Here is a 57,671-nt window from a genome sequence, read left to right on the forward strand (position 1 = left end):
TTGGGAGTCGCCTTGATGGCAAAGTATTCCTTAAATCCTTCATTCCAAGCAAAAGCTTGATGGAGGGCACGAGCCGTATCACGAATTCCTGCTTCATCATAGAGATGGAAAGGGGTAGGGAATTCTTGGGTCAGACTTTCTAATTGTTCACGGGTTACAAAAGGTGTTTTCATAAGCGCTCATTTCTATTCTTTAGTCACTATTAGTATAGCACAAGTCGAAAGACAAAAAAAGCCGAGGCAAATGCCCCAGCTCAATTGCTCTTTGATTAGTCGTTTCTTCCGAAGATACGAAGAAGGCTGATAAAGAGGTTGATAAAGTCAAGATAAAGTTCCAAAGCCATCGCTACTGCCCAACCTGTAGCAGGTTGACCATTTGTTTGATCATAGACATAGCGAATCTTTTGGTTATCCCAAGCTGTCAATCCTGCAAAGAGGAAGACAGAGATAATACTCAAGATATAGTCCATTCCAGAACTTCTCAAAAACATGTTCACAACAGAAGCGATGATCACACCGATCAAGACTCCCATCAAGGCACGTCCCATACCAGAAAGGTCTTTTTTCACGACGCGTCCGATAGCTCCCATGACAATAAACATCAAGGCACTGACCAAGAAAGCCTTATAGACAGTCGCTTGCATGTAGCGAGCAATGATAAAGCTCAACGTAAACCCATTCAAAGCTGAGTAGATCAAGAAGATTGGAAGAGCAGATGGGCTATTTTTAACAGCCTTCCCACTTGCAACAAAGACCAAGATCAATTCTACAACCACTGCTGCATAGTAAACCATTGGTGCTGTTGTCAAGATTTGAACGAAGAAATCTTGAAAGACTGTCATCATAAGACCAGACACAAGGGCTGAAATCCCTACACCGATCCCAACTAATGAGTAGATTTTGTTATAAAAAGCATTCAATCCACTTTGTTCTTGGATTACTGAATCATTATACATATAAACAAGTTCCTTTCAAATTTGTTTACTACGATTTTAACATTTTTCGATGAAAAAATCTCCTTTTGGCCATCTTTTTACGCCAAGGTTCTGAAGCTTCCTTAACAGCCCAGTATTTATCCACCATGGTCACCACAAAAGATTCTTTGTAGCGAGGCGGAGCAAGGGTAGCTCCCCACATGTGTTTAATAATGATGTCTTCTTCCTTGGCATTGAGATCTGTGATCTTTCGTGCATTTCTCACGGCAATGCGGGGATGGATCCAGGCGTGACTCTTGGTAAACTTTGTCTCGCGCCAATCATAGTAAAATAGGTCATGCAAGAGGCCACCCCGAGCCGTACTTTTGGCATCCCAACCAAATTTTTTAGCCAGTTTATAACTGGTATAGCTAACATGAATGGAATGCTCCAAACGATTGGAATGAATATGGTGGGGAATGTCAGCTAATTTTTGAACCTTAGGATGCTGGATCAGATGGCCTACATAGGTCATGTATTCTTTGTCACGATGATATTGCATAAGATAACCACCTTTCGTTGATAAGCTCTCCCAATAAGACCTCCATCAACTTCTTCTTACAGGTTAAGTATACTTCTTTTTCTCAAAATTTCCTTAAAGAAAACATCAAAATTCCTGCTGCCACTGCAACATTCAAACTCTCTGCCCGACCTGGCATGGAAATATGAACCAGCTGGTCTGCTTGTGCCGCCATTTCCTGGCTGATGCCATTTCCTTCATTCCCCATCACCAGGATAAACTGATCGGTCTGAGGAAGCTGACGGTAGTCAATGGAAGCTTCTGAAAGCGTCGTTGCGAGAACTGCTAGATGTGATTGCGTAGCTAGCTCCAATAGTTCTTCTCGATCCAGTTTCCAGATAGGGATATGGAAATGACTGCCCTGCATGGATCGAAGGGTCTTGAGACTGTATAGATCTGCGGAGGCTTTCGATAGCATGACACCATCAAAGCCTGCTGCATCTGCTGTTCGAATCATAGTCCCTACATTACCAGGATCCTGTACATCCTCCAAATAGAGGAACCGCCCTTGTAGCTGATCCGGAAGTTCTGGCTGCTCTAGAGCGATCTCTGCGACAATCCCTTGCGGAGTCTTTGAATCTGCCAAGAGACTTAAGATCTCCGGAGTCACGACGGTGACTTTTTGGATGTCCTCTACCTGGTCTAAATAGGCTTCTAAAACAAAGACCTGCCGAATCTTCGCTTGATTTTCTACTGCCTCTTCAAACAGATGCCAGCCTTCAATGAGATAAGAATCTGTCCGGTATTTTTTTTGATGTAATTTTTTAGCATTTTTGATTACATTATTGGATTTAGACGTTATAATATTCATAGAACTATTATAGCACAAAGAAAAAGAAGAAATCATGCCTCAGATAGATTTCTTCGAGTCAAGGAGGTCGCACATGCAAAAGGTAAAAATGATTGCCCAAGGACGGGTTCAAGGGGTTGGCTTTCGCTGGGGAGTCTACAGTCTTGCTATAGAGATCGGTGGGATCACTGGCCGTGTCTGGAATAATGACGACGGAACTGTTGGCATTCTGGCCCAGGCAGAATCTAGCAGCCAAATGGCCAAATTCATCCAAGAAATTCGCAAAGGTCCTACGCCTTTTGCACATGTGACTTATTTGGATGTTACGCTCGCAAACTTTGAAAACTATACAGACTTCAAAATTGCAAATTAAGACTAGAGAACTATTGTGTATTTTCAAAAAAAACAGTAGAATAGAAAGGTATCATTAAAAAAAAGAAGGAACTATTTGTGAAAAAAAATAAACTTGCATTACTTGCATCGATGGGACTAGCTTCGCTTGTCTTCTTATCAGGATGCGTGAGTGTCGATCGGAAAACTGGAAATCCGACTGGATTGATCTGGGATCTTCTTGGCCGTCCAATGGGCGAAGCCATCAAATTCTTTGCCAACAACCTTGGCTTGGGCTTTGGGATCGGGATTATTATCGTCACCTTGATCGTGCGGTTAATCATCTTGCCACTTGGTTTGTACCAATCATGGAAGGCCACCTACCAATCTGAAAAGATGAATTACTTAAAACCCATCCTTGGGCCAATCCAAGAGCGCATGAAGAACGCTAGCTCACAAGAAGAAAAGCTATTGGCGCAACAGGAATTAATGGCTGCTCAACGTGAAAATGGAGTCAGCATGTTTGGTGGAGTTGGGTGTTTGCCACTCTTGATCCAAATGCCATTCTTCTCTGCTCTCTTCTTTGCTGCTCAACACACCAAAGGGGTAGCAGAAAGTAGCTTCCTTGGCATTGCTCTTGGCAAACCAAGCTTGCTCTTGACGGCTATCGTAGCGGTTCTTTACTATATCCAAAGTATGCTCTCTCTTCATGGAATTGAAGATGAAACCCAAAAGGAAAGCATGCGTAAAGCATCATTGATGAGCCCGATTATGATCGGTGTCTTCTCATTGATCTCTTCAGCCGGAGTGACTCTTTACTGGGTAGTCGGTGGGGTAATCCAAATTATCCAACAATTTGTCATCAACTACTTGATTCGTCCAAATCTTCGCAAACGGGTCGCTGAGGAATACAAAAACAATCCTCCAAAAGCTACTAGTCACCGCGTGAAAAAAGATGTCACACCAACTGCGACGACACAAATCCAACACAAACCAAAAAACAACCGCAATGCAGGGAAACAACGCAATAGAAAGTAGTACAAACTACTAAATTCTAGCGAAAATAGAGCAGCACTTGAACCTTTTAGTTCAAGTGCTTTTTTGATACCATTCAATCAGTCAACGAAAAATTTTCACCTTCACAAGGGGATTAAGAGCACAAAATAGCAGGCCCTCTTGGAGAGCCTGCTTTAAGACCGTTTTTATCTAAGTAATGTTAAAAAATAAAATGATATAAACTATTAGGTTCATACAGCAGATACTGAAACTTTCCGCCGTGAGAAAAGTGCCTGAAACATAATTATTTCAGGAACTAGGGGAGTTTTGAAAGTAAAACAGTTCGGGGAACTGTTTTAGCCTGAGCCTAAAAATTGAAAATCGAAGGGGTTCAAAACGAATTGAACACGGGCTGCGGATCGTGTCAAAAAGATAAGTCTTCCTAGAATCTAAAGATTCTGCGTCAAACTTCCTATTTTGACTTTATCCGCCACGCCCTTTGTATCTTGATTTAGTCATGGAACTTCGTGGAAGTTCGCTGACGTCCATACTCACTTAAGGAAAGTTTCTAAGAGAACTTTGTCTTTAATCTGAAACAGACCCTCTTGGAGAGCCTGCATTTTATAGTTACGCTGTTTTTTCTACGTTCAAAATTTTCACTTGGTAGCTTCCAGCTGGTGTCTCAACAGTGACAACGTCACCTGTCTTCTTACCAATCAAAGCGTGACCGATTGGGCTTTCGTTAGAGATCTTTCCTGCAAAGGCATCTGCCCCTGCTGAACCAACGATGCTGTATACTTCTTCATCTGTTTCGCCAACTTCTTGAACTGTAACGGTTTTTCCGATCGCTACTTCGTCTACTGCAACAGCATCACTATCAACGATTTCTGCATAACGGATTTTTGTTTCCAAGCTAGAGATTTGACCTTCAACAAAAGCTTGTTCATCTTTTGCTGCTTCATACTCAGAGTTTTCTGAGAGGTCACCATATGAACGTGCGATCTTAATCCGTTCTACTACTTCAGGACGACGGACCAATTTCAACTCTTCTAATTCTTGTTCCAACTTTTCTTTTTCTGCTAGGGTCATTGGGTATGTTTTTTCTGCCATTATTCTTCTCTTTCTATTATTTGAATGAAAAAGCTGTGGACACGCCACATGCTTTTTCTAGTTTGAACTTGCTTGTGTCAATTTACTATTGACATGTTCTTCAACATTTTTATTGTGTTCTTCGTATGTCTTAGCGAAGAAGACTTCACCATTTTCAACATTTGCGACAAAATACAAGTAATCGGTTTTACTTGGGTTCACCGCCGCTTCGATCGCTGATACTCCAGGGTTATCCACTGGGCCAGGCATCAAGCCGGTATTCTTATAAATATTATAAGGGGAATTTAATTCCGTATCGATCGTTGCATCTTCTTTTAAGCTCGTCTTTTGGCCAAGTTTACCTTGCGCATAAAGAATTGCAATATTACTTTGCAGAGGCATGTCTTGGTTCAAGCGGTTATAGAAGACACTTGCGATATCTTTACGATCCTGATCTGTCGCCCCTTCTTTTTCAACTAAGGAAGCAAGGGTCAATACTTCGTTCACATTGATGTTCTTGCTCTCAAGTGTTTCATAATAGCGTCTTAAGTTTTGATCCATTGCCGCGATCATCTGATCGATCATCTCTTTCACTGTGGTATCTTTCCCATAGTTATAAGTTGCTGGGAAGAGATAACCTTCTAAACGGTAGCGAACACCAGAATCCTTACTTGGTAGATTCGCCAAGAGCTTAGGATATTTGGCTACCATCTTCTCAATAAAGGCATCGTCTTGGACAGCCTTCAAGAAATCTTCTTTCTTAAATGGAGTCTTGCCTGCCTTCTTAGTGGAGACATCGGTGGTGATAGCCGTCGCAATCTGATCGATCGTATAACCTTCTGGAATCGTCACCTTCCCAAGAACTGGAGCCTGAGGAGTTTTGGTACCCTCTTCTTGCAATTTTTGGATGATGGTTTCTAGGTCCATGCTCTTTTGCAAATTGAAGTAACCGGATTTGAAATTGCTATAGTTCTTGAACTTGCTATAGTAGTTAAAGAACTGGCCATTTTTCACGAGTCCTTTTTTCTCAAGGATCGCGCCAATCTCACGATTACTTGAACCTGCTGGAATCTCAACCGTTACGAATTCTGTTGCATTTTTATCCATCGGCTTAACGGCTGAATGGATATAGGTCACAGCAAAGATCCCTGTAGCTACGATCACAATCAGCAAAAGGCTGACCACTGTCCGCACAATTCGTTTAGCGATTTTATTTTGTTTCTTTTGTTTTTGTTGGCGCTGGTTACGAGAAGAGCGCGATAAGCTTTCCTCTACCGGTTCCTGACTTGGTTCTTTTTTAGCAGGCTTTGTAAGCTCACTCTTTTCTTCCACAGCAGGAGTCGCATTTACCGGCTCCACTGGTTCTTCTTTGGGAGCCAACGCAGATTCTTCTACTTTTGGAGGCGGTGTTGCTTCTTCCTCCTCTTTCAGTGAAGAAGGGGTTTCAATGCTTCGATCAGGTAGATCATACTCTTTTTCGATCTTTAGAAGTTGCTCATTGGCCTCTTCTAAGTCTCTGAGGATCTGCTCTTTGAAGCTTAATAACTTCTCACTGTCTTGTGATTTATCAGTCAAATAATTGACCTCCCTCATCATAATCCTTAATATTATATCTTAAAAGATTTAGAAAAGCAATACAAATCGCCCTTCTTCTTCAAAATACCTATTTAATCAAGGTTTTCATTTTCCCAGACCAGATTGTACCAAACTTCACCCGCATATTGGGATTCTGAGAGACCTTCATTGGTAAATCCTTGCTTTTCGTAATAAGGAATCAAATAATCATGACAGGTCAAATTGATCCCTTGACAGCCATCCTTAATCGCAATCTCTTTCATCGCTTCAAGCAAAAGGGTTCCCACTCCAAGTCCTTGGGCTTCTTTAGCAATGGATAGACTCGTAATGGAAATAAAGCCCTTTTCTAAATGGCTTAGATCTTCAACCTCTAAAAAGGAGGAATCGATCAAATAGCGCTCCGGTCTAACAGGTCCTTCTAAATAGCCTAAAATCTGCCCCTGGCATTCTGCTACAAGAAATGTCGTTTGAATCTTTTCGATGTGATCTTTTAAAATCTGACGCGGAATCGCTTCTTCTTCTGAGAAATTCTCAAGCTCAATGCGCTCGATGGCATCCAAATCCTGCAGCTCTGCTTGTCTAATGTGAATCTTTTCTTTCATCATTAATTCCTTCTATCGTTCCCAAACCATATGGACACCTCGATCAGACTCAGCTTCATCCCGAAATCCTTGCTGGGCAAAGTAAGATAGTAAGTCTTCTGGGCAATCGATCCAAATGGCTTTCTTTCCCTTTTGAACAGCTAGATCCTTTAAAGCAGCGATCAAAATAGAACCATAACCTTGACCTTGAAAGGCTGGCCTCACTGCTAATCGCAATACGATTAGGTCTCCTTTTAAATGCTGGTCTTCTGTCGCCAACAAGTAGGCCACCATATCTCCCGCCTGTTCTGCAAGTAGAGAAATGGCTTCCTTCGAACCTAGCGCTTCCTCAAGAGTGGCTTTGTGCTCCTTCCCTTCATTGTCATGAAGTTCTTCTTCTAGCAACAACAGCTGTTCTTGATCAGCTGGGGTGATTGGTCGAATCATCATCCTGCTTTCCTCATCTCATACTCCTTCAGTGGACAGATAAATTTAAGTCTGGAACCAATCGATTCCAGACTCAATCATATCTTATTGTACACTATGTGTCAAACTAGATAATAAACGCTCAAATGAGTATTCATAGGTTTGAATATCTCCTGCTCCCATAAAGACATAGACTGCATTATCATGGTCAAGAAGAGGAGAAACATTCTCAGCTGTAATAATCGCTGAACGTTTGACAATTTTTGCTTCCAAATCTTCAACCTTCACATCGCCGTGGTCGACTTCCCGTGCAGAACCATAGATCTGTGCCAAGTAAACAGCATCTGCTTGATTCAACGCTTCAGCAAATTCATCTAACAAGGCAATCGTCCGTGTAAAAGTATGTGGTTGGAAAATGGCCACAATCTCTTTACTTGGGTATTTTTGACGGGCTGCATCCAAGGTTGCAATAATTTCCGTTGGATGATGCGCAAAGTCATCGATGATGACTGTTCCATTAACTACTTTTTCAGTGAAGCGACGTTTCACTCCAGCAAAGGTCTTTAAATGCTCACGGACTAAATCTAAGTCAAATCCTGCAATGTAAAGCAAGCCAATGACAGCTGTGGCATTCATGATGTTGTGACGACCAAATGTTGGGATATGGAATTGCCCCAAATCTTCTCCACGGAAATGAACGTCGAAGGTTGAACCTGCCGTTGAACGAAGCAAGTTGCTAGCCACAAAATCGTTCGTCTCCTTATCAAAACCATAGTAATAAATTGGTGCTGATGAGGTAATCCGACGCAATTCTTTGTCTTCTCCATAGATGAAGAGGCCTTTGCTGATTTGTTTGGCATAATCGTTAAAGGCATTAAAGACATCTTCTAAGCTCGTGAAATAGTCTGGATGGTCGAAGTCAATATTGGTGATGATACTGTATTCAGGATGGTAAGGCATAAAGTGGCGTTCATACTCATCTGATTCAAATACAAAGTATTTGGCTGCTGCAGAGCCACGACCTGTCCCGTCACCAATCAAATAACTGGTATCAGTGATATTTGATAAGACATGCGAAAGCATCCCTGTTGTTGAGGTTTTTCCGTGTGCTCCGGCAACTCCCATGCTGACGAAGTCACGCATAAATTCACCAAGGAATTCATGGTAGCGTTTATAGGTTAAACCATGCTCATCTGCATAAGCAATTTCTATATTGTTATCTGGACGGAAAGCATTCCCTGCAATGAGGATCTTGTCGCCTTCCAAATTTTTCACATCAAATGGATAAATTTGAATCCCTGCATGTTCCAAGCCACGTTGCGTAAAGTAATATTTCTCAACATCTGACCCTTGAACCGTATGTCCCATTTGGTGAAGCATGAGAGCTAAAGCGCTCATCCCTGCTCCTTTAATTCCAATAAAATGGTATGTGTTAGACATGTTTTCTCCTTATTCTTGATCTAGATGGGTTAAATCCAATTCTTGTTTGATCGGCTGTAGTTTCAGCTTGTGCTGATCTTTATTGTATATTTGGCTAGTCTTTAAGAAATCATAATTGTTTTTCTTTTCAGTCGGTTCTGCCACTTCTGGTTCTCCTACAGATTCAAACTCTGCAAGGATCAACTGATCTTGTCGCAATCGTTTGCTATATTTCAATAATTCACCTGGCTTTTCCTTTTGGAAGGGAGCCGTTGTCTGGCCAGGTTTTCGTTCTGAAATAAACGGTTTTTTCCGCTTACTTGTAGTAGCTGCTGGATCCGTTGTCAGATAGGGGGCTGTGCGTTTCTTTTTCAGATCTTCACGCGCACGCTCTCTGGCTTCCTCTGCATAACGATTGGCAGGACTTTTTTTATCAATCGGCTCTTTAAAATCAGGTTTTCTTACTGGCCGTCTTTTCGGTAGGGGCTCTTCTAGTGGTTGATGGTAAGGATGCTTGGGTTTGGTATTTTCAGCAATTGGTTGCCATTCCAAATAATTTTTATCCACATAGTCGCCTGTAATGTTACTAATCAAATCTGTTTCATCGTACAGGTTCATGTGGGGCATCTCTGTTAACATCAACTCATTATCCCCTACTTGAGGAAAATATTTTTCTGTCATGGTTTCTTCCTTTCGACACTCCATTAATTATAAACTATTCACAGAATTTTTCAAGCTATTCTGACTGAATTCCAAGAATCTCACGAATTTCTTCAACAGATAAACTGGATCGTGTTTCCGTTCCATCTAAAATCGTTGAGACCAAGTGTCTTTTGGAAGCTTGCAGTTCTTGGATTTTCTCTTCAATCGTACCACGAGTAATCATACGGTAAACTTCAACATTTTGTTCCTGTCCCATTCGATGGGCACGTCCAATAGCCTGGTCTTCCACTGCAGGATTCCACCACAAATCGACTAAGATGACGGTATCGGCACCAGTGAGGTTCAATCCGACCCCTCCAGCCTTTAGAGAAATGAGAAAAGCATGGCGCTCACCTGCATTAAAGGCATTGGTCATTTCTTGACGATCTTTGGCCGGAGTGGACCCCGTGATTTTAAAGGAAGTCATGCCGAGCTGATCAATTTCCTTCTCCAAAATATCCAACATGCCTCTGAATTGAGAGAAGATCAAAACCCGGTGTTCGCCATCCTTGATTTGACCCAAAAGATCTCGAAGGCTCTCTAATTTCCCACTATCTCCCTGATAGTCTTCTATAAAGAGGGCGGGGGTATCACAGATTTGGCGAAGGCGCATGAGACCAGAGAGAATTTCCACCTTGCTCCGATTTAGTTCTTCCTCACTAGAGGTTCGAACTCGATCTTGAATTTGTTTTAATTGAGCTAAATAGATCGTTTTTTGACTGTCATCCAACTCATTGTGGTAGGTTGTTTCAATCAAGTCCGGTAATTCTTGGAGCACCTCATCTTTTTTCCGTCTCATGACGAAGGGTTTGACAAATCGCGCAATGGTCTCAGGAGTCAATTTTTGAAATTCTTTTTTAGCTGGGAAGAGCCCTGGAAGAACAATTTGGAAAATGGACCAGAGTTCACCCACATGGTTTTCAATCGGTGTCCCTGATAGGGCAAACACATGCGGAACCTCAAAGCCACGTAAGTGTTGGGCAATCTTGGTTTGGGCATTTTTCATGACCTGGGCTTCATCTAGAATCAAGTACTCATACTGATTCTTCTGGTATTCCTCCACATCTTGACGGAAAGAAGCGTAACTAGTGATAACCACCTGTGGATTGGTTGCGATGAGTTCATCTCGGTGCTGCTTGAGACCGTAGACGACTGCCACTTCCATCTGAGGAGCGAATTTTGAAAATTCTTGTTTCCAGTTGTAAATGAGACTAGACGGAGCTAGAATCAAGATTTTAGTTTCTTTTTTTGCAACACTGGTCAAAAAGGAAATGGTCTGCAGGGTTTTCCCAAGCCCCATATCATCCGCTAAAATACCACCAAAACCATATTGATTTAGCATGGAGAACCATTTGACCCCTGTTTCTTGGTAATCCCTTAGGGTCGCTTGGATTGTCATCTGAGGGAGGTGGTAATCTTCTGGATGAGTCAAATCATGAGCCAAATTTCGAAATTCTTCTGAAAAATGAACATTGTCTTGATCTGCCAACAAATCAGATAACTGATATGCAGCTATCCGGCGGGCTTGTAGTTTCCCACCCTTGCTCATTTTCGCCCGCAGATCTGCTAAGGCTCGACTGATTTTCTTGGTTCCTTCATCAAAAACAAGGACCTTCCCTGTATGGCTAACAAAATAATCTTTTTGCCCCACCAAAGCTTTGAGGACCTGGTCCACTTCAGCTGGATCCACACTTTCAAAGTCAAAACCAATCTCCAGTAGACTGCCATTGGTTTTAACATCAATTTTTGGACGCTCCACTTGATAAAGATCTAAAAGGTTATCAGAGAGGGTAACCTCTCCTAAGGCTTCAAAAGTCGGGATCTGTTGGCGAAAGAATGGATAGAGCTGCTCACTTGATAAAGGACTTCTTTGGGAAGAAAAGTCGTCTGTAAAACCTGCTGCTAGCATGGTTGAAAAGACTTCTTGCTCCTTATCGAAATCACTGGAATAAGGAAGATTGAGAAGTTCCTCACGCGTGGTCACTGCACGGTCCTGGTATTGAAAGACCACGTCCAGTAAAACGGTCTGGTCCTGTGCAAGATCAAAATGAAATTCCGGAGTAAAATCGTGGATTAAAAAGCTGGTCGGTGCTGTTATTTGTCCCAGTTTTTTGAACTCTTTTAAACTATAGGAAAGCTTTGTTTGGTCCGTGGGATCAAAATGCAGGCGTTTTTTGCGATCCTGATCCATTGGAAGATCTTGGATCGCCTTCCATAGGGTCCGCTGTTGGGGCGTCAGGTGATAGAAGACACCATTTCTAAATAGATAATTAGCCGACTCGATAACCTTCACTTGTGGCTCAGTAATGATCAATTCGTAAAAATCCCCATGGTCCTCCACCTGAAAATGAAAGAGATCTTCCTCCCCATGGACATCCTGAAAATACACTTCTGAAAAGTCATACAAGCTATATTGCAGCAGAAAAGAGTCCAAATTCATCAGTAATTCCACAGCTTCTTCAAAAAGACTCGGTGGGAAATAGAGATGGCGCCCAGCATTGGGAAAGAAATCTTGCTCTTTTGATCCACCATCTGTGACCAAGCCCTGTAGGAAATTAATCACATCCTGGCTAGCCCTATCAAATTCTAAGTAAGAAATAGGTTCATAATAACTTTTGCCAATTGCAAAATAGCCTTCTTTTTGAAGGGTCTGCAAAAAAGCTAGCACATCTCTGATCACATAAGAGCGCTCGTCTGGCAAGCGACGAATGCGAAGAGTCCATAAAAATTGACCAGAATAGTCGTCTTCATGTCCAACAGCTGATAAGATATAGCGGGGTTCTTTTTTCTCGATTTTTGGAAGCACCTGATCTAAAAATAAACTTCCAAAAGAGACCTTCTCCTGAGTTTCTTCAGTTGCAGTGGCGTCTTCTTCAAGACTTGCAAGAGCAGCTTTCCCACTGTCATCATTCTTCAGATAAGCTTCTACAGCTGCCAGATGGGTACAGAATTTTTTCTTTTGAAAGAAAGCACAACTACAAAAAACGGCATCATCATCCAAACTGTAACGCAAGCTTTCTTCTTCCACCCGAAAATACAGGTATTTTTCTTTTACTTCCTGAAGGGAAACTTTCCCATCTTCATATAGAAGGCTCCCTTGTGAACGAACCTTCCCAGGAATTAATTTTGCCATGTTTACCACCTTAAATTAATCCCTTTATTATAACATATTTAAGGAAAAATTAGAAAAGATAGTCATCATCTTGAAAGGTTTTTAGCCCATTTTAAAATAGAAAAACTGAGACAGCATTGTCCCAGTTTTTTATATGATTTCGTAACTTAGTCATCACAAACAGCTATCCACGCTTCTTCTCTTTTGACTGTTTGAGCGAACAATAGATAGAATAGCTAAATAGAGAGGAGAAAGATTCCGATAGCTCACAGAAAAACACAAAAAACACGACCTTATTTTTTAATAAAATCCCCAGTAATAGGATCAAGAGCTCCAAGTTTACGATCGAACCGATAAACAAGAGATACAGATAGATCTTAAATAATAAGTACACAGACCTAAAGCTCTCATGATGTTCATGAGTTTACTCTACTCATCCTTAAAAAAAGTAACGCTTATGCGCTACTTTTAGTTGTTTTCATAGTTGGAAGAACGAGCATTTTATCATTTGAAATATCCTTCCCGACTTTGATCCATTTGTCTCGTATTCCCTACTTCCGTTTTCGCGCAATCAAATGGATCGGGGTTCCTTCAAAAACAAAGGCCTTGCGAATTTGGTTCTCCAAGAAACGAAGGTAAGAGAAGTGCATCAGTTCTTCTTCATTAACAAAGATCACAAAAGTTGGCGGCTTGGTTGCTACTTGTGTCGCATAGAAGATCTTGAGACGTTTTCCTTTATCTGTCGGTGTTGGATTAATGGCAATGGCATCCATAATCACATCGTTCAAGACAGCTGAAGGAATCCGCGTATTTTGACTCTCACTGATCTGTTTGATCATCTCTGGCAACTTGTGCAAGCGTTGTTTAGTTAAGGCAGAGACAAAGACAATCGGCGCATAAGAAAGGTATTGGAATTGATCGCGAATGTCATCTTCCCACTGCTTCATGGTATGGTTGTCTTTTTCAATGGTATCCCATTTGTTGACAACAATGATCATACCTTTACCAGCTTCATGAGCAAAGCCAGCGATCCGCTTGTCATATTCCCGAATCCCTTCTTCGGCATTAATAACCATCAAAACCACATCTGAACGGTCGATGGCACGCATGGCACGCATGACAGAATATTTCTCAGTGTTTTCATAGATTTTACCAGATTTACGCATACCAGCTGTATCGATCATGGTAAATTCTTGACCATCTGCATCGGTAAAATGGGTATCGATGGCATCCCGTGTAGTTCCAGCAACAGGGCTTGCGATAACTCGGTCTTCTCCAAGGATCGCATTGATCAAGCTTGATTTTCCAACATTTGGACGACCAATCAAGCTAAATTTAATGATATCTGGATTTTCTTCTTCTGTTTCATTCGGGAGATTTTCAATGATGGCATCAAGCACATCCCCAGTTCCGATCCCGTGGACAGAGGATACCGGTAGTGGCTCACCCAGTCCCAAGGCATAAAAATCATAGATATCATTGCGCATCTCTGGATTATCCACCTTGTTGACTGCAAGAATGACCGGTTTATGGGTCTTATACAAGATACGAGTGACATATTCATCCGCGTCCGTGATCCCTTCTTTCCCAGAAACGACAAAGACGATCACATCTGCTTCGTCCATGGCAATTTCTGCCTGATGCTTGATTTGCTCCATAAATGGGGCATCTACGTCATCAATTCCCCCTGTATCAATGATACTAAATTTTCGATTCAACCACTCAGCTGTTGCATAAATGCGGTCACGAGTGACTCCTTCTACATCCTCAACGATGGAAATCCGCTCACCGGCAATCCGGTTAAAGAGTGTAGATTTTCCGACATTGGGACGGCCTACAATCGCAATAGTTGGTAGGGCCATGATTTCCTCTTTTCTAATGAAAGGCATGACTTCGGTTCAAGAACGCCTCTCTTCATTTCATAATAGTTTGTGTTTTTCTAGTAGTTTTTTGGTCTCTTCTTGTTCAGGTTGACCAAATTGAGCTGCAAGGCGCTCGCTCCAGCTATCTGTTGCACGCGCTCCAGCATAATCTGCCTGAACCTTGTCATAGGCAGTCACAACTGATAGGTCTTGTTCTTGGTATTCTTCTTCAAAAGCAACCTGCTCCAATAGCAAACGTGGTTTCACTGCATGTTGCTGGTTGGGTACTCCAAGAGCAATCCCAAAAACAGGGTAGGTATAATCTGGCAGACGGAAGAGTTCTGCGACTTCCTCTGAACAGTAGCGCAACATGCCGATAATCACTCCACCATAGCCGAGACTTTCAGCTGCCAATAGCGTATTTTGAGCCGCTAGAGCCGCATCCACTGAGGTGATCAGTAAGTTGTCCACCCCTTCAGGATGGAAATCCTGCTCATGAAGTTTGACAGCTTTTTCAGCGCGGTTTAAATCTCCAACAAAGAGGAGAAAGACATCTGATTGGCGAATCGCTTCTTGAGGAAGCAAATCGTAGAGAGCTTCTTTCTTTTCTTTGCTTTTGACCACAATCACAGAATAAGACTGAAAGTTTTTCCAACTTGATGCCATCTGCCCAGCTGATAAAATTTCCTTGAGGTCAGCTTCTTTGATGGTTTCTTCCTTAAAACGGCGAACAGAAAAATGAGATTTCATTAAACGGATGGTTTCATTCATCGGCGATTGACTCCTTCCAAATGGATTTCCTTGGCTAAAAATTTCACGCGCTCCATGACACGTTTGGCCTGCCAGGTTTCATCTCCATTGCGCGAAGCCGCAAAATGACGTTCCAATTCTTCAAAATTAAAGTTAGAAGTAAAGAAGGTTGAGAGATTTTCCTGCATCCGGTGCTGCAAAATCACCTGTAAGATTTCATCTCGTACCCAGGCTGACATCTGTTCCGCACCGATATCATCGAGAATTAAAATTTCGGCTTTTTTCACCTGATCGACGGTTTCTTTGACCAAGCCTGAACTGATGGCATTTTTGACATCGATAGCAAAACTTGGGAAATGTAGTAAGGTGGTAGAGGCCTGGCGTTTTTCTGATAGATCATGAGCCAAAGCTGCCATCATGTAGCTCTTTCCTACTCCAAAATCACCATAGAGGTAGATCCCCTTTTGATATTCAGGATAGTTGGCCACAAAATTAGCTAATTCCTCAAAGGCCACAAATCGTCCCTTATCATCGAGCTCTACCTTAGCTAGACTCGCTTCTTTCAAGGTTGAAGGGAGATTGATCAAGTTGAGACGTTGGTTGATCGCAGCTCGTTTTTGGGCTTCGACTAACTCTGGCGTTTCCTCATAAGCGACATCCGCATAGCCTTCATTCATGGTGAGGATGGGCTTATAACCTTTGGCAATATAATCCGGATCTCCCAATAAGAAACGGTTGCGTTCACTAATGTATTGATTAAATTTTGAAATACTACGTCGAATTTCTTGTTCAGACAAAGATTGGTCCTTGATAAAGGCTGCAACTTCTTGGTCTGCCAAGATCTGTGCGACCAAATCCTCATAGTTAAATTGACGCGCACGGTTCATGTGAGACATGGTTTGACCTACACTTTCCATCTACTCACCTCCTTGATTCAGTTTTTCTAACAGGCGTTGTTTCTCTTTAGCAAGATCCACCTTTTCTGCTTGACTGGTTTGATTTTGATAGTTTGGTTGACTCCACTTGGGAACATTGCTATGCTTGCCCTTGGCTGATGCAGGACTCGTCCCTTTGTTTCCTTGAGCCTTAGCTTGTTCCTGGCGTTCTCGAACTTTTAAAATCGCTAGTTCTGCACTGTTGACCCCTTGATAAGAAAAATCATTTCCTACCTTCAAAGCATACTTTTCATTGAGATTAGCAGACTGGGTCTTATTAAAGGTCAACAATAAGATGATATTGATCACCTCATCTAGTAAGCCTAGATCAGCTAACTTAGATAAAGTCTTGCGTTCGCTCTGCGTAATGGTCGCATTGCGCGCCTTCTTAATCTCCGCTAGAAATTGTAGGCTGGATTTTGCCTTAGCTTCTCTCAGAATGGTTTCTTCCTGACGGCTATAGGACATGCGGGGTTGCTCCTGGCTCGCCTGAGCCAACTTTTGCTTCATTCTCTTTGGAGAGACAATCCGGTCTACAGCTGTTTCTTTGGCTAAAAGATAGGTTTCATACCAGGTCCATTGTTGCTCTTCCGCGATGGCAAAGAGGGATAGAGTCGCTTCTCCTTCATCCGCAAAACGAAATCCATCACGCCCCATCATTCGCTTAAACATCTCCATATCAAACTGCTGTTTCTTACTTGGAAGAACGGTCGCCTCCCCAGCATCTAGTCCAAAGACTTGCGAGAAGGAAACTTGCCGTCTAGTCCCTAAAGAGCGTGCTGGGAGCAGATCCTCCACGGCCTTTTCCCCGATTTTCTTTTCAAGTAAGCGTTTAAAAACAGCATTCGAAAAAAATTGTTCTGAGGCAAGAGGAGCATGTAACTGGATCGTGATCCCAACTTCTTCCTCATAGAGATCCATCAACCCCATAGCAATTAAACGATCAAAAGCGAGAAGCAGCTGTGGAAATCCTATATTCAAGTGATTGAGGATTTGAGCAAGCAAATATTGTTTTTCACCTTGATCATAAGAGGCTAGCAGATAACGATAAACTGTTACTGTTTCCGTCTCCAAAATAGGCAGGTAATACTGCTCCAATGCAGCCCCTGCCGGTGGAAGAAGATTATTTTTTAAAAATGCGAAAGGCGTATTGGGCTTCATCTATTTTTCCTTTTTCTTCTTGGTTCCCTTCGTGATTTGCTTCAAGAGGGTCTCTAATTCACCGACATCCTTGAAACTCCGGTAAACACTAGCAAAACGAACATAGGTGATCTCATCCAGATCTGCTAACTCATCCATAACCAACGAACCAATATACTCACTGTAGATTTCATTGTCACTTTGGCTGCGGACCTTTTGTTCAATTCGGTTTACAATTTCTTCGATTTCATCACTAGAAACCGGCCGTTTTTGAGCCGAGCGGATAATACCATTAAAGATTTTATCACGAGAAAATTGCTCACGTGTTCCATCCTTTTTGACAACCACTAGAGTCCGTTCTTCTACACGTTCGTAGGTAGTAAAGCGATAATGGCATTCTTCGCATTCCCTGCGACGACGGATGGTATTCCCATCTTCAGCTTGTCGACTATCCACCACACTAGACTTACTTCCACCACATTTTGGACAACGCATTTGCTACCTCCTTTATCTGTTTTAACACTTCATTTTACCATAAATTGAACTGTAAAGAAAGCAGAAGAACAGGAGAATCCCCTATACCTGCTTCTCTTTGATACATAAAAGAGAGTCGAAGGACGATGTGAATAAAATCGTTTTCCTTTCGACTCTCTGTTTATGTTAGAGTGATAATTCAGCTTCTAAGCCATAGTGGTCACTGACATGGGATTTGTTTTGACCATCAAAAATGACATGTAGACGCTGGATGTCCCATTCTGGACTTGCAAAGATGTAATCGATCCGCAATGGAACTTGATTTTCCGTCCAGCCATCGATTCCAGGACCTACTGTATAAGTCCCCTTTGTTTCTTTGGCTTCAATAAAGCTATCTTGAAGTTCTAGTGGACTGGATAGAATCGTTTCATACCCTTCTTGACCAGCAGGATTGTTGAAATCACCCGCCAGAATAAAGGGTTTACCTACTTGACTGAAGTACTTCTCAATGCGTGGCCACTCAAATTGGAAACCTTTGTCCCACCAAGAAAGATGGACACTAGCAACAGCAATCTCTTTTCCATCGACACTCGTATGGGCAACGGCCACCCGACGAGTATGGTAGTCCGTTGGATCATCCATATTGGATACCAAAATCTCATCCGCCTTCAATGGTTGACGCGAAAGAACGGCCACCCCCTCATTAAGGTGATCATAGCCGATATGGTTGTAGGCCCAAGTCCAATAATAGTGTAGTCCTTGAGCAGCCAACTCTTCTACCAATACGCGAACAAAATGATCCTTATGAATCACTACAGCAGAAGGCAAGGCTTGATAAAACTCATCTGTTTCGACTGCTTCTGAGGACATTTCTTGATTGACCTCTTGGAAACAGATCACATCATATTTCGCTTCTAAAATTTGCTCCTTGAGGGTTTCAAATTTTTGCTGGACATTCTCTTCCATCCAGCTATGGGAATTTAATGTTAAAAATTTCATCCCTTGATTTCTCCTTCTTCCTAAATCAAGAAACGGCAAGAGGTCGGGGACACTACCCCAACCTCTTTTTGCCGTCGTCTCTTATAATTCTACTGTTGCAACTGGCGCATTTGCTGCCAATTTACCAGTATGTTCGACGTTAACTGATTTAATAGCATCTCCATTTGTGAAGACAACAATGGTTGATGTTTCACGCCCTGCTTCACGGATTGCATCAAGGTCTGCTTCTACTAAGAGGTCCCCAGCAGCCACTGTTTGACCCTCAGTAACTTTAACTTCGAATGGTTTTCCTTCAAGACTTACTGTATCTAAACCGATATGAACCAAAACTTCCAAACCATTATCTGTTACCAAACCGAGGGCATGTTTGGTTGGGAAGACGCTTGTAACTTTACCAGCAACTGGTGAAACAATGCGTCCATTATCAGGTTCAACTGCAAATCCATCTCCCATCATTTTTTGTGAGAAGACTGGGTCTTTCACATCTTCAATATTGATGACTTGACCATCCGCAACGGAGTGAACTTCATCAGTTACCCCTTTAAAGGTTGCTTCAGCCTTTTGAACTGCTGTCATTTGGCTAGGAAGCGATTCAGGGATAACTTCACCTGAATCAAGTACGTCTTGGATATCAGATTTCAAGACGTCAGCTTTAGGACCGTAGATAGCTTGGACACCTTGGCCTTTCATAACAAGACCCATAGCGCCTTCAGCTTTCCATTGTTCTTCCGTTCCGACTTTTTCAGCGTCTTTAACAGTAACACGGAGACGAGTCATACATGCGTCAACATCGACGATGTTAGCACGTCCACCAAGAAGGTTAATGATGTTGATAACTTGTGAGCTTGCTGAGCTTGTAGCAGCTCCAGCTGTTGCACCATCTCCTGAAGAGGCATCATCATTTTGTTCGTAGTTTCCATTACGTCCTGGAGTCGCATAATTGAATTTCTTAATCATGAAGTTGGCAATGAAGTACATGATTAAGGCAAAGAGAACTGTTACCCATACAAAGTTAAAGACATCTAGTGCCAAACCAGCGTTGATGGCCAGTGGGGTACGGGTCAAGAATTCGATCGAACCGAATGAGTGAACACGAAGGTGAACCACGTCAGCCATTGCAAAGGCAGCACCTTGAACAAAGGCGTAGATCAAGTACAATGGTGTTGCAATGAACATGAACATGTATTCAATTGGTTCTGTAACACCTGTCAAGAAGGTTGCAAGAGCAGTTGCAACAAGCATCCCTTTGTATTTTTCTTTTTTATCTGGGTCCACATTGCGGTAGATAGCCACCACAACCCCCATCAAGATACCAAATGATCCGATCATTTGACCAACTTTGAAACGAGCTGGTACGTATGCTTGAAGCAAGTGTTGATACTGACTAGGATCTGCTTTCTTCAAGTTAACAAGGTCTGTTACCCAAGCTAACCAAAGTGGATCTTGTCCAAATACTGTTGTTCCTTTGGCAGCACCTGTAAGTACTTGGTAGCTACCACCCAATTGAGTATAGTTGATTGGAATGGTCAACATGTGGTGAAGACCAAACGGCAAGAGAAGACGTTCCAAGGTACCGTACAAGAATGGTGCCAATACTGGGGCAGTGGATTGTGAGTTGGCGATCCAAACACCAAATCCATTAATTCCTGATTGAACTACTGGCCACAAGGTCGCCAAAACCAAGGTCGCAAGAGCTGAACGGACGATAACAACGAATGGTACAAAGCGTTTCCCATTGAAGAAAGAAAGGGCTTCTGGGAGTTTACGGTAGTTGTAGTATTTATTGAAGGCTGTTGCTCCAACAAAACCTGAGATAATCCCTACAAATACCCCCATATTCAGAGCTGGTGCTTCAAGAACACTGATAAAGTAGTCCGCAACTTTAATCGATCCACCTAAGATCGTGTGAACGGTAGCATCCTTATCAGCCAACATTGCAGATGTCACTCCAAACACTGCACCTGTAATACGGTTAATCAAGATGAAAGAGAGACCAGCCGCAAAGGCACCCCCAGCACGCTCTTTGGCCCAGCTACCACCGATAGCGAGTGCAAACAGGATGTGAAGGTTACCGATAACCGCCCAACCGATTTGTTCGAGAACCCCACCTGTAATAACAAGTGGAGATAAATTCGGGTTGATCATAGGGATTGATTTCCCGATTGAAATCATCAACCCAGCAGCTGGCATTACAGCGATAACGACCATCAAGGCCTTACCGAACTTTTGCCAGAATTCAAAGCTAAATAAACTTTTGAATGATCCTTTATTCATCATTCAACCTCCTTATATTGTTTAAGGCTTTTGTTTTTAAGAAAACGTTTGCGCTTAATTTATTTCTAGTATACCACATTTTTAAAAAATGTAAAGCCTTTCATCGAATTTTTCTAAAAAAATTTCTTTTTTTTTGAACTTTTCCTCGATATTCCGTTCTAGTTTTTTAAAAATCCTCATATTCCCAACGCAAACGATTTCTTTAAAACTAAAAAACATTTGAATCCTTTAAGGATTCAAATGTTTCATTCTAACTCGTCTTGCATGGCATAGCCAATCCCACGAACTGTCTTAATATAGCTTTTTTGACCGGGTAGATCAATTTTCCCACGGAGATAACGGATATAAACGTCAACGATATTAGTCTCACCTGTACTCTCATACTTCCAGACACTTTCCAACAACTGATCTCGTGTCACCACTCCTTTGCTTCCCATCAGAGTTGCTAGGAGATCATACTCTCTGCGGGTCAAACTAATCATGTCTTTTCCACGATAGACGGTATGGTGTTCCACATCAATGCGCAAATTGCGGTATGACGTTGGAATTTTCATCTGGCTACAATGTTGATCAATATAATCACGTCCTCTAAAAATAGCTGTGATCTTATCTACCAAATCGCTGATAATAAAAGGTTTGACCATATAGGAAACAGCAAAGCGCTGAATACTCTCTTTGTGCTCAGCAATTTTTTCGCGGTTATCCAAAACAATCAAAACAGAAGCTGGGCGAATCCGACTGATTTCCTCTGCGAATGTTTCACCAGACATATCTGACAGATCGTAATTAAACAAGATCAGATCATATTTAGTCGCAGCAATCAACGCTAGACCCGCTTTTCCATCCTCGACCACATCAACTTGATACCCCTCTTTTTGAAGTTCCAAATCAATGAAGCGAGCGATTTGCTTCTCATTTTCTACTAGTAGAACTCGTTTGACCATAGAGCAAGATTATTTTTCGTCATACCAAGAATAGTGGAAAGTACCTTCTTTGTCTTTACGTTGGTATGTGTGAGCACCAAAGTAGTCACGTTGTGCTTGGATCAAGTTTGCTGGAAGATCAGCTGAACGGTAGCTATCAAAGTAAGTTATGGCTGCTGAGAATGTTGGTACTGGTACACCAGCTTGAACAGCAAGAGCTACGATATCACGAACGGATTGTTGGTACTTAGCAGTGACATCCAAGAAGTACTCATCCAATAGAAGGTTAGCAAGATCTGCATCGCGGTTGTAAGCATCTGTGATCTTTTGCAAGAAACGAGAACGGATGATACATCCATCGCGCCAGATAGATGCGATGTCCGCAAATGGCAAGTTCCAGTTGTTTTCTTTAGAAGCAACGCGCAATTGTGCAAAACCTTGTGCGTAAGAAATGATTTTTGAGAAGTAAAGGGCTTGACGAATCTTTTCGATCAACTCAGCCTTGTCTCCTTCAAATTTGAATGCAGCTGGTTTTGGAAGAACCTTGCTAGCATGTACACGTTCTTCTTTGTAGGCAGAGATGTAACGGGCAAATACTGACTCAGTGATGAGTGACAATGGCACACCAAGGTCAAGCGCTGATTGGCTAGTCCATTTACCAGTTCCTTTGTTTCCTGCCGCGTCCAAGATGTAGTCTACGATTGGTCCATCTTGACCTTCGTCGTCTTTGCGTTTCAAGATATCCGCAGTGATTTCGATCAAGTAGCTGTCCAATTCACCCTTGTTCCATTCAGTGAAGATTTCAGCCATGTCTTCTGCAGAAAGTCCAAGCAAGTGTTGCATGAGGTCATAGCTTTCTGCGATCAATTGCATATCCCCGTACTCGATCCCGTTGTGGACCATTTTCACGTAGTGACCAGCTCCATCAGGACCGATGTATGTCACACATGGTTTTCCATCTTCAGGCGCTTTTGCAGAGATTTCTTCAAGAACGTCAGCTACCAAGTCATATGCTTCTTTTTGTCCACCAGGCATGATAGAAGGACCTTCAAGGGCACCTTTTTCACCACCAGATACACCTGTACCGATAAAGTTGATCCCTGAGTTCGCCAACTCTTCGTTACGACGGATGGTATCTTTATAGAAAGTGTTTCCTCCGTCGATCAAGATGTCACCTTTATCCAAGTGTGGAAGAAGGGCTTGGATAGTTGCGTCTGTACCAGGTCCTGCTTGAACCATGAGCATGATACGACGTGGTTTTTCGATTGAGTTTACGAAGCTTTCGATATCATAGCTTGGCACAAAGTTTTTATCAGGATGGCAAGCAATCACATCTTCTGTTTTTTCTTTACTACGGTTATAAATGGCAACTGTGTAGCCACGAGATTCGATATTAAGGGCAAGGTTACGACCCATTACGGCCATACCAACAACACCAAAGTTTGCTTTAGTCATGTGACACTCCTCTTTATAGTTTGCCTTTATTCTACCATTTTTCCTCTTCAAAAGAAAGCAGAAAATAGCTTCCCACCTTCTCTAAGAGGGAGAAGATCATGCAAATCATTTGATCTTAAAAACAAAAGTGTCCGAGAAACAGTTCTCAGACACTTCTTGATGCATGGCATTAATCTTCTTTAGAAGCTAACTCCTCCGCTTCAATGACCGGTTGTTCTCCTTCTTTGAGTTTGTTGACCGTCATATTGACCCCAAGAGCTCCTGCTAGCAATTGACGAATATCAAATCCAGCTCCTTGAGAGACTTGGTCGATACTTTGCATAATATCGCCCACCATCTTAGAAGCATTGCCTTCGCCATACATCGTGATCTTATCCACCTTGGTTAATGGTTCAGCGACAGCACGCGCAATTTCAGGCAACTTGTCAACGACCATTTCAGTAATGGTTGCTTCTTGCATTTTCTTCATCGCTTCGGCCTTTTGGTCCAAACCTTTAGCTTCGGCTTCCAATTTTAAACGAATCGCCTCTGCCTCTGCACGACCTTTGGCTTCGATAGCTTCAGCCTCTTGCAGTTGAGCAAATTTCTCAGCTTCGGCTTGGGCTTTCCGAGCTTCGGCTTCTTTTTGTGTTTCGAAGAGTTCTGCTTCTGCCTTGCGTTGGCGTTCGATCAATTCTGCTTCTGCAGCTTGTTGACGCGCATATTTTTCAGCTTCGGCTTGTTTGCGGACGTTGGCATCCAATTCTTGCTCACGGACCTTAACTTCGCGCTCTTTGACTTCCGCTTCTTTTTCTTGTTTCATGATATTGGCTTCAGCTGCCACGCGCTCTTGTTCACGACGTTGCACTTCTGCCTCAATCCCTTTAGCAGCATCTGCCTTGGCTTGGGCAATATCTGCTTCTTGCTTTAGGGCTGCTTGTTTGAGTTTTAATTCGTTTTGTTTTTGCGCAATTTCAAGATCGGCTGCGACACGTTTGTCGTTGGCCAATTTATCTTGTTCTGCTTCGACTTCCTTGCGTTCGCGTTCTGCTTTGGCTTTGGCAATCAAGGCATCTTTCTTAATGGTTTCAACATTTTCAATCCCGAGGTTGTCGATGACTCCCCTTCATCAGAGAAGGATTGAACCGTAAAGGCGATGACTTCTAGTCCCATTTTGGCCAAGTCTGGTGCTACGTTGTCCTGCACTTTTGAGGCAAACTCTTGACGGTCATTGACCATCTTACGGAGCTCCATCTGACCGATCACTTCCCGCAAGTTTCCTTCCAAGACATCTTGGACAGAATTGGAAATATCTGTCGTATTCCAGTTCAAGAAGTTCTCTGCAGCCCGTGCAATCATCTCATCGGTTGTACCGATTTTTAATTTAACAGCTGCATCGGCACGGACGTTAATGAAGTCCAGTGTTGGGACTGCTTCAGATGTCCGAACATCTGTCGAGAATTGCTCAATATCAAGATAAGAGCGTTGTTCGACAAAGGGAATCATAAAACCAGCTTTCCCGCGTAAGTGGCGTTGCTTCCGAAGACCTGTAATGACCACGACTTCGTTGGGTTTTGCATTCACATAGCCTTTAACAAGCAAGATCAAAATAATAACCGCGGCTATTAGGCTAGTTATCAACCAACCTGGAATAAATAAAGTATCCATACTTTTTCTCCTTTTTTAGAGGTCTCCCCTCTGTTGTTTATAAATCCTAGTATATCAAAAGAAGTCTTTTCCTCAAAGAAAAGACCTCTATTTTTAGTTTAAATGTTATAAAATCAACACATAGGCTAATTTTTGTCGAATAAACCTTGTAGTCCTGCAAAAGGACTGTTTTCTTCTTTCTTGATCGCTTGAGCGGCTTGGTATTCTTCTTCGGATAGGATTTTCCAATCATTGCCTTCGATAAAACCTTGTCCAGCCTCTTCTTCTGGAGTGAGAACCTTGAGAGGAATATTGAGCAAGATATTATCTGCTACACTCTCACTCAAGTCAATCTTCCCGCCTTCGATTGGAAGAATTAAGTCTTCCTCTAGGGCCTCGATATCTGCGTCAGACTGTACATCCTCCGCAAATACCTCTGTTACAGGATAGCTCTCCTGAAGCTCAACAGGCTCCATACTGCGGCTAGATGCCAAAACGATGGTGTAGCTCAACTGATAATCCAAGATATAGAGGCCTGTATCATAGGCTACTCGTCCTGTCGCTGTCACATTCTTTAAATCAAGAATTTCTGGATTACGCTTTTGCAATTCTTTGAGCAAATCCAACTCTTGATCAAAGGCTAGTCCTTCAGGATTTTTACGGATTTCTTGTGTAAATAGGTTCATTTTTTTGTCCTCAAATCTTCTAGATACTACTAGTATATCATGAAGCTGCCCCTCAACCAAGAAGTCTCCTCAAAAATTTGTTATAATCATGAAAAAGATAAAGGAGATCTGATGGTAAAAGTTTACGACCTACCATTTTCAACTGTATACACAGTTTTGGTCCAAAAAGTCGTACGAAAGGGTGAAAAAGAGACCAGCCTTGACCAAATCACCTCGTGCTTAACAGGCTATTCTCTGGCGGAACTGCAAAAATGGAAAAAGCGTGACGGAAGCTACGGAGATTTCTTTCGCCAAGCTCCCGCCTATCACCCCAACCGGACATTGATTACTGGGAAAATTTGTGGCGTGCAAATTGAAACGATTCAGGATCCTTTGATGCAAGAAATTCGCCGCTTAGATCGCCTGGTCGATTGGTTGAGTAAGGGAAAGACCGTTGAGCAATTGGTTGAAAAATACCAGCTAAAAAAGGAGAATTCATGAAAGAAATCGGAGCTGTTTTTCGACAAATACGTGAAAGTCGCCACATCTCTTTAGAGGAAGCTACGGGTGGCGAATTTTCGCGCTCCATGTTATCTCGATTTGAAAGAGGAGAAAATGACCTGACGACCCAACGGTTTTTTCATGCTTTGCAACAGATCAAAACCAGCCTCAGTGAGTTTTCTCATCTAGCTGGAATCGATCAGCACTCCTTTATTCCCAAATTGTTGAAAGAGCACTATGAAAATATGAGCTTGGAACACGACCAAGACTTGTACCAAAGCTACCAGCAAGCCTATCAGAAATATCACAAAAAAGAAGACTTCTTAGCCAGCATTATTCTCAAAGTCCAAATGCTTGGCTTCTATCCTGAAGTAGAGCTCACCGCTAGCCAAGAGGAACTGGATTTCCTCCATGATTATCTCTTCTCTGTCACAATCTGGGGAAATTTTGAATTGAACCTATTCTCTCTGACCTCTCCACTTTTCTCTAGTCCCCTCTATCGACAATACACAGAGGAGTTGGTCCAACGGGAGGATTTCAAGCTTCTCCTAGATTCCTCTCGTCCTGCCCTTAACTCTATTTTTCTTAATGGCTTCTTTTTGGCCATTAGTTCAAATGAATTTGAAGATGCAACCTATTTTGATCAGTTGATCAAGGACCACTTTTACTCCGAAAACGAAGCTTACCTGCGGACGGTTTATCTCTACGCCAAAGGAGAATTTCTCTACCGAAAGGGAGAGAAAGAAATTGGTCTTGAAAAGATGGAACAGGCCATCCAGGTTCTCTCTATTCTGGATTGTAAGGACAGTGCCAACTACTACAAACAGGGCCTGCAAGAACTGATCAATAAATCCTAAAAACTCACAGATCTACTCTGTGAGTTTTTGTTGAAAATATGCAACATTAATTTTTTCTTGCTTTTTAGGTTTACAATAGGACTATCAAGTAAAGAAAGAAGGTTCTTCCCATGATGACCAAACTAAAAAACCACTTCCTCCGCTTTCTTCTCTCACATACCAGCGTTTATCTGAAGGATCAGGAACTTCTTCTCTCTGATGATGAGAAACTAGACCTCTTCAAACAGATCGTTCGATCTATCAAACAAGTCCTAGCAACTGATCACGTGAAGGAGGAAGGCTTATGAAACTCTTAGTCCGTAATAAGATTTTTGCCTTACTTAGTCTTTCTCGCTTTTTGAATACCCTGGGTCTTGCTATCTACAATTTAGTCTTTGTCGTATTTTCTGCCAGCATGCCTCAGCCTAGTCTGGCAGTTGGCATTGCCAATCTAATTGTATTTATTCCTAGCCTCTTTACCATTTTTGTCGGAATGAAGGCTGATCGCACGAAGAAAAAAGCTAACTGGTTGATCCGCATTGGCTATCTTCAAGCCAGCCTCTTCATCCTTATTGCTCTCATGACCAAGATTCCGGGTTACCTTGCCTTTTCGATTGTTTGCTTCTTAAACATTGTTTCAGATTGTTTGAGTGATTATCGCGGAGGCTTGCAACTCCCTATCATGAAAAAGAACATCCCCGACGAGGATTTGATGGAGGCCTATTCCTTCAACCAACTACTTAGTATGGTCTGCTCGATTTCTGGACAAGCTCTAGGAGTTTGGCTGCTAGCCATCAGCCATCAAAATTTTGCCCTGGTCGCTTCGATCAATGCCGTGACTTTTCTCCTGTCTTCCACTTGTCTCCTGATGAGAAAAAAGCAGCTGACACATGATCCCGTCATTGAGCCCAAAAGTAAGAATTCTTTGGTACACGAATGCCAAGAGATGTACCAGAACGCCAAAAGTATTTTTGCAGATGAGGAGGTCTACCACTTTGGCAAGTTGCTCTTCTCATTGGTTCTCATCAATGCCCTAGGAGGATCCATCTCTGGTATCTACAATTTGCAACTGCTTCACTCCCCCTTCTTTCAGTTGAGCTTTAGCCAATCCCTCTTGATCTTAGAGGCAGTGACTATTTTAAGCATGGTCTGGGCTAGCCTGACACCCCACGATTATTTTTCCAAGCAATCGCTCCACTATACCCTCCTGTGGATCGCAGGTGGGCTGACCATGCTTGGGCTCACAAATATTCTGGTACACTGGGACATTCTTTCTCTTCTACTCATCACTTTCCTTGGTTATCTTGTAGCAAAAATCAACCCAAAAGTTTCCAGTCTTTTAATGAGTAAATTACCCGCTGAAAAATTAGCTTCTACCTCTAGCTTTTTGGGACTAATAGTCAGCTTTGCCATGCCCCTTGGAACAGCTCTTTTTTCTAGTCTAGCTATCTGGAGCCTTCCCCTAGCTTGGGGGACCTTTGCTATCCTTGGTTTCACTACCCTCCTATTAACTACCAAATAAAAAACCCACCGTTTGGTGGATTGAGATTTAGGACAAAGTCATCTTAAAAACTTTCCTTAAGTGAGTACGGACGTCAGCGAACTTCGAAGAAGTTCCATGAGTTAGTTTTGGACCCAAGGTTCCAAAACTCTCGAGTGCTAGAAACACAATTATTTCTAGCACTTTTCTCACGGCGGAAAGTTTCAATAGATGAGTTAATAATTCTAAAGAATAAATTTTTTATTTGTATAGAATTTATTAGATTTATAAAGAAAAACAGTTTTCCCACACTCTCAATCCTGCTAGTGATGGATTTACTTTACATGTTTCTTAATCTTTCAACCCGCTCAGCAATGGGTGGGTGAGTATAAAAGAGCTTTTGAAAGCCGGATTCTTTTTTGGGATCGTTGATAAAGAGTGCACTACTTGCACTATCAACTTCTCGTTGCATGGGTGCACTGTTATCGAGTTTCAAAAGAGCATTGATCATTCCTTGAGGATTCCGTGTCAATTCGACACTTGAGGCATCCGCCAGGAACTCCCGTTGACGAGAAATGGCTAACTGAACCAAAGTCGCTGCTAATGGAGCTAATACGATGGCAATCAAGGATAGGATCAGAATAATAATTTCTAAACCACTGCCTCCTTCTCGATCATCATCCCGTCTACGACCACCGCCCCACCACATCATCCGGCCACCAATGCTAGAAAGCATCGTAATGGCACTGGCAAGGGCAACTGCAATCGTCGAGATGCGAATATCGTAATTGCGAATGTGGCTGACTTCGTGTCCGATAACTCCCTCCAATTCCTCACGGTTCATCACAGCTAGAAGGCCTGTTGTCGCTGCAACAGCTGCATTTTGAGGATTAGACCCTGTCGCAAATGCATTCATCGAAGGATCATCCACAATATAGACCCGAGGCATAGGGATCTGAGCTACCATAGCCATATCTTGTACAATATGGTAGAGTTGAGGGGCTTGCTCTTCCGTCACCTCACGCGCTCCGTTCATCCGCATGACAACTTCGGTTGATTGGAAAATCATGCTAAAGGCATAAATCCCACCAATAATCAAAGCAAGGATGATGCCACCAAGGGAGGAACCTAACCAGAGGTAGCCAACGGCTGCTCCGATGAGAGCCAAGAGTATGAAAAAAGCAATAAGGAGAATCCAGGTTCTCCTTTTATTGCTTGCAATTTGGTCAAAGAGCATATTAGTCTCCTAATCCGCTAAAGTCCACCTTTGGTACTGCTTTTTCTTCTTCAGGCACTTGAAGGAATTCGGCTTGTTTGAAGCCAAACATTCCAGCAATCACATTTGTTGGGAAAGTTTCCAATTTCACATTGTAGTTGCTTGTGACACTGTTGTACAATTGACGAGCATAAGAAATTTTATTTTCTGTGTTAGTCAATTCTTCTTGCAATTGCATGAAGTTAGTGTTAGCTTTCAAGTCTGGGTAGTTTTCGGCAACCGCAAAGATTCCTGCTACTTGACGTGAAAGAGCATCACTGGCTGCCATCGCTTCTGCCGGTGAAGTAGCTTGAGCCACTTGTTGGCGAAGTTGAGTTACTTTTGCTAGTGTATCTCCTTCGTACTTGGCATAGCCTTTAACGGTTTCGATCAAGTTTGGAATCAAGTCATTCCGACGTTTCAATTGCACATCAATTTGACTCCAAGCTTCGCGAGTTTGCATCCGGCTTTTCACCAAACCGTTGTAAACTCCTACTACCATCAACACAAGGACCACTAGGACCCCAAGAATAATCCAAATCATTTTATTGAATTCCTTTCATTTCTTTAGTACCAGTATATCAAATTTCCCTTATTTTGTGGTAAAATTATCTTATGAAACCAGAAGAATTTTATGTCCGTTTAGCCGACCACGGCTTCCCATTAACTGATCGACAAAAAGAGCAATACGAACGCTACTTTGAGCTCCTCGTGGAATGGAATGAAAAGATCAATCTCACTGCCATCACCGAAAAAGACGAAGTCTATCTCAAGCATTTTTATGATTCTATCGCACCCATTTTGCAGGGTTTAATCGAAAACCAACCCATCCGTCTCTTGGATATCGGAGCTGGTGCCGGCTTTCCCAGCCTACCAATGAAGATCCTATTCCCTGAGCTAGACGTGACCATTATTGATTCCCTCAATAAGCGGATCAATTTTCTCCACTTGCTGGCTGAAGAGTTGGGCTTAAGTGGAGTTCATTTCTACCATGGACGTGCGGAGGACTTTGCACAAGACAAGGCCTTTCGTGCCCAATTTGATATCGTAACTGCCCGCGCGGTTGCCCGTATGCAGGTCCTCTCTGAACTGACCATCCCTTATCTGAAGGTAGGAGGACGACTTCTTGCTCTCAAGGCCAGCAATGCTCCAGAAGAGTTGGAAGAAACCAAAAATGCCCTTAACCTGCTCTTTAGCAAGGTTGAAGACAATCTACAGTATGAATTGCCAAACGGGGATCCACGCTATATCACTCTTGTAGAAAAGAAAAAAGAAACCCCCAATAAATACCCAAGAAAAGCAGGTATGCCCAATAAGCGCCCATTGTAGTAAGATACAAAGGGCCAAGCGGATAAAGTCAAATAAGAGGCTGTGACAAGAGTCCTAGCCTCTCAATTATTTTTGGATTGTCAAGTAAGACGCAGTGGTTGAGTGGGCTCTACTACGCTGATTTCATCAGCTTTTACAGCCCTACTCAACTGTGCGGAGGTGGGACGACGAAATCGAATTCTAACGAATTACCGATTTCTGTCCCACTCTCTTTTTTATTTTTGTTTCAATTCTGTTCGCAGGGCTTCTTGCTGCTCTTTTGTCAGATGAACGCCCTTACTTGCAACAATCTGGCTAGAGACTTTGTTGGCAAAGCTTAAGGCTTGCGCGATGTCTAAGCCTTCTAGACGAGCGGATATAAAGGCTCCTACATGGCTATCTCCAGCGCCTACTGTATCGACGACTTCTGTTGGAAAACCGTCTGCCTCATACCAGTTGCCATCATAGGCAACCGCTCCGTTTTCACCCAAGGTGACAATGACTAATTGTCCCGTTCTCTGGTACAAGTGTTCGATGGCTGGCTGGATCTCTCTGCACCCTGAAAAAGCCAGTGCTTCAGCCTCATTAACATGGAGAATTGGATGCAGATCATAAATTGCTTCCAGTCGTTCCTTTGGAATCAAGAGTCCGCGTGGCCCAGGTGCGAAAATCACCTGGCCTTCTAGTTGCGAAATAGACTGGACCAATGCAAGACCGGTTGGCTCCTCGACTTCAAGGCCACACAAGTAGATGTAATCAAACCGATCTGTCTCGATCTCTTTTAGCCACTCTGCTTGAAAGCTATACTCCACTCCGTGGTCCGATAAGAAGGTCCTCTCACCATCAGACTCTACAAAGCAGTAACAGCAACCATTGGCCCCTTCTAATGAGATGCTAGAGGAAATCCCTAATTGTTTCAGCTCTCTCCGAATAAAATCACCATATATTCCCGAACCGACTGGCGAGACAAACTGGTAGGGTTGCGACAAAAAATGAAGGATATTAACGACATTAAAGGCACAACCTCCCACAGACCATTGCTGGTGATCAATATGGGCATCTCCTTCACGACTTGGCAAACGATCCAAGTAAATCATCACATCACAAACTGTAGAACCAATAACTAACGCAGCTGTCATCTTTTTTTCCTTACTTTGCCTTCTATTATACCAGAGGAAACATAAAAAACAACCAACCCCTTGTGGTTTGGTTGCTTCTCTTTTTAATCACGATAAACGGGTTGTGGGCCAAAGGTTTGGGAAACCGGCATGATTTCAATCCGATTGACATTGACATGCTTGGGCTGTTGGATCAACCAAGCTACAGTGTTGGCAATGTCTTCAGGCTGAATGGCATGGGCATCTCGATAGAGGGCCTCTACCCGTTTTTCGTCTCCTTTAAAGCGAACAGAAGAGAACTCCGTTCCTTCGCAAAGACCGGGTTCAATATTGCTGACACGAATCTTCTTGCCAGCTAGATCCGCCCGAAGATTGAGGGAGAATTGCTTGACAAAAGCCTTGGATGCCCCGTAAACATTGGCCCCTGGATAAGGCACAGTTCCTGCTGTAGAGCCCAAATTGATAATATAGCCATCATTTCGTTCCACCATCTGGGGCAAGATTTTCCTTGTCAGATAGGTCAAACCGACAATATTGGTCTGAATCATGGTCAGCCAGTCTGCGACCTCTGCTTCATAAGCTGGGGCGAGGCCTAGAGCCAAGCCAGCATTATTGACCAAAACATCCACTCTCTCCCAAGCTTTGGGCAAACTGGCAAGTTCGCGATCTACCTGAGAAAGATCCGTCACATCCATTTGCAGGGGATAAAAGGCTTCTCCCAACTCTTCTTGAAGGGTCTGTAATTTATCGATGCGTCTAGCTGACCCGATCACACGGTATCCATCTGCTACTAAGCGACGGCAAATCGCTTGACCAAAGCCAGCTGAAGCTCCTGTTACTAAAATCGTTTCTGACATGTCATTACCTCCATGGATTGTAAAAACGTCCCTGATTGAGAAAGAACCATCAGGTTCTGTCTCGACTTAGAATCTGGATGAAACAATCCTATCTTGCAAAATTACTTTTTGTATTGGAAGGAAAAATCCTTCAGTTCAATCATTGCTTCTTTCATTTAGTTTGCCTTTTCCCAAAAGAGCGCAAATTGGATGGCTAACTCCGCGATTCGATCCTTGCTATCTAAATCCTCATGACTAGATAAGGTTCGGATATCCCATTTTTCTTCCGAGAGGTGGTCTGCTGCGTAGAAGAAATGGCAGAGCTCAAAGCCCCTATAAGTCGCTAAGGCCGCCACTGCCGAACATTCCATATCCACACAGATGGCTCCCGCTTCCTTTCGTCGCTTCATCTTGTCGATGGTTTCCCGGTAGGGTGCATCTGTCGTCCACACTTTTCCTGACTGATAGGAAACCTTGTGGCTGTCCAGAAAGGCTTGGAAGAGAGGAAGGGTTTTCTTGCTTACTTCCACTTCATCACTAGCTGGAAGATAGTGGTAACTGGTCCCCTCGTCGCGAAGAGCAGCTGTTGGAATGATGATGGATGTTGCTTCGATATCTCGATCTAAAACCCCACAAGTCCCAAAAAGAACGAGTTTTTCCATCCCAAATTGAATCAGGTCCTCTATAATCCCCACACAAGAAGCAGCCCCAACTGGTGCATTAAAGGCACCAATCTGTTGGTCTCCGATAGTGATCCCATAGACCAAGACTTCAAAATTAGCCATGGAGGTTCTTGCAATGACCTCATGGTCATAATTCTCAAGGAGGCGCGCAAAAGTTACTCTTGAAAAGCAAGAGATGACTACTTTGGGAAATCCTTCAATTGGTTGGTGTAAGTCTTGTGGATTGATAATCGCCTGTCGATTGGCATCAAATTCTTCTAACAGCATTTCGTGCACCTCTTTCATTCTACTTCTAGGCCCCTATTATACCATAATTAGCCTAGTCATTGGTTTTTGATCAAAGGAAGGAGTATAAAAAAGAACTGCTCCCAGACGTTAGATTTTTCGGATCAAATGTCTGAGGGACAGTTCACTGCGATATTTTTTACTTGTTTTCCAATTGCGCTAATTCTAGCAACCGTTCTTTGGACAATTTTTTGATTTCAATTTGACTAGCATCTAGCAGCTGGAATTCATCTGGCTCTAGCGCTGCTAATAGATTCTTCAGTGCAAGAGAACCGATTGGATGGTAATTTTCTGGCTTATCCGGATCTCCATCGATCGCAACCAATAGAACTCGCCAATCAATGATACCCGCTAAGCCCACAATTTCTACATATTCTGCAGGAACATGTGGCACGCTTGGCAAGACCGTATCCGTATCTTCTGTCAAGCTAAAGCTGGCTAAGAAGGCTCCTGTCTCCTCCTGTTGATAAAAACGGACTTGACTGAAATAAGCTGCACTATATTGAATCTTCTTGATAAAGGCAGAGTAGGCTTCTAGTGGATGGACATGGTTCAATACTTCCTGTACTGTATCCCGATCCAAATAGACTGGATGAGCGAAGCCTTGTACTTCAAACTCTTTTATATCTTTTTCTTTCGTCACATTACCCAGCGTTTCTAGGATAACGACTTCATAATCAAAATGGAAAATAGAATCTGGAGTATAGCTCATGCCGTCACTAGCCACAATCTCCGTTCCTAATACTTCTCCTAGGCGACTGATCCATCGAAGGGCCAACTGCCAATCTTCTTCTATCGCAAAAGAGGGCACCTGAATCTGATAAGACTCTTCCTCATCAAAATAGCGTAACTGCAGAGGAAGACCGCTCTTGCCAAATACGATACAGTTCAAGCCTTCAAAATCATTTAAGGGACGATGAAGGGTGGCAGGATCATAGTTGTAGGTTGTTAACCCCTCCACTAATTTAAGAACTTCCTGTGCTGCGAGTACTTTCTGATAGCCAAATAAGCTCTTTTTATTTTTGATTGAAAACACGATACTCATTTGTTTTCTCCTTTGTGAAATCGCTTACCTAAAGTATAGCACAATTTTCAATCAATTTCCATATAAAAACAGCCTGAGCTTTCAGACTGTTTGTTTCCATTATGCAGGTGCTCCATCAAGCGTCTCACCGATAACCGCTAAACGCTCACGAACTTCTGCTTGTGACAAGTTGTGTTCTTCAACATAACGATTGCGAGGATGAACCCGGCACTCATGCGAACATCCGCGAAGATACTTGTCTTCGTTTTCTTCTGAGGTCAAGATGCGACGGTTACAGAAAGGATTTCCACAGTTGACATAGCGTTCACATGGCGTTCCATCAAACCAGTCTTTTCCGACAACGCTTGGATCGACATGGTTGACGTCGACTGCAATCCGCTCGTCAAAGACGTACATCTTCCCATCCCACAGTTCGCCTTGAACTTCTGGGTCTTTCCCGTAGGTTGCAATTCCGCCATGCAATTGGCCAACATCTTTGTAACCTTCACGCACCATCCAACCTGAGAATTTCTCACAACGGACTCCACCAGTACAGTAGACGACAACACGCTTGTCCATGAATTTTTCCTTGTTATCACGGACCCATTGTGGCAATTCACGGAAGTTGCGGATGTCTGGACGAATAGCTCCACGGAAGTGACCAAGATCGTACTCGTAGTCATTCCGAGTATCAAGGACGACTGTATCTTCGTCGAGAAGAGCTTCTTTAAACTCTTTTGGTGACAAGTAAGCACCTGTTGTTTCAAGAGGATTGATGTCATTATCGAAATTATCATCTTCTAAACCAAGGTGGACAATCTCTTTCTTATAACGTACAAACATCTTCTTGAAAGCTTGCTCTTCTTCCTCATCGATCTTGAACCAGAGGTCTTCCATCCCTGGAAGGCTGTGAACGTAGTCCATGTATTTTTGCGTTGTTTCGTAGTCACCAGAAACAGTTCCGTTGATCCCTTCGTCAGCGACTAGGATACGACCTTTAAGGCCGATTGATTTACAGAAGGCCAAGTGATCAGCCACAAATTGTTCTGCGTTTTCGATGGGAACATATTTATAGTAAAGTAATACACGAATAGGTTTTGCCATGTCATTCTCTTTTCTAAGATTAAATTATCAGAATTTTTCATTCAACTATACCAGTATACTCTCCCAAGAAAACGAATGCAATTTATTTGACTGAAAAATAAAAGCCTGGTTTCCCAGACTTTTATACGACGAAACCAGGGTTCCAACTTCCTACTCTTCCTTTTCCATCTGATCCAGATAGGCTTCATAGCGTTTTTTCTCAACTTTTGCAAGAAGCATCACAAGGGTATTCACTCCCCATACAATTGGAAGATTCAGTAAGAAGGTAATAGGAAGTACTAGTAAGAATTTTGAATGAAAAGGATTGGACTGATAAACAGCTTGGTTTAATTGAAAATTTTGAGCCCAGATGAACAAGGAGAGAATAGAGGTTACTGCTACAATTCCCGTCACATTTAGATAACTATAACTGATAAATTTCACACCCAATCGTTGACAACGAACCGAATAATACAATCCTGAGACGATGAGTAAGGCTACCACCATGATTGGACTGAGCCCTACCTTAGATGTAAAAATGGATCCTACACTAAAAACAGTTAAGGCAAGGAAAAGAAAACCAGCTGTTTCAGCACCAGCCTTATGAGCTAAGCCATCTTCTCGTTCATCTATGATTTGTTTGTTCAGCAATTGTAATCTCATTGCTTTCTCCTTATTCTTCATCCTCTAACTCTGCCTCTATCTTCTCTTGTTTTTTCCGATTGATAAAAGCAAGTGGTTTTTCAAGCAGGTCTGTCAGGATCGCAAAGACGAGAATTTCTAATAAAATTTTGACCAGATACTTGGGACTGAGTATAAAGCTCGTTGCTTCTCGCTTTCCAATCACATCCATAGCTGTCACAAGCACAGCAAAGAATAGGCCTGACCCAAGGCGACTCAACCAGCTATCTTTCTCTAACATATCTCGGATATCAATCCCTGAACTGATTCTTCTTAGCAGAGCATAAGTCCCCATGGCAACCAGAAGGAACATCTCAGGTAGATAGGCTACTAGGTCTAAGTCCAGGATACTTGCTTTCACAAAGGCGGATACGGCTATAAAAAAGGTCGTCCCAAGGACAAGTTCTCCTGCAATTTTTCCATCAAGTAGCATGGTCCGTTCATCTTTTACAATTGGTTCTTTCTTTTGTTTCATATGTTTCCTCTTTCTATTATTAAAACTGTTACTCCCAGAACAGTTGATCTAGCGTCTTATCCAAGGTCTTACAGATGGCAAGGCAGAGACTGAGGGTTGGGTTATACTTTCCCGCCTCAATCAGACCGATGGTCTGGCGCGTCACTCCAATGGCATCTGCAAGATCCCCCTGGGTCATATCATGCTCGACCCGGGCCATTTTTAATTTGAGATTTTTCGCCACATGATTTTCCTTTCTTGTTTTTATAGCTCTATTATACACTATATTTTCTATTTTGCAATATATATCTTGCATTTTGTAAAAAATATTTTTTACAAAACAAAAAAAGCCTGGTTTCCCAGGTTTTCTTAGTTTCCTCTTCTTTTTATTAGTAATGGCTGTAGGATGTTAGATAATCCCCATCCTATACCAGCACCTAGTAAGACCGTGAAGATAAACCAAGTGATGGTCGCTAGATCTGGTGATACCATCACCCGATTGACATAGTCTATCGATTTGCCACGATCCAGTAAAGACATGCGGTAACTGGCTGGATAGAACCACATCATAAGAATGGGCCCTGTCGTCGCAAAGGCAAAAATGACAAAAGACAAAGCATTTCGTAAATTCGAGCGAAAACGACCACTTGAGGCGACCATTTCCGCAAAACTTCCGGCGATCAAGGATGGAAAAAAGGCTCCTGCCCCGTGACGCGAAAAGAGGAAGAAGGATCCGATCACGCAGCCAACTATAAAGATAGATCCAACTCCTTTTATTTTTTCTAGATAATAGCGGTAGATAGTCCCGCCAAACAAGGCTGAAAAGGCAGGAGCATAAAACATATTTCCTTGATGATCGACCAGATTTCCAACTAAGACCCCCAGTCCAATCGCAAGAAAATAGAGGAAGACGAAGGCTCCAACTTGTTTTATTTGATTCACATTTATTCTATTCATTGGATACTGATCCTAACGATGGCTAATTTTCTTCGAAAGGAAGTCCCCGATAAATTGGACCAGAACGATCAGAATCAGGATCAATAGGGTCGCCACAAAGATGACATCATTGTTAAACATGTTTTTCCCGTAGTTGATGGCCAAGGTTCCTAATCCTCCAGCTCCAACGGCACCCGCCATGGCGGTTTCTCCAATCAAGGAAATGATGGTCACTGTTGTCACACGGATCAAATCAGGAAGCCCTTCACGTAGGTAGACTCCAACAATATCCCAGAAGGTTGCCCCACTGGCTTGTGCTGCTTCAATCACGCCTCCATCCAACTCGGACAAGACTACTTGGACTTGGCGGGCAAAGAATGGAAAGACAGCCAAAGATAGCGGAACAAGGGCTGCTGTAGGACCGATGGTATTTTTCAAGAGCAAGTAGGTCAAAGGATTAATAAAGGCCAACAAGATAATGAAAGGAATGGCGCGGAACAAGGAAGTAATCTTATCCAAAATATGGAAGACAATTCTATTTTCGATGACACCACCTGGACGGGTCAAGACTAATAAAAGCCCTGTCACCAAACCTAAAAATCCACCAATAATGAAGGAAATAACGGTCATATAAAGAGTCAAGTAAATAGCGGTTCCCCATCCATACTGGCCAGACCACCCTAATTTATAGACATTTGGTAAATATGTTTGAATTAACTGGATCATGCTTTTCTCCCATCTTTTACAATAGTCACGGAAACTCCTGCATTTTCTAACTCAGCTTTGGCCGTTTCCAGATTTTGATTTTCACCTGATAAGATGACCACCAATTCTCCAACAGGCGTGTTATCAAGGATTTCGATGTTCCCAAATAAAATGTTGGCAGAAACTTGGTACTGTTTGTAAATATCATTGATGATGGCTGTATCTGTCACAGAACCCGCATATTTGAGATGCGCTAAAATCGAATCATCTGGCAAATTCTTCACAATAGCCTGTTGGTTGATTTTCACCATGGCTTCATCGATTCCTGTTGCAACAGAAATAAAGTCTTGCGTCAAAGCATTTTTCGGATTCGAGAAGATATCTAAAACAGACCCTTCTTCAATCAGTTCGCCATTTTGCATGACAGCTACCCGGTTGGCAATATCTTTGACAATTTGCATCTCATGCGTGATCAAGACAATGGTTAAACCAAGTTTTTTGTTCAATTCTTGCAACAAAGCTAGAATTTGTTTGGTCGTCTTTGGATCCAAGGCTGAAGTTGACTCATCTGAGATCAAAATTTTTGGATCGTTGGCAAGGGCACGCGCAATCGCTACCCGTTGCTTTTGACCACCAGACAATTGTGCAGGGTAATTTTCTGCACGGTCAGATAGACCAACCAATTCCAACAATTTCGCTACTTTCTCATTCTTTTGTTCTTTGTTTAATTTAGAATGTTTAAGAGCAAAGGCTACATTTTCTGCGACAGTCATTTGAGCCATCAAATTAAAGTGTTGGAAAATCATTCCGATATCCCGACGTTTCTCCCGAAGGGCAGCCGGTTTTAGGGTCACCTGATCTTGATAAATCACATCTCCATCCACAGTAATGGTTCCGGCGCTAGGCACTTGCAAGAGATTGATCACCCGAACCAAGGTCGATTTCCCGGCTCCAGAATACCCTACAATCCCATAGATATCACCTTCATTAATATGAATGGTCACATCTTTGACGGCTTGGATCTGACGTTTCTTTTGCTGGAAGGTCACATCAATGTGGTCCAGCTGAATCATTGCTTTACTCATAACTTGCTATTAACTCCTTTATCAATTCAATATGGGTGTAATAATCGGCGATTTTCACATTTTCGTCGCCCCCATGATCACGGCTATTGGCATTGCCAATTCCAAAGGCTGCCATCGGTACCTGCAAAGCCTCAAAGACCGTATTCATTGGCCCTGTCCCCGCTGTTGTTGGAAGAACCGAGACTCCTTCTCTATAGAAATCTTTGGCCAACCGAATGACATTTAAAATAGATGGGGCACTCATATCACTTCGGTAACTTTTTTCACCGAGAGTATAGACCAATTCGACCTGATCATAACCGTTCTTCTTCAATTGTTGCTGGATCTTTTCTAAGACATCTTTGGGATCTAGACCTGGAACCAAACGAACCTCCATCTTGGCACGTGCCTCTGCCGGAAGAATCGTTTTAACACCTTGTCCTTGGTAACCAGTGCCAAAACCTTCAATATTCAGGGCTGGTTCAAAATAGAAACGGCGCAGGAATTCTTTTCGGTCTTCCTTCAAAATTGGGAGGGTTAGACCATAGGTTTCCGCTACATCTTCTGGTCCTTTGTTGGCATATTGCTCGATCAAAGCTAGCTCGCGTTCATTGGGTTCTTGGATCTGATCATAAATCCCATCCACCAAGATTTGGCCTTCTTTGTCACGAAGACTGGCGATGGCATTTAACAAATACCAAGAAGCAGAGTCCACCACACCGCCATAGCTGGAATGAATATCCACTTCTGCACTCTTCACCACCATATCAAAGGTGACGATCCCCTTGCTACCACCGGAAATTTCCAACTGACCCTGATTATTTCGGGTACCTTGTTCCCAGACTAAGAGGTCTGCCCCACGCAAGTGTTTCTTGTGTTTGGCCAAGTATTTATCCAAGTCAGTCGATGCAGACTCCTCTGCCCCTTCGATGATAAAAGTGATATTGACTGGCAAATCGCCACTTTCACGAATGTATTTACGAAGAGCTGTGAGACGAGCCGTGATATGCCCCTTGTCATCATCAACCCCTCGACCGTACATGGTCCCATAATGAACTGATAAGGTAAAAGGGTCTCCCGTCCAAGGTTGGTCTCCATCAGCTGGTACCGTATCATAGTGGTTATAAAAAATGATGGTTTTAGCTTCAGGATTTGGCGAGAAAAACTTGGCAATCACAAAAGGTGCTGTATAGCTATCATCAACTTCGACTTTGGCTCCTGCAGCTGTAAAAATTTCCCCCAAATAGTTGGCTACTTCCTTGAGACCAACTTGTTGGGCAAAGATGGATTTTTTTGAAATCAAGGTTCGCAACACTTCAAAATAATGTTGTGCGACCTCATCATTTTCAAATTTACGGATTTGTTCCGCTTCTGTTGCAAAAGGCATGCATTCCTCCTAATACACGATAAGAGGTAGAGAATTGCTTCTCCACCTCCTTCATACACTTGAGATCGAATCTTAGAAGACTGGTTGGTCCATTCCTTCTGAAGATTCTTCGATCACTTTCTTCACATTGTCTTTATGATAGGCTTTGATGATTTCTTTGATTGCTTTTGCTTTATCAGATTTTTCCCAATCTTTCTTAGCAGCGATCACGTTGTACCATTGTTTTGAGTTGTTGTCTTTCTTTTCAACATAGATAGCTTTTTTGAAATCAACGCCTGCTTCACGAACGAAGGTATTGTTGATGACTGCAGCATCTACTGATGGAAGAGCAGATGGTGTTTGTGAAGCATCCAATTCAGAAATCTTCAAATCTTTTGGATTTTCTTTGATATTTGACACGTTTGCCAATTGACCATCTTTGGTATCCAATTTAATCAAACCTGCTGATTGCAAGACATACAAGGCACGGCTTTCATTTGTTGGGTCATTTGGTACAGCGATTGTTCCACCTTTAGGAATTTCTTTAATTGAAGTGTATTTGTTTTTATCGTTTTCTGTACCAGAGTAAAGACGGATTGGAGCGATGTAGGTATCTGCTACTGCAACAAGGGCCTTGTCGTTTTTAGAGTTCCAGTTATCAAGGAAGTTGTAGTGTTGGAAAGCATTGATATCCACGCTACCATCTTTTACAGCCACGTTTGGTTGTGAGTAGTCTGTAAATTGAGTGAATTCCAATTTGATTCCTGTTTTCGCGTCATCCAAGTTCTTTTGAACTTGATCCCAACGAGCTTTTTCAGTGTCGCTCAAAGTCATAACACCCACTTTTACAGTTGTTTCACCATCTTTGCTAGATGATTTTGAAGAACCACATCGCAAGAGCAAATGTTGCGATAGTGCAAGAGCTGTTAAACCAAGAATTTTTTTCAATTTCATTTTGAAGTCTCCTTTAATTAAATATTATTCTTTAATATCTTTTGCTTCTGGTAGATAAACACCACCAAAGTATTTTTTAGACAGTTTTTCAAGGGTTCCATTGTCGTAGAGTTCCTTGATACGTTTGTTGACAAATTTTTGAAGGTCTTTATCTTCTTTTGCAATAATTGGATACACATAAGGCTGTTGGTCGCTTGGAAGCTCGATAACCTTCAAGTTGTCATAGCCTTGATCACGAATGATGGTATCCACTGAGATCCGTTCAAAGATCTTGTAATCTGTACGACCATCCGCTAGATTAGCCATGATGGTTTGAATGGTTCCATCTGTGTATTGCAAGTTAGTTGGATTATCTGAATGTTTTTTATTGTAATCTTCTAATTGTTTAGCAGTAGATGTTCCTTGAACAACTTCTGTTTTCTTACCACCCAAATCATCCAAAGATTTAATAGAAGAATCTTTTGGTACGACCAATACTAATGGATTGCGAGCATATGGATTTGGATAGAGGTATTTTTCTTCCCGCTCTTTTGAGTAGCTAATGTTGTTGGCACCGATTTGGAAACGGTCACTATCTAAGCCAGCAAAGACGGAAGACCACTCTGTTTTGTTAAAGTTTACTTCATATTTGTCTGAACCTTTGAAGATTTCACGCAAAACTTCGATTTCATAACCAGTTAGCTTACCGTCTTTTTCCTCGTAAGAGAATGGTTTGGTTGTTCCAACAGTCCCAACTTCAATGGTTTTCTTACCACTGGCTGATTTGCCAGATGAACATGCTACTAAAGCACTGGTTGCAAGGACTGCAACTAATCCTAAAGCAGAATACTTAATCACTTTTTTTAGATTCATAGGATCTCCTTATTCGTTTCAGGCACATAAAACGCTATTTTAAAAGTATTTTTTTATTTTATCAAAAAAGCATTTGGTTGCCTAATATATATTTTTTATGGAGGTGATAGTTTTTCTTTATCACACTTCTTTGGCTTTAAAATACCGCAATAAAGCTTGCGCATTTTCAACATAATAGGGAACCGATACCTCAAAGGCTGCATCATCGATGGTCATGTGATCATGATGGAGGTCTGGCGCATCCGGCTCTCCATTCGAACCGATAAAGGCAAAGACTCCAGGAATTCGCTCTTGGTAAAAGGCGAAATCTTCTCCAGCTGTAGAAGGATTTGCTGGAATCACTTCAGCCAATCCTTGTGAAGCTTCCCAAACTACTTGCGTCAATTCTTCATCATTAAAGGTAACGGGAGGGGTCACACCCCACTCAAAAGCTACATCTACTTCCAAACTTTCTGCAATGTGTCGAATGATGGAAATAAAATGTGCCTTCAAGTCTCTTTGCACACTCGGATTAAAGGAGCGAATGGTTCCTTCAAAATAGCCTGATTTAGGGAGGACATTCCAGGTTGATCCCACATCCAGGTGCGTAATGGACAAAACAGCTGTTTCAAAGGGAGAAACGGTCCGTGAAATTAATAATTGTACATTCTGAACCATGGTTGTGACGGCCGTTACAGTGTCAACTCCCAAGTCTGGTCTTGCAGCATGGCTACTGACCCCTGTGACGGTAACCTTGAATTTCTCAACCCCTGCCATCATAGCTCCAGCATTCAAGGCAAGTTGCCCTGCTTTTAGCTGGGGAATGTTGTGAAAACCAATAATTCCTTGAACATCCTCCAACAGTCCTGTTGCCAAAACATCAGAGGCACCTTCTGAGATTTCTTCTGCTGGCTGAAAGATCAAGCGTACGGTTCCTTCAAGCTGGTCTTCTTTTTCCTTGAGAAGAGCTGCCGCTCCCAGAAGACTGGTTTGATGAAAATCATGACCACAAGCATGCATGACTCCTGGATTCTGACTTTGGTAGGGCAGATTTGTTTGTTCCAAAATTGGAAGGGCATCGATATCTGCTCGAAGTGCCACCACTGGTTGGCCAGACCCAATTTCTGCAATCAGACCAGTTTTTAATCCACTCTCTAAAATACGAATCCCCAACTCTTCTAAACGCTCTTTTAGAAAGGCGGTTGTCTGGTATTCTTGACCAGACAGTTCTGGGTGTTGGTGGATATAGTGGCGAATCTCTGCTAACTCTTCATAAGAAAAAGCCACAAGCCTTCATCTCCTTTCAAACTTAAGATTATTTTATCACTAATAGGTGTATCCGTCTAATTCTTGTTTCTTGGGTTTTGATATAGTTTCAAGCTATAGATAAAAACACTCCTAGATTCATGTCCTAGGAGTGCCAACTTCCGCATTAAGAAAGATTTCCCTCGAATTTTTCCATAAAGCTATCACTATTATCGGCTTTTTCTACTTCCCATTTGCCATCTTTCTTAACAAAGGTCAACTGGTAGTCGTACCGATCCGGCGTCGTCAAGGGACGATCTGCAAGAGAAGCCATCATTTCCTTTCTATAGGCTTTGTTTTGAGCCTGATTCGCTTCGATAATACCTGGATAGTCTTTTCGATGTTCTTGATAGAAGGTCTGCATGTGGTTTAAGATCGTCTTTTCCATGCTGACTGTCTCAGGATTCAAGCTAATGACTACCTTGTCTGGGAAGTATTGTTTGACCTTATAGGTTAATTTCGCGCGCTTAGCATTTTCCTTTTCATAAGCATCGATAAACTGGGTCACTTCTTCTTCAGGGAATTGGTAATCATGCAATTGACGAGTAAAATCAGCCGCAAATTTCGCACGGAAATCACTGGCTTCCTTTTTCAAATCAGTTCCCAAAACAAAAGCGTCATCCTTTTTGACCTTTCGTTGGCCACTGAAGTAAACTTGATTGATGTATTCATCTGCAAAAAGGGTAGAAGCTTCCACCTTGTCCTCATATTGAGAAGAATCCACCACAAATTTTAAAGGCTTGGATTTTTTATCAGAGCTATAGATTTTTCGTTCATACTGCACTTCGTATTTTTTGCCTTTTTCGACTGGGAAAACGATATAGCCGGTTAATTTTTTATCCTGGGCCAACTGATCACTCTTGAGCAATTGGAAGGCTTCCGTTTGGTCATAAATTCCTGACTGCAATTTGACCTTGTTATTATCTGCATCGTAAATGGTGATATCTGAATCTGACACGTTGATAGATTCTTTGGCAACATTTTTAAATTCTAATTGAAGGGCTAAATAGGTTCCGTCTTCTGAGTCATTGAGGACAGGTGGTTTGATGTATTGTCCTCCTTTTAAACTCACCTCGACTTGACCGTCAGATGCCGAGCTTTTCGTCGCTTTTTCTGTCTTTGCTTGTCGCGAATTGGTCTGTTGAGCACCAGTACCACAAGCCACTAAACTCAAGGTCGCCACAGCAAACAGGGTCCATTTAAAAATCTTTTTCATCCTCATCTCCTTAAAAAAGTTTTGTTCTATTTTAACATCTTTTTCTAGCTATGTATACGCTATATAGTGATAACTCTTCCCTCAAAAGGCGAGGATTACAAAAAGGCCAAGACTTTCGTCTCAACCTTTTAACTGAAAAATAATTGATCTTGGTTTTACAAGATTCCTTTTTCTTTTTGAATCATGAGATCCTTAAGGGAAATCAAGAGGACCGCAAAGAGGATCATAGCCATTCCTATAAAATCAATGGCAAAGAAATGCTCATTCATAATGGCAAAGGCAAAAAATACAGCTGAAATAGGCTCAATAGCTGCAAGAAGGCTACCTTTGACCGGTCCAATCAGAGTTGTCCCTTTCAAAAAGACCGTATAGGCAAATATGGTCCCAATCACCACTAAGCCAACTAAGCCCATTAGATTATCCATGCTATATTGGCCATGAAAAAGTCTTCTTCCCGTGAAGGGAATCATCACAAGCCCTGGAATGAGCATACCGATACCAATCACCAACATACTCCCCCATTTTTGAATTAACTGAATAGGTAGAATGATGTAGAGGGCATAGGCAAAGGCAGAAATAAGTCCCCAAGCTAGCCCCTTAGGAGTGATTGCCAATTGATTGAGTTGACCATGGGTTGCAATGAGAAAGGTCCCTGCAATGGCTAAGATCATCGAAAAGATTTCAGATACTGTCGGAGCTACTCGGTCCTTAACACAAGAATAGGCCAAAACTCCAATAGGACAGAGATATTGCAAAACAGTTGCAGTACCTGCATTAGTCGCATCAATCGCTTCTAAATAAGTCAATTGGGTCATTAACAAACCCAAAAATGCAAATAAAAGCAAGGGGATGTATGACGAGCGGTCTGTTAGAAAGGCCTTTACTTTTTCCTGGTCCGCTAGATAGGCAAGAAGCAGTAGTACAGCTCCTGAAAACACTAAACGAATTGTTGTCAAACCAATTGCTGTAAATCCATGACCCATCAGGTACTGGCCGCAAGCTCCTGATAAACCCCAAGCGATCCCAGCAATCAAGGTCATGAGCGTCCCCTTCATCGTCTTTGACATAGTCCCCTCCCAAATCTGTTCCTTACTTTTATTGTATCACAAAAGGCCGAAACGAAACGTTTCAGCCTTGCTTTATTTCATATAAATTTATTCGCTTATTCAGGTTGAACCAAGATCTTGATTTGGGATTTATCTTGTGTTAATTCAACAAATCCTTCTTCAACGATATTTTCCAATTTGATTTTCTTAGTAACCAATTTTTCAGCAGAGAAGTAGCCTTGTTCCATCAATTCCAAGACTTTAGGGAAGATGTGACGGTAGGCAATAATTCCTTTGAGAGATTTTTCTTGGATGGCGAATTCATTTGGATTGATGCTGGCTTCACGTTCCCAAATCGATACAACCATACATTCCCCAGCTTTATGAACAGCTGCAAGGGCTTGGCCTAAAACAACTGGAACTCCAGTAACTTCATAAGAAACATCTGCTCCACCACCTGTCAAACGATGGATGGCTTCTACGACTGATTCTCCTTCTTCTGGGCGAACAACGATTGCTCCCAATTCTTCTGCTTTGGCTTGACGTTCAGGAGACAATTCAACTGCATAGATTTTTGATGCGCCTGCTGCACGAAGGGCTTCAACAATCAAAAGACCAATTGGTCCCAAACCAAAGATAACAGCTGTATCTCCAGTTTTCAAAGCAGATTGACGAACGGCATACACAGCAACCGCAGCAGGTTCTGTAAGAGCGGCTTGTTCATAGCTCAAGCTATCTGGAATCACATGGACAAGATCACCATCAAGAACACAATATTTAGCAAAACCACCATCTGCAGCGAGTCCGACAAAGTTCAAGTTTGGATCGAGGTTATAATCACCAATTAAGTTGTGCTCTGCAAGAATTGGTTCGATAGTTACACGATCGCCAACTTTGACACGAGTGACATCACTTCCGACTTCGACAATCTCACCAGAGAATTCATGTCCCAAAGTAACCGGTGCTTTTTGACCAGAATAAACATGTTCTTCTGTTGGAATGAAGATCGGTCCATCCAAATATTCATGCAAGTCCGTACCACAGATCCCTGTGAACTTAACTGCCACTTTTACTTGATGTGGTTGTACTTCAGGTACTTCCACTTCTTCGATCCGAACGTCTTTTTCTGCATGCCAGCGAGTCGCTTTCATAGTAGCCATAGGATGATCTCCTTGTTTTCACGTTTTTTAGTTTTCTTTTCAGGAAACTTTATATACTATTGTAAACGTTTTCTTTTTGCTTGTCAAGGAATAACTGAACATGTGAAAAAGCAGCCTTTTGACTGCTCCTTCTTATTTCTTCTTGATCCGAGAGGATTCCAATCCCCATCCCACCATCCAGCCGAGGACCAGGAGATAATTTTCAAGCGCACCGATCCCATTGATCGGCAGATGATAGTGAAAATAACTGAAGAGATGATTAGTACCGATCCCAATCCCACCTAGGATTAGAGCCAATAGAACCGCCCGAAGATAAAACCAATCGTATTTGAGATTGACAGCAATGAGAATTACAAGGACCGCCACATTCCAAATTCCAATCTCCCGTTGCCAACCGACAGAAACACCATATCCCGAATGACTTCCCATATAAGATGGAAAGAATAGCTGGAAGATAATCGCTCCAGACATGGCGATGATAACCAGGACAAATAAGACTCTTAAAAATTTGTTCATGTAACTCCTCCTAATGCCAGTTGATATGTAATGGTCTTTCCTATTCTAACACAATTTTATGGATAGTAAAAACCAACCTCTCGGCTGGTTCTTTATCTATTACTCTTCTTTCAACTTCGCCAATTCTTGAGCAAGTAGTTTAAGTGCTACTTGTGGGTTGGCTTGGCCTTTGGTTGCTTTCATGAGGAAGCCTGTGAAGGCCTTGTCCGCATTCCGTTTCCCTGACTTGAAGTCGGCTACCGCTGCTTCATTGTCTGCAAAGACTTGGTGGATGATTGGGACCAAGACTTCAGGGTCTGAAATCTGTACCAATCCAGCTTTTTCAACGTATTCACGCGCACCGCCACCATTTTTCGCCAAGTGAACGAAGACTTTCTTGGCAATCTTAGATGAAATGGTTCCATCTTCGATGATGGCAATCATTTCGACCAAGTTTTCTGGTGTCAATTTGATTTCTTCCAGCGTCTTACCTTCTGCGTTCAAGAATTGTGCTACTTCCCCTTGGAGCCAGTTAGACACTTGTTTGGCATCGCCACCAAGGGCTACAGCTGCTTCAAAGAAGTCAGAAGTAACTTTCGTCGCTGTCAATTGGTTGGCATCATAATCAGACAAGCCAAGCTCTGCCACGTAGCGAGCACGACGGTCTTTTGGAAACTCTGGCAACTCCGTACGCATTTCCTCAATCCACTCATCTGAAATTTCAAACAAGGGAAGGTCTGGTTCTGGGAAGTAACGGTAATCCGCTGCTCCTTCTTTGACACGCATAAGAATGGTACTCTTGTTGGCTTCATCATAACGACGTGTTTCTTGGCGAATGACACCACCTGAACGCAAGATTTTCGCTTGACGCTCCACTTCGTATTCAAGACCTTTGCGCACGTTTGAGAAGGAGTTCAAGTTTTTCAATTCTGTCTTAGTACCAAATTCCTCTTGACCGTATGGGCGAAGGGAAATGTTGGCATCCACCCGCATCGATCCTTCTTCCATCTTGACGTCTGAAATACCAGTGTACTGGATAACTTCTTTCAAAGCTGTTAAATAAGCGTAAGCTTCTTCTGGAGAACGCATATCTGCTTCAGATACGATTTCGATCAATGGAACCCCTTGACGGTTGAGGTCTACATAAGAGAAGCCGTCTGTCCCGTGCGTGTTCTTACCGGCATCTTCTTCCAAGTGGGCCCGTTCAATCCCGATTTTCTTAGTTGAGCCGTCCTCCAATTGCACTTCAATCCAACCGTTGTAACCGATTGGCTCATCAAATTGAGAAATTTGGTAAGCCTTTGGATTATCAGGGTAGAAATAGTTCTTCCGGTCAAAGTGCATCTTCTTGTGGATGTCCATGTTGAGGGCAAGAGCTGCCTTGATACCAGCATCCACAACACCCTTGTTCAAGACAGGAAGCACCCCTGGGAAAGACCAGTCAATCACATTGGTATTAGCATTTTGCTCGTTCCCAAAGTGAGCAGAGGTTGGTGAGAAAATTTTTGAGTTTGTATTCAATTCAACGTGGACTTCAAGTCCGATGACTGTTTCAAAGTTCATTAATTGTCACCTCCGAAAATAAGGGGTTGTTGCTTGTGGTAATCCGTCGTAGCTTCAAAGGCGTGACTTGGTAGATGGTTTCTTCAGAATACTTCGGACCAATCAACTGCAAACCAACTGGAAGACCTTGCACAAAACCTGCAGGAATCGAAATTCCTGGAAGACCTGCCAAGTTGACTGGAATGGTCAAGAGGTCAGCCAAGTACATGGCAACCGGGTCATGGTTTAGCGAATCCAAATCAAAGGCTACGCTTGGAGCTGTTGGTCCAAGGATGAGGTCGTAATCCGCAAAGACTTTTTCGAAGTCTTGAATAATAAGGGTACGGACTTGGCCAGCTTTCTTATAGTAAGCATCGTAGTAACCAGATGACAAACTAAAGGTACCAAGCATGATCCGGCGTTTAACCTCATCACCAAAGCCTTGGCTACGAGTGTTCACGTAGATATCATCCAAGTTTTTAGCATCTTCCGCACGGAAACCATAGCGAATCCCATCGAAACGTTGCAAGTTTGAAGAAGCTTCAGATGAAGCGATGATGTAGTAAACGGCAACCCCATATTTAGAGTGTGGAAGGCTAACTTCTTCGACAGTTGCTCCCAATTTTTCAAAGTGTTTCGCCGCATTGAGGATGGTTTCTTTGACTTCTGGGTCAATCCCTTCGCCAAGATATTCCTTTGGAAGGGCAATCTTCATGCCTTTAATGTCTTGACCAATCTTAGAAGTAAAATCGGCTACACGAACAGGCGCAGATGTTGAATCCTTGGCATCTTCGCTGGCAATGACATTAAGCAAGAGGGCATTTTCTTTAACGGTTGGAGCGAAAGGTCCAATTTGGTCGAGTGAGCTACCAAAAGCAATGAGACCAAAACGGGAAACTGTTCCATAAGTAGGTTTGAGACCAACAATCCCGTTAAAAGCAGCTGGCTGACGGATAGAACCACCTGTATCTGAACCAAGGGACAAACGGACTTGTCCTGAAGCGACAGAAGCTGCTGAACCACTAGAAGATCCACCAGGCACCTTGCTGTGGTCCCAAGCATTCTTGGTTGGTCCATAGTATGAAGTTTCACCTGATCCACCCATGGCAAATTCATCCATGTTGGTCTTCCCGATGACAATCATATCTTTGGCTTTGGCATTGGCAACAGCTGTCGCATCAAAGATTGGCTCGTAGTTATAGAGCATTTTTGAAGCCGCAGTGGTCAAGATGCCATCTGTTGAGATATTGTCTTTGACAGCAAGTGGAATCCCTGACAAGAGGTTGTCTGCATCGATTCCTTTTTCATCAATAGCCTTAGCTTGCGCAAGGGCCGCTTCTTCGGCCACCGTTACAAAGGCGTTAACTGCTTCTTCACGCGCCGTGATGTCTTCAAGAGTCGCTTGTGTCAATTCGGTTGCTGAAATTTCCTTAGAGACAAGGAGGTCGTGCAACTCTTCAATGGTTTTATGGTTGAATGACATTAGGCATCTCCTCCATCTTCTAGGATAGCTGGTACCTTGATGTAGTAATTATCTTTTTCAGGTACATTTTTAAACAAGCGGTCACGGTCAGTCCCTTTTTCAGCGATATCCGGACGCAATACGGTCTTACGATCCGCCATGGTCGTTGTTGGGGCAACGCCTGTTGTGTCCACTTCTTCCAACAATTCCACCATGTCGACAATTTTCGACAAGGTTGTCGCAAACTCAGCTGTCTCTTCTGGAGAGAATTTCAATTTTGAAAGATTGGCAACGTGGGTTACCTCTTCTTGCGTAATTTTCATCTTGCTTCCTTTCGTGAAATGATGATTTTTCAATACCCTCTATTCTACCATAATTTAGCCTAATTTGCTTGCCTTAGAAAAAATCTGTAGGACTTTTTTGTCACTACAGATTCTTCTTTTTATATTTCTTTTCCGCCTAATTGCCCCATCTCCATTAATGTCTCTTTCCAGACTTCCTGGACGTTAGATGTGAGATAGGAAGAGGCCAAGTCATAAGAAGCCTGGTGAAATGGAGCAAGGTCGCTTTCAAAGAGCTGGACCAGCTTTTCTGCCAACTCTTTCACCAATTGTTCTTCTGGCATTATCTCGCTATAAGGTACCAAAAAGCCATTTTCACCCTCTTTTATAAAAGTTGGATTGCCATAACGGGCATCAAAGCCGAGCAAGACTAACCCTGCTCCAGCCGCCTCCATCAAAGTCAAACCAAAGGTCTCCCACTGAGAAGTGGTGAGGTAAACTTGGTAGCAAGGATAGATCTGCTGAAGATCCGCATGACCGCGTAGGTGAATATAATCTTGTGCTGCAAGCTCCTGAATCAAGTGTCGCAAGTTGTCCGCTTCTCCACCCTTTCCATAAATATCAAACTGAAGGGCTGGAAGTTGTTCATGAGCTTGGGCCACTACTCGAATAGCCAAATCGACGCGTTTTCTTGGATCCAAACGGGAAGCTGTGAGCACACTAAAGGGAGATCTGTCTCCTTGTGATTCCGTCAATTCTTCTAGATGCCCTACCGGAATGCTATAGATTGGAATTCCTTTGCAGCCTTGTTTAGCAAGTGTCTGCTCCAAGACTTCTTTTTGAAGATCCGTCGCCGTGATGAAGTAATCGAAGCGTTTGGCATACTTGAACACATAATAATACTCATAGTTGAGATGTCCATTTTCAAATTCATGCTCCGAATGAAACACCATGGCGAGCTTGGAAGGAGCATCTTTCTCCAACAAAGGGCGGGCAAAATCCATGCGTGAGGCCCGATCAAGCAGAATCAGATCTTCTTCTTTTAACGATAGCTGCAACAAAAAACGTCTCATCACTTCTGTATGGTTGGTCAAAACTTCAGGTTCCAGTTTATAGAGCCAGCTTTCACCCAACCTCAATTCTTCAAAAGCGATACTTCCATCTTGATTGTGATAGGTTCGTCTGAGTATCCTACCATATTGAAAATACTCTGTAGCAAGTTTACAAGCTCCATAATACTCTCGTTTGATCATATTTCCCGCTAAAAGATAGTCTACATAGCGGACACAGTCTGGATGATAGGGATCCAAATGAAAGGTTAGTTCGTTTTTATCCGCAAATTGGTAGCGAATGGCTCCTTCCGTTTTTTCAATAGTATCTAAACGAGTCAGTTGAAACTCCATTTGCAAGTCCCCCACTGTCTTTTGAGGAACACTGGTTTTTTGATCTGTAAATGTCAGATGAGCAAAGAGTAATTCCTCATCCCGGTGCCCCAAAGAGAGGTAATAGGCTAATTTTTCTGGAGTGGGCCATGTGGTAAAGACAAACTTCGCTGTCACTCCCAAGCCCCGGAGTATCTTTGCCCGAGAGGCTTGTGCAACATCGACCCCATTGGGTTCATATCCTACTAATAGATTAAAGGTATAAATGGTCATCCTAGACCTCCCTCTAATCGATTAAAAAGCTCTCCCAAAACTTCTTTTTTAGGCAGTTCTAAGATTCGTGCTTGCTCTCTTAACATTTCTTTGAAAGCCTCTGGATGCTGGAGCAATATTTCTAGTTGCTGTTTCATTTCTTCGACTGTATCTGTGATCGTGCTCAATTCTTTATAGGCTTCATCATGAACCGTACTCTTCAAACCAAACAAGACTTGCTCATTTTCAAGAGCCTGAAGACTACTGCTCCACACTTCTCCTCCCTGGTTGCAATCCAGATAAATAGAGCAACTGGATAACAACTCCTCATATTTTCCCAGTGAAATCCCTGGATAGAGGCGCACATTGAAGCAACTCGCTAAATCTGTTAATTTCGGACCCATGGCCGTCAAAGCAGCAACGTGAAAGGTCACTTGTGGGAATTGATGGACCAAGCTAGATAAGCCTTCGACCTCTTGAGAAGCCGTCATGACTAGAGCTTCTGGTTGAAAACTTTCCTGCTCCACATCTACTAGCCCTGACAAGACTGTGATCCCGTCTTTTCTCTCACTCAATAGACCATCTTCTAACAATAAAATCTGGTCAACATGCTCTTTGATCTCATCTAGATCATGAGTTTCTCGTGCACAGTAGGCTAGTCTTTCTTTAGGTATCTCTTTCACAACATCTAGCAATGTCTTATCCAACAAAAGAATAGCTTCATTTTCGGGCAAGAGTTGTTTCAGAACAACTCTTTGTAGCTCTTCCTTATTAGCATACAGGTGATCAAGTCCTTTAGAAGGTTGATGCAAAAAGATTCCTTGTGAGACAAAGTGAAGCAGGACTTCTTCTTGCTGACGGTTCAAATAAATATCTAAATATGGTTGACCAGCTTCCGTTAGGAGACTCCGTTTGCTTCTCCAGCCATAGCGGTTGTATACATCAATGGATACGACCTCTTCTCCCTGACCAAACCACTCCACTCTTTCAACCGTTCGTGACAAAATATCCTCTCGCAAAACCACGTTGGCGCGCCGTTCCTCACCATCAAAAAGATAGGTTGTGATCCCCAGGGTCCAACATTCCCATAATTCTGGGACTGCTAAATCATTGAAAAATAATGGTTTCCCAACTTTTGATGTTGGGTCTTTTTGGGTAAAAAAGGTCGCAAGACTATCTGTCTGTTCAGCTAAATCAGTTTCCAGATTGGTCACAAATACTCGATAGGTCTGGCCAAGTTTGTCCAATAATCTTTGCAAACGATCCAGCTCTTTGGTCTGCTCTGGTGCAATAATGAACATGCTGATCCTTTCTCGTCAATAATTAGTTAGCCTAGGTTTTCAATGAAACCGAGGTTGATCACCACACGCTCATAGGTTTCTGACCCTTGCAAACCTGCTTCCTCTAATTTTTCAAGGGCCCGTTTCAAGCGCGTTTTGTAGATATAGCGATGCCAGGTCAAATCATAGCCCAACATCCCCAGTAGAGCCAATTTTTCTTGCTTAGCTTCCATCTCATCGACGACTCGCTTTTCTGTCCAAACCTGGGACAGAGTATCTGCACGGCCCACGCGATACCAATAAATACATTTTTCCGTATGAACTACCCGATGGGCTTTTAAGAAGAGCTTATACATCAGGAAGTTATCCTCGACATTTTTTCCAACCGGAAAACGAAGCCCTTCAAATAAGCTACGCTTATAGAGCTTCATCATGGCACAAGCCCAGGCCATATCTCTGGTCTCCTGGATAGCATCGTGGTCCATGATCTCGCGCCCCTCATAAAGAGTCTCTGAATAATCGTCGTCCGTTACCTTAATCAAGTATTTTCTACTACTGTCATCATAGAGGTTATAGTTGGCTACTGAAACATCCGCACCATACTTTTGAAGTTGACGATAGAGCACTTCTACATAGTCCTCCGTCACCCAGTCATCTGGATCAATAAAGGTGATGTAATCACCAGTTGCTAGCTCAATCCCTGTATTTCGAGCAGCAGATAAACCCCCATTTTCTTGGCGAACGTAGCGGATGCGCGCATCCTGCCTAAAAAATTCTTTACAGATCTCTTCTGACTGGTCTGGTGAACCATCATTGACCAGGATAATTTCCAAATGAGGGTAGGTCTGATGGATAACCGTTTCCAAACATTGTCTCAAATAAGCTTCTACATTATAGATGGGAATGATGATACTCACTACTTCATTTGTTTCCATGCTTCTTCTCATTTCTCTTTAAATAATCGCGAATCGCTGCCACCATCTCCTGCACCTGGTCATCCGCAAACACTTGGTTCTCACCATTTTCCACATGATTCGTTCCTTCAAAAGAAAATATGGGAAGGCCTTGTTGACTGAGCGTTTGCGTAATTTGATCTACCTCATCATAAGGATTGATATCCAGGTAAAAATCCAATTTTTCTAGGACCTTTCGACTGGTCAAGGGATCAAAAGAGGGATAAAGAAAGAGGTTGGGATAGCGTTCCAATTGCACCAAGTTAAAACCAAAATGGCTATGGGCAAGGACATGAATCGCTACGTCTGGCAATTCTTTTAACAAAGTCTCCAACTCGTAGATATCTGCTGTATGGGTATAAATGGCGGCATGATAAGGAAATTCTCCCACTAGATCTGGATAGGTTTGCTTTAAAATTGGTTTTCGAAGCAAAATTTCCTCCCAAGAGAGGGCATAGTAAAACCACCATAATTCACGAAAACGATTGAAGCGTTTAGAGGTCCATGGTTTATTATGAGAGGTATAATGAACGACCGCGGGAATCCCTTGAAAGGCATCGTACCAGTCTAAATCTCCATAGTGATATTGATCCTTATCAGACCCTACTTGTAGATTATAGGTCCAAGGTAAAGGGTACCACGCATCTTTGAAATACAGATTCAAAATTCCTTGGTCTCCGTATACATGCTGATGGTACTCGCGAGTAAGGTCAAAAAGTGCCTCTGTCACTTGGTGCTCTTGCCACCAAACCCTATCAATCACCAAAAGTCCAGCATTAAAACCATCTGTCGTCGTCGGCTTATCTACCACTGCCCCCAGTCCATGACCTTTTAAATCGACCTCAAACAAAGGCGATAAATCCTGTGTAAAGATCATGTCACAATCCAGATAAAGGATCCGCTTTTCCTCCACAATCTCTGGAATAGCGTAACGGAAATAGGTTGCATAGTGAATATGGTTACTTGGAAGCGAGAAGGACTGGAATTGCTCGGGAGACATCCGACAATTGATCACTTCTGAATCCAACTGGCGCAAGCGCTGATTCATGATAGCAAACCACTCTGTTGGTAGATCTTCATTTAAAACATAAATTTTCAACCGGTCCTGATGGGCGCACAATGACTTCATAGCGGTTTCCAATTTTTCCATATAAGATAGATCGGCTGAAAAGACGACAGCTTTTTTATTCATAACTCCCCCTTATATTCTTCCATTAGAATACCATTTTCGAGAGAGGAAGACAATCTCTAAGCCCTAAAAAGAGGTCCAGACAAATGTCTACGACCTCTTTTACATTGTTTTCTTATTTTGTGTCTAATACAGCAAGTGCATCGTCGACCAAGCTTGCCCCTAAGACATGCTTGAAATGATTCAAGGCAAACTGATGATTTTCAGGAGTAAGTGACGCCACTGCAGGTTCCACGACTTCGATCTGATAGCCGAGATTATATGCATCAACCGCAGTATGGAGGACGCAGATATCGGTCAAGACACCTGTCAAAATAACGGTATCTACATGACGTTCCCTCAGGCGGATATCTAGGTCCGTTCCTGAAAAAGCAGAATAATGACGTTTATCCATCCAAAAAACTCGTGGATCCGCTTTGTGCTCCCGATAAAAATCTGCCAAAGGGCCGTACAAATCACGTCCGCTGGTCCCAATGATATTATGAGGTGGGAAGAGCTTGCTTTCAGGATGAAATGGATCCTCTACATCATGCGCATCAATGGCAAAAAAGATATAGGCTCCTTGGTCAAAGGCCAATTGGGTCACCTGAGCAATAGTCTCAGAAATGGCTTGTGCAGGAGCACCTGCCGTAAGCTTACCATCATCTGCTACGAAATCGACAGTATAGTCAATTGAAATCAAAGCTTTAGTCATTAGTAATCTCTTTTCTTAATTTCCTCAAAGATATCTGGAATCAACACTTTGAGATAGGTTCCCTTCATTCCAAGTGAACGGCTTTCAATAATACCAGCTGACTCCAATTTCCGAAGTGCATTGACAATCACAGAGCGGGTAATGCCAATCCGATCCGCGATGATAGAAGCAGTCAACTGCCCCTCATTTCCTTTCAATTCACTAAGGATGGCAGAAACAGCCCGCAACTCAGAGTAAGACAAGGTATTGACAGCCATATTCACCGCTGTCCGACGACGAATATTCTTCTCGTCTTCCTCGCGTTGGTAGTTCAACATTTGAATCCCTACCACGGTACTCGCAATCTCAACCAAGATCAAATCATCATCATCAAACTCTTTATCATTCCGCCAAATGAT

General features: G+C 42.6%; 57 protein-coding genes and 2 pseudogenes (2 of these 59 cut by a window edge). 7 read left to right on the forward strand and 52 right to left on the reverse strand.

Annotated features, from left to right (window positions below; translation table 11 throughout):
* The 4 genes from AB4X21_RS07935 to AB4X21_RS07950 form a co-directional block, all read right to left on the reverse strand.
* Positions 1-173, reverse strand: the beginning of a protein-coding gene (locus tag AB4X21_RS07935) for a diaminopimelate decarboxylase (RefSeq protein WP_369087780.1). 1,078 nt of this gene lie to the left of the window's left edge; only the first 173 of its 1,251 coding nucleotides appear in the window; its start codon is at positions 171-173; the stop codon falls past the left edge of the window.
* 95 nt (positions 174-268) lie between these two features.
* Positions 269-955, reverse strand: a complete 687-nt coding sequence (locus AB4X21_RS07940; RefSeq protein WP_003008369.1) for a Bax inhibitor-1/YccA family protein — start codon at positions 953-955, stop codon at positions 269-271.
* A gap of 28 nt (positions 956-983) precedes the next feature.
* A complete protein-coding gene (locus AB4X21_RS07945) occupies positions 984-1,475 on the reverse strand; it encodes an HD domain-containing protein (RefSeq protein ID WP_003005617.1) in 492 nt (163 codons plus the stop codon).
* Between the two features lie 82 nt (positions 1,476-1,557).
* Entirely contained in the window at positions 1,558-2,304 is a 747-nt protein-coding gene (locus AB4X21_RS07950) for a TrmH family RNA methyltransferase (RefSeq protein WP_369087781.1), read from the reverse strand.
* A gap of 73 nt (positions 2,305-2,377) precedes the next feature.
* Here AB4X21_RS07950 and AB4X21_RS07955 point away from each other — a divergent pair, with 73 nt between their 5' ends.
* Positions 2,378-2,656, forward strand: coding sequence for an acylphosphatase (locus AB4X21_RS07955; RefSeq protein ID WP_003005664.1), 279 nt, complete (start codon positions 2,378-2,380; stop codon positions 2,654-2,656).
* A gap of 77 nt (positions 2,657-2,733) precedes the next feature.
* Complete coding sequence (gene yidC, locus AB4X21_RS07960) at positions 2,734-3,651, forward strand: membrane protein insertase YidC (RefSeq protein WP_320911238.1); 918 nt, start codon at positions 2,734-2,736, stop codon at positions 3,649-3,651.
* Positions 3,652-4,236: 585 nt separating this feature from the next.
* On the opposite strand, the gene greA is transcribed toward yidC, so the two are convergent.
* The 18 genes and pseudogenes from greA to AB4X21_RS08050 all read right to left on the reverse strand — a co-directional run bounded on the left by greA (position 4,237) and on the right by AB4X21_RS08050 (position 25,637).
* The gene (gene greA / locus AB4X21_RS07965) at positions 4,237-4,719 is read right to left on the reverse strand and encodes a transcription elongation factor GreA (RefSeq protein ID WP_003005389.1); all 483 of its coding nucleotides are present in this window, start codon (positions 4,717-4,719) and stop codon (positions 4,237-4,239) included.
* Positions 4,720-4,776: 57 nt separating this feature from the next.
* The gene (mltG, locus tag AB4X21_RS07970; RefSeq protein ID WP_320911318.1) at positions 4,777-6,291 is read right to left on the reverse strand and encodes an endolytic transglycosylase MltG; all 1,515 of its coding nucleotides are present in this window, start codon (positions 6,289-6,291) and stop codon (positions 4,777-4,779) included.
* 74 nt (positions 6,292-6,365) lie between these two features.
* On the reverse strand, positions 6,366-6,875 hold the full coding sequence (locus AB4X21_RS07975) for a GNAT family N-acetyltransferase (protein WP_320911317.1): 510 nt from the start codon (positions 6,873-6,875) through the stop codon (positions 6,366-6,368).
* A 12-nt stretch (positions 6,876-6,887) separates the two neighbouring features.
* Positions 6,888-7,304: a GNAT family N-acetyltransferase gene (locus AB4X21_RS07980; RefSeq protein ID WP_320911237.1), complete on the reverse strand. Its 417-nt coding sequence runs from the start codon at positions 7,302-7,304 to the stop codon at positions 6,888-6,890.
* An 81-nt stretch (positions 7,305-7,385) separates the two neighbouring features.
* Positions 7,386-8,720: a UDP-N-acetylmuramate--L-alanine ligase gene (gene murC / locus AB4X21_RS07985; protein ID WP_320911236.1), complete on the reverse strand. Its 1,335-nt coding sequence runs from the start codon at positions 8,718-8,720 to the stop codon at positions 7,386-7,388.
* 9 nt (positions 8,721-8,729) lie between these two features.
* Positions 8,730-9,380: a cystathionine gamma-synthase gene (locus tag AB4X21_RS07990; RefSeq protein ID WP_320911235.1), complete on the reverse strand. Its 651-nt coding sequence runs from the start codon at positions 9,378-9,380 to the stop codon at positions 8,730-8,732.
* Positions 9,381-9,435: 55 nt separating this feature from the next.
* Positions 9,436-12,534 carry an SNF2-related protein gene (locus AB4X21_RS07995; RefSeq protein WP_369087782.1) on the reverse strand — a complete coding sequence of 1,033 codons (3,099 nt, stop codon included), beginning with the start codon at positions 12,532-12,534 and terminating at the stop codon, positions 9,436-9,438.
* 530 nt (positions 12,535-13,064) lie between these two features.
* Positions 13,065-14,375 carry a ribosome biogenesis GTPase Der gene (gene der / locus AB4X21_RS08000; RefSeq protein WP_155126611.1) on the reverse strand — a complete coding sequence of 437 codons (1,311 nt, stop codon included), beginning with the start codon at positions 14,373-14,375 and terminating at the stop codon, positions 13,065-13,067.
* 57 nt (positions 14,376-14,432) lie between these two features.
* Positions 14,433-15,146, reverse strand: coding sequence for a nitroreductase family protein (locus AB4X21_RS08005; protein WP_320911233.1), 714 nt, complete (start codon positions 15,144-15,146; stop codon positions 14,433-14,435).
* Positions 15,143-16,042 (reverse strand): primosomal protein DnaI, encoded by a 900-nt coding sequence (gene dnaI, locus AB4X21_RS08010; protein ID WP_320911232.1) that lies wholly within the window; start codon positions 16,040-16,042, stop codon positions 15,143-15,145. The genes AB4X21_RS08005 and dnaI overlap by 4 nt, the downstream gene beginning before the upstream one ends.
* Positions 16,043-17,221 (reverse strand): DNA helicase, encoded by a 1,179-nt coding sequence (locus tag AB4X21_RS08015; RefSeq protein WP_320911231.1) that lies wholly within the window; start codon positions 17,219-17,221, stop codon positions 16,043-16,045.
* Positions 17,222-17,695 carry a transcriptional regulator NrdR gene (gene nrdR, locus AB4X21_RS08020; protein WP_151378694.1) on the reverse strand — a complete coding sequence of 158 codons (474 nt, stop codon included), beginning with the start codon at positions 17,693-17,695 and terminating at the stop codon, positions 17,222-17,224.
* Between the two features lie 165 nt (positions 17,696-17,860).
* On the reverse strand, positions 17,861-18,673 hold the full coding sequence (locus AB4X21_RS08025) for an endonuclease/exonuclease/phosphatase family protein (RefSeq protein ID WP_369087783.1): 813 nt from the start codon (positions 18,671-18,673) through the stop codon (positions 17,861-17,863).
* A gap of 81 nt (positions 18,674-18,754) precedes the next feature.
* Positions 18,755-20,947, reverse strand: coding sequence for a PTS transporter subunit IIBC (locus tag AB4X21_RS08030; protein WP_369088374.1), 2,193 nt, complete (start codon positions 20,945-20,947; stop codon positions 18,755-18,757).
* A gap of 245 nt (positions 20,948-21,192) precedes the next feature.
* Positions 21,193-21,891: a response regulator transcription factor gene (locus tag AB4X21_RS08035; protein ID WP_151378696.1), complete on the reverse strand. Its 699-nt coding sequence runs from the start codon at positions 21,889-21,891 to the stop codon at positions 21,193-21,195.
* 9 nt (positions 21,892-21,900) lie between these two features.
* Positions 21,901-23,325, reverse strand: coding sequence for an NADP-dependent phosphogluconate dehydrogenase (gndA, locus tag AB4X21_RS08040; protein WP_003004949.1), 1,425 nt, complete (start codon positions 23,323-23,325; stop codon positions 21,901-21,903).
* 169 nt (positions 23,326-23,494) lie between these two features.
* Positions 23,495-24,972: pseudogene (locus AB4X21_RS08045) on the reverse strand (SPFH domain-containing protein).
* A 125-nt stretch (positions 24,973-25,097) separates the two neighbouring features.
* Positions 25,098-25,637, reverse strand: coding sequence for a DUF177 domain-containing protein (locus AB4X21_RS08050; protein ID WP_155172433.1), 540 nt, complete (start codon positions 25,635-25,637; stop codon positions 25,098-25,100).
* Between the two features lie 108 nt (positions 25,638-25,745).
* Here AB4X21_RS08050 and AB4X21_RS08055 point away from each other — a divergent pair, with 108 nt between their 5' ends.
* From AB4X21_RS08055 to AB4X21_RS08070, 4 genes are all read left to right on the forward strand, one after another.
* Positions 25,746-26,117, forward strand: coding sequence for a DUF2200 family protein (locus tag AB4X21_RS08055; protein ID WP_173018932.1), 372 nt, complete (start codon positions 25,746-25,748; stop codon positions 26,115-26,117).
* Positions 26,114-26,974 (forward strand): helix-turn-helix domain-containing protein, encoded by an 861-nt coding sequence (locus tag AB4X21_RS08060; protein ID WP_155126584.1) that lies wholly within the window; start codon positions 26,114-26,116, stop codon positions 26,972-26,974. Before AB4X21_RS08055 ends, AB4X21_RS08060 begins: the two co-directional genes overlap by 4 nt.
* 110 nt (positions 26,975-27,084) lie before the next feature.
* Entirely contained in the window at positions 27,085-27,261 is a 177-nt protein-coding gene (locus AB4X21_RS08065; protein ID WP_162837396.1) for a hypothetical protein, read from the forward strand.
* On the forward strand, positions 27,258-28,475 hold the full coding sequence (locus AB4X21_RS08070; protein ID WP_369087784.1) for an MFS transporter: 1,218 nt from the start codon (positions 27,258-27,260) through the stop codon (positions 28,473-28,475). Before AB4X21_RS08065 ends, AB4X21_RS08070 begins: the two co-directional genes overlap by 4 nt.
* A gap of 298 nt (positions 28,476-28,773) precedes the next feature.
* Here AB4X21_RS08070 and htpX read toward each other — a convergent pair whose 3' ends face one another.
* Positions 28,774-29,670, reverse strand: a complete 897-nt coding sequence (gene htpX, locus AB4X21_RS08075; RefSeq protein WP_155126578.1) for a zinc metalloprotease HtpX — start codon at positions 29,668-29,670, stop codon at positions 28,774-28,776.
* A 1-nt stretch (position 29,671) separates the two neighbouring features.
* Positions 29,672-30,232 (reverse strand): LemA family protein, encoded by a 561-nt coding sequence (locus AB4X21_RS08080; protein ID WP_155126575.1) that lies wholly within the window; start codon positions 30,230-30,232, stop codon positions 29,672-29,674.
* A gap of 71 nt (positions 30,233-30,303) precedes the next feature.
* Here AB4X21_RS08080 and rsmG point away from each other — a divergent pair, with 71 nt between their 5' ends.
* Positions 30,304-31,017 carry a 16S rRNA (guanine(527)-N(7))-methyltransferase RsmG gene (rsmG, locus tag AB4X21_RS08085; protein ID WP_155126572.1) on the forward strand — a complete coding sequence of 238 codons (714 nt, stop codon included), beginning with the start codon at positions 30,304-30,306 and terminating at the stop codon, positions 31,015-31,017.
* Positions 31,018-31,232: 215 nt separating this feature from the next.
* Here the strand turns inward: rsmG and AB4X21_RS08090 are convergent, their stop codons facing one another.
* The 28 genes and pseudogenes from AB4X21_RS08090 to codY form a co-directional block, all read right to left on the reverse strand.
* Positions 31,233-32,135: a carbohydrate kinase family protein gene (locus tag AB4X21_RS08090; RefSeq protein WP_155126569.1), complete on the reverse strand. Its 903-nt coding sequence runs from the start codon at positions 32,133-32,135 to the stop codon at positions 31,233-31,235.
* 83 nt (positions 32,136-32,218) lie between these two features.
* The gene (locus tag AB4X21_RS08095) at positions 32,219-32,971 is read right to left on the reverse strand and encodes an SDR family oxidoreductase (protein WP_369087785.1); all 753 of its coding nucleotides are present in this window, start codon (positions 32,969-32,971) and stop codon (positions 32,219-32,221) included.
* A 155-nt stretch (positions 32,972-33,126) separates the two neighbouring features.
* Positions 33,127-33,900 carry a nucleoside phosphorylase gene (locus AB4X21_RS08100; protein WP_369087786.1) on the reverse strand — a complete coding sequence of 258 codons (774 nt, stop codon included), beginning with the start codon at positions 33,898-33,900 and terminating at the stop codon, positions 33,127-33,129.
* Positions 33,901-34,057: 157 nt separating this feature from the next.
* Positions 34,058-34,963, reverse strand: a complete 906-nt coding sequence (locus AB4X21_RS08105; RefSeq protein ID WP_155126563.1) for a DUF4299 family protein — start codon at positions 34,961-34,963, stop codon at positions 34,058-34,060.
* A gap of 99 nt (positions 34,964-35,062) precedes the next feature.
* On the reverse strand, positions 35,063-36,046 hold the full coding sequence (locus tag AB4X21_RS08110; protein ID WP_320911227.1) for a rhodanese-related sulfurtransferase: 984 nt from the start codon (positions 36,044-36,046) through the stop codon (positions 35,063-35,065).
* 150 nt (positions 36,047-36,196) lie between these two features.
* Complete coding sequence (locus AB4X21_RS08115) at positions 36,197-36,688, reverse strand: DUF6773 family protein (protein ID WP_369087787.1); 492 nt, start codon at positions 36,686-36,688, stop codon at positions 36,197-36,199.
* Between the two features lie 10 nt (positions 36,689-36,698).
* Positions 36,699-37,181 carry a DUF6773 family protein gene (locus AB4X21_RS08120; RefSeq protein ID WP_320911225.1) on the reverse strand — a complete coding sequence of 161 codons (483 nt, stop codon included), beginning with the start codon at positions 37,179-37,181 and terminating at the stop codon, positions 36,699-36,701.
* 28 nt (positions 37,182-37,209) lie between these two features.
* The gene (locus AB4X21_RS08125) at positions 37,210-37,404 is read right to left on the reverse strand and encodes a helix-turn-helix transcriptional regulator (RefSeq protein WP_003005328.1); all 195 of its coding nucleotides are present in this window, start codon (positions 37,402-37,404) and stop codon (positions 37,210-37,212) included.
* A gap of 125 nt (positions 37,405-37,529) precedes the next feature.
* Positions 37,530-38,117 (reverse strand): MptD family putative ECF transporter S component, encoded by a 588-nt coding sequence (locus AB4X21_RS08130; protein ID WP_320911224.1) that lies wholly within the window; start codon positions 38,115-38,117, stop codon positions 37,530-37,532.
* A gap of 12 nt (positions 38,118-38,129) precedes the next feature.
* Positions 38,130-38,822, reverse strand: a complete 693-nt coding sequence (locus AB4X21_RS08135) for a methionine ABC transporter permease (protein WP_003005708.1) — start codon at positions 38,820-38,822, stop codon at positions 38,130-38,132.
* Positions 38,819-39,886 (reverse strand): methionine ABC transporter ATP-binding protein, encoded by a 1,068-nt coding sequence (locus AB4X21_RS08140; RefSeq protein WP_037606946.1) that lies wholly within the window; start codon positions 39,884-39,886, stop codon positions 38,819-38,821. Before AB4X21_RS08140 ends, AB4X21_RS08135 begins: the two co-directional genes overlap by 4 nt.
* The gene (locus AB4X21_RS08145; RefSeq protein WP_320911223.1) at positions 39,879-41,252 is read right to left on the reverse strand and encodes a M20/M25/M40 family metallo-hydrolase; all 1,374 of its coding nucleotides are present in this window, start codon (positions 41,250-41,252) and stop codon (positions 39,879-39,881) included. Before AB4X21_RS08145 ends, AB4X21_RS08140 begins: the two co-directional genes overlap by 8 nt.
* Before the next feature lie 72 nt (positions 41,253-41,324).
* Positions 41,325-42,185, reverse strand: a complete 861-nt coding sequence (locus AB4X21_RS08150) for a MetQ/NlpA family ABC transporter substrate-binding protein (RefSeq protein WP_369087788.1) — start codon at positions 42,183-42,185, stop codon at positions 41,325-41,327.
* Positions 42,186-42,209: 24 nt separating this feature from the next.
* Positions 42,210-43,037 carry an amino acid ABC transporter substrate-binding protein gene (locus tag AB4X21_RS08155; protein WP_003018294.1) on the reverse strand — a complete coding sequence of 276 codons (828 nt, stop codon included), beginning with the start codon at positions 43,035-43,037 and terminating at the stop codon, positions 42,210-42,212.
* 120 nt (positions 43,038-43,157) lie between these two features.
* Entirely contained in the window at positions 43,158-44,303 is a 1,146-nt protein-coding gene (locus AB4X21_RS08160) for an amidohydrolase (RefSeq protein WP_227223778.1), read from the reverse strand.
* A 145-nt stretch (positions 44,304-44,448) separates the two neighbouring features.
* Positions 44,449-45,537, reverse strand: coding sequence for a DUF4352 domain-containing protein (locus tag AB4X21_RS08165; RefSeq protein WP_369087789.1), 1,089 nt, complete (start codon positions 45,535-45,537; stop codon positions 44,449-44,451).
* A 155-nt stretch (positions 45,538-45,692) separates the two neighbouring features.
* Positions 45,693-46,604: a DMT family transporter gene (locus tag AB4X21_RS08170; protein ID WP_320911220.1), complete on the reverse strand. Its 912-nt coding sequence runs from the start codon at positions 46,602-46,604 to the stop codon at positions 45,693-45,695.
* A 95-nt stretch (positions 46,605-46,699) separates the two neighbouring features.
* Positions 46,700-47,743: a 2,3-butanediol dehydrogenase gene (locus tag AB4X21_RS08175; RefSeq protein ID WP_369087790.1), complete on the reverse strand. Its 1,044-nt coding sequence runs from the start codon at positions 47,741-47,743 to the stop codon at positions 46,700-46,702.
* A 132-nt stretch (positions 47,744-47,875) separates the two neighbouring features.
* Entirely contained in the window at positions 47,876-48,259 is a 384-nt protein-coding gene (locus tag AB4X21_RS08180; RefSeq protein ID WP_155126535.1) for a hypothetical protein, read from the reverse strand.
* A gap of 99 nt (positions 48,260-48,358) precedes the next feature.
* Positions 48,359-49,801 (reverse strand): Asp-tRNA(Asn)/Glu-tRNA(Gln) amidotransferase subunit GatB, encoded by a 1,443-nt coding sequence (gatB, locus tag AB4X21_RS08185; protein ID WP_155126532.1) that lies wholly within the window; start codon positions 49,799-49,801, stop codon positions 48,359-48,361.
* A pseudogene (gatA, locus tag AB4X21_RS08190) lies at positions 49,801-51,263 on the reverse strand (Asp-tRNA(Asn)/Glu-tRNA(Gln) amidotransferase subunit GatA). Before gatA ends, gatB begins: the two are co-directional and overlap by 1 nt.
* Positions 51,263-51,565 carry an Asp-tRNA(Asn)/Glu-tRNA(Gln) amidotransferase subunit GatC gene (gene gatC, locus AB4X21_RS08195; RefSeq protein WP_070575453.1) on the reverse strand — a complete coding sequence of 101 codons (303 nt, stop codon included), beginning with the start codon at positions 51,563-51,565 and terminating at the stop codon, positions 51,263-51,265. The pseudogene gatA and the gene gatC overlap by 1 nt, the downstream one beginning before the upstream one ends.
* Positions 51,566-51,684: 119 nt before the next feature.
* Complete coding sequence (locus tag AB4X21_RS08200) at positions 51,685-53,178, reverse strand: glycosyltransferase (RefSeq protein WP_155126526.1); 1,494 nt, start codon at positions 53,176-53,178, stop codon at positions 51,685-51,687.
* Positions 53,175-54,458: an accessory Sec system glycosyltransferase GtfB gene (locus AB4X21_RS08205; RefSeq protein ID WP_155126523.1), complete on the reverse strand. Its 1,284-nt coding sequence runs from the start codon at positions 54,456-54,458 to the stop codon at positions 53,175-53,177. Before AB4X21_RS08205 ends, AB4X21_RS08200 begins: the two co-directional genes overlap by 4 nt.
* Before the next feature lie 26 nt (positions 54,459-54,484).
* The gene (locus AB4X21_RS08210; protein ID WP_155126520.1) at positions 54,485-55,372 is read right to left on the reverse strand and encodes a glycosyltransferase family 2 protein; all 888 of its coding nucleotides are present in this window, start codon (positions 55,370-55,372) and stop codon (positions 54,485-54,487) included.
* A complete protein-coding gene (locus tag AB4X21_RS08215; protein WP_151378702.1) occupies positions 55,359-56,582 on the reverse strand; it encodes a glycosyltransferase in 1,224 nt (407 codons plus the stop codon). Before AB4X21_RS08215 ends, AB4X21_RS08210 begins: the two co-directional genes overlap by 14 nt.
* Before the next feature lie 112 nt (positions 56,583-56,694).
* Positions 56,695-57,273, reverse strand: a complete 579-nt coding sequence (locus tag AB4X21_RS08220) for a cysteine hydrolase family protein (RefSeq protein WP_151378703.1) — start codon at positions 57,271-57,273, stop codon at positions 56,695-56,697.
* On the reverse strand, positions 57,273-57,671 hold the 3' portion of the coding sequence (gene codY, locus AB4X21_RS08225; RefSeq protein WP_320911216.1) for a GTP-sensing pleiotropic transcriptional regulator CodY. It continues 390 nt past the right edge of the window; the window shows 399 of its 789 coding nt (coding positions 391-789); the start codon falls outside the window, past its right edge; the stop codon is at positions 57,273-57,275. The genes AB4X21_RS08220 and codY overlap by 1 nt, the downstream gene beginning before the upstream one ends.

It is taken from the genome of Streptococcus sp. CP1998, from assembly GCF_041026655.1.
Taxonomy (GTDB): domain Bacteria; phylum Bacillota; class Bacilli; order Lactobacillales; family Streptococcaceae; genus Streptococcus; species Streptococcus dentalis.

Coding starts and splice junctions, on each gene's coding strand:
- AB4X21_RS08070 (WP_369087784.1), top strand. CDS start 27,258: ATGAAACTCTTAGTCCGTAATAAGATTTTTGCCTTACTTAGTCTTTCT.
- AB4X21_RS08170 (WP_320911220.1), bottom strand. CDS start 46,604: ATGTCAAAGACGATGAAGGGGACGCTCATGACCTTGATTGCTGGGATC.
- AB4X21_RS08155 (WP_003018294.1), bottom strand. CDS start 43,037: ATGAATCTAAAAAAAGTGATTAAGTATTCTGCTTTAGGATTAGTTGCA.
- gatC (WP_070575453.1), bottom strand. CDS start 51,565: ATGAAAATTACGCAAGAAGAGGTAACCCACGTTGCCAATCTTTCAAAA.
- AB4X21_RS08030 (WP_369088374.1), bottom strand. CDS start 20,947: ATGAATAAAGGATCATTCAAAAGTTTATTTAGCTTTGAATTCTGGCAA.
- rsmG (WP_155126572.1), top strand. CDS start 30,304: ATGAAACCAGAAGAATTTTATGTCCGTTTAGCCGACCACGGCTTCCCA.
- AB4X21_RS08115 (WP_369087787.1), bottom strand. CDS start 36,688: ATGAGATTACAATTGCTGAACAAACAAATCATAGATGAACGAGAAGAT.
- AB4X21_RS08100 (WP_369087786.1), bottom strand. CDS start 33,900: ATGCTGTTAGAAGAATTTGATGCCAATCGACAGGCGATTATCAATCCA.
- AB4X21_RS08060 (WP_155126584.1), top strand. CDS start 26,114: ATGAAAGAAATCGGAGCTGTTTTTCGACAAATACGTGAAAGTCGCCAC.
- murC (WP_320911236.1), bottom strand. CDS start 8,720: ATGTCTAACACATACCATTTTATTGGAATTAAAGGAGCAGGGATGAGC.
- AB4X21_RS08220 (WP_151378703.1), bottom strand. CDS start 57,273: ATGACTAAAGCTTTGATTTCAATTGACTATACTGTCGATTTCGTAGCA.
- AB4X21_RS08090 (WP_155126569.1), bottom strand. CDS start 32,135: ATGACAGCTGCGTTAGTTATTGGTTCTACAGTTTGTGATGTGATGATT.
- AB4X21_RS08065 (WP_162837396.1), top strand. CDS start 27,085: ATGATGACCAAACTAAAAAACCACTTCCTCCGCTTTCTTCTCTCACAT.
- AB4X21_RS07980 (WP_320911237.1), bottom strand. CDS start 7,304: ATGATGATTCGACCAATCACCCCAGCTGATCAAGAACAGCTGTTGTTG.
- AB4X21_RS08135 (WP_003005708.1), bottom strand. CDS start 38,822: ATGATCCAGTTAATTCAAACATATTTACCAAATGTCTATAAATTAGGG.
- AB4X21_RS08210 (WP_155126520.1), bottom strand. CDS start 55,372: ATGGAAACAAATGAAGTAGTGAGTATCATCATTCCCATCTATAATGTA.
- AB4X21_RS08015 (WP_320911231.1), bottom strand. CDS start 17,221: ATGAAGCCCAATACGCCTTTCGCATTTTTAAAAAATAATCTTCTTCCA.
- AB4X21_RS08025 (WP_369087783.1), bottom strand. CDS start 18,673: ATGAAATTTTTAACATTAAATTCCCATAGCTGGATGGAAGAGAATGTC.
- AB4X21_RS08130 (WP_320911224.1), bottom strand. CDS start 38,117: ATGAATAGAATAAATGTGAATCAAATAAAACAAGTTGGAGCCTTCGTC.
- mltG (WP_320911318.1), bottom strand. CDS start 6,291: ATGAGGGAGGTCAATTATTTGACTGATAAATCACAAGACAGTGAGAAG.
- AB4X21_RS07955 (WP_003005664.1), top strand. CDS start 2,378: ATGCAAAAGGTAAAAATGATTGCCCAAGGACGGGTTCAAGGGGTTGGC.
- AB4X21_RS07995 (WP_369087782.1), bottom strand. CDS start 12,534: ATGGCAAAATTAATTCCTGGGAAGGTTCGTTCACAAGGGAGCCTTCTA.
- AB4X21_RS08105 (WP_155126563.1), bottom strand. CDS start 34,963: ATGAGTATCGTGTTTTCAATCAAAAATAAAAAGAGCTTATTTGGCTAT.
- AB4X21_RS08205 (WP_155126523.1), bottom strand. CDS start 54,458: ATGTTCATTATTGCACCAGAGCAGACCAAAGAGCTGGATCGTTTGCAA.
- gndA (WP_003004949.1), bottom strand. CDS start 23,325: ATGACTAAAGCAAACTTTGGTGTTGTTGGTATGGCCGTAATGGGTCGT.
- AB4X21_RS08035 (WP_151378696.1), bottom strand. CDS start 21,891: ATGGTCAAACGAGTTCTACTAGTAGAAAATGAGAAGCAAATCGCTCGC.
- AB4X21_RS08095 (WP_369087785.1), bottom strand. CDS start 32,971: ATGTCAGAAACGATTTTAGTAACAGGAGCTTCAGCTGGCTTTGGTCAA.
- AB4X21_RS08175 (WP_369087790.1), bottom strand. CDS start 47,743: ATGGCTACTATGAAAGCGACTCGCTGGCATGCAGAAAAAGACGTTCGG.
- AB4X21_RS08050 (WP_155172433.1), bottom strand. CDS start 25,637: ATGAACCTATTTACACAAGAAATCCGTAAAAATCCTGAAGGACTAGCC.
- AB4X21_RS08180 (WP_155126535.1), bottom strand. CDS start 48,259: ATGAACAAATTTTTAAGAGTCTTATTTGTCCTGGTTATCATCGCCATG.
- AB4X21_RS08200 (WP_155126526.1), bottom strand. CDS start 53,178: ATGACCATTTATACCTTTAATCTATTAGTAGGATATGAACCCAATGGG.
- AB4X21_RS08165 (WP_369087789.1), bottom strand. CDS start 45,537: ATGAAAAAGATTTTTAAATGGACCCTGTTTGCTGTGGCGACCTTGAGT.
- AB4X21_RS08140 (WP_037606946.1), bottom strand. CDS start 39,886: ATGAGTAAAGCAATGATTCAGCTGGACCACATTGATGTGACCTTCCAG.
- AB4X21_RS08120 (WP_320911225.1), bottom strand. CDS start 37,181: ATGAAACAAAAGAAAGAACCAATTGTAAAAGATGAACGGACCATGCTA.
- AB4X21_RS07975 (WP_320911317.1), bottom strand. CDS start 6,875: ATGAAAGAAAAGATTCACATTAGACAAGCAGAGCTGCAGGATTTGGAT.
- AB4X21_RS07990 (WP_320911235.1), bottom strand. CDS start 9,380: ATGACAGAAAAATATTTTCCTCAAGTAGGGGATAATGAGTTGATGTTA.
- AB4X21_RS07945 (WP_003005617.1), bottom strand. CDS start 1,475: ATGCAATATCATCGTGACAAAGAATACATGACCTATGTAGGCCATCTG.
- AB4X21_RS07950 (WP_369087781.1), bottom strand. CDS start 2,304: ATGAATATTATAACGTCTAAATCCAATAATGTAATCAAAAATGCTAAA.
- der (WP_155126611.1), bottom strand. CDS start 14,375: ATGGCCCTACCAACTATTGCGATTGTAGGCCGTCCCAATGTCGGAAAA.
- AB4X21_RS08080 (WP_155126575.1), bottom strand. CDS start 30,232: ATGATTTGGATTATTCTTGGGGTCCTAGTGGTCCTTGTGTTGATGGTA.
- dnaI (WP_320911232.1), bottom strand. CDS start 16,042: ATGGAAAGTGTAGGTCAAACCATGTCTCACATGAACCGTGCGCGTCAA.
- AB4X21_RS07940 (WP_003008369.1), bottom strand. CDS start 955: ATGTATAATGATTCAGTAATCCAAGAACAAAGTGGATTGAATGCTTTT.
- AB4X21_RS08150 (WP_369087788.1), bottom strand. CDS start 42,185: ATGAAATTGAAAAAAATTCTTGGTTTAACAGCTCTTGCACTATCGCAA.
- AB4X21_RS08005 (WP_320911233.1), bottom strand. CDS start 15,146: ATGAATGAAACCATCCGTTTAATGAAATCTCATTTTTCTGTTCGCCGT.
- AB4X21_RS08215 (WP_151378702.1), bottom strand. CDS start 56,582: ATGAATAAAAAAGCTGTCGTCTTTTCAGCCGATCTATCTTATATGGAA.
- nrdR (WP_151378694.1), bottom strand. CDS start 17,695: ATGCGTTGTCCAAAATGTGGTGGAAGTAAGTCTAGTGTGGTGGATAGT.
- htpX (WP_155126578.1), bottom strand. CDS start 29,670: ATGCTCTTTGACCAAATTGCAAGCAATAAAAGGAGAACCTGGATTCTC.
- greA (WP_003005389.1), bottom strand. CDS start 4,719: ATGGCAGAAAAAACATACCCAATGACCCTAGCAGAAAAAGAAAAGTTG.
- AB4X21_RS08110 (WP_320911227.1), bottom strand. CDS start 36,046: ATGGCAAAACCTATTCGTGTATTACTTTACTATAAATATGTTCCCATC.
- AB4X21_RS08145 (WP_320911223.1), bottom strand. CDS start 41,252: ATGCCTTTTGCAACAGAAGCGGAACAAATCCGTAAATTTGAAAATGAT.
- gatB (WP_155126532.1), bottom strand. CDS start 49,801: ATGAACTTTGAAACAGTCATCGGACTTGAAGTCCACGTTGAATTGAAT.